This is a genomic window from Fictibacillus arsenicus, from assembly GCF_001999465.1.
Taxonomy (GTDB): domain Bacteria; phylum Bacillota; class Bacilli; order Bacillales; family Fictibacillaceae; genus Fictibacillus; species Fictibacillus arsenicus.
Map to the genome: position 1 here is coordinate 169,975 of NZ_MQMF01000004.1, position 57,671 is coordinate 227,645.

Annotated in this window: 49 protein-coding genes and 4 pseudogenes (1 of these 53 running past the window's edge); 17 read left to right on the forward strand and 36 right to left on the reverse strand. The window is 40.5% G+C overall.

Going from position 1 to position 57,671, the window contains the following annotated elements:
- The 4 genes from UN64_RS17110 to UN64_RS17125 all read right to left on the reverse strand — a co-directional run.
- A protein-coding gene (locus UN64_RS17110) for an alkaline phosphatase D family protein (RefSeq protein WP_077365010.1) crosses the window boundary here: on the reverse strand, positions 1–1,547 show its 5' portion. The gene continues 799 nt to the left of window position 1, outside the view; the window shows 1,547 of its 2,346 coding nt (coding positions 1–1,547); it begins with the start codon at positions 1,545–1,547; its stop codon lies beyond the left edge, outside the window.
- A gap of 171 nt (positions 1,548–1,718) precedes the next feature.
- Complete coding sequence (locus tag UN64_RS17115) at positions 1,719–2,822, reverse strand: threonine aldolase family protein (RefSeq protein WP_077365013.1); 1,104 nt, start codon at positions 2,820–2,822, stop codon at positions 1,719–1,721.
- 5 nt (positions 2,823–2,827) lie between these two features.
- Entirely contained in the window at positions 2,828–3,445 is a 618-nt protein-coding gene (locus tag UN64_RS17120) for a class I SAM-dependent methyltransferase (RefSeq protein ID WP_077365016.1), read from the reverse strand.
- 98 nt (positions 3,446–3,543) lie between these two features.
- Positions 3,544–3,867 (reverse strand): hypothetical protein, encoded by a 324-nt coding sequence (locus UN64_RS17125; protein WP_077365018.1) that lies wholly within the window; start codon positions 3,865–3,867, stop codon positions 3,544–3,546.
- Between the two features lie 197 nt (positions 3,868–4,064).
- Here UN64_RS17125 and UN64_RS17130 point away from each other — a divergent pair, with 197 nt between their 5' ends.
- Together UN64_RS17130 and UN64_RS17135 are read left to right on the forward strand one after the other, a co-directional pair.
- On the forward strand, positions 4,065–5,405 hold the full coding sequence (locus tag UN64_RS17130) for a GntP family permease (RefSeq protein ID WP_077365021.1): 1,341 nt from the start codon (positions 4,065–4,067) through the stop codon (positions 5,403–5,405).
- 596 nt (positions 5,406–6,001) lie between these two features.
- The gene (locus UN64_RS17135) at positions 6,002–6,454 is read left to right on the forward strand and encodes an NUDIX hydrolase (RefSeq protein WP_077365024.1); all 453 of its coding nucleotides are present in this window, start codon (positions 6,002–6,004) and stop codon (positions 6,452–6,454) included.
- 175 nt (positions 6,455–6,629) lie between these two features.
- Here the strand turns inward: UN64_RS17135 and UN64_RS17140 are convergent, their stop codons facing one another.
- Positions 6,630–6,842, reverse strand: coding sequence for a hypothetical protein (locus UN64_RS17140; protein WP_077365027.1), 213 nt, complete (start codon positions 6,840–6,842; stop codon positions 6,630–6,632).
- Positions 6,843–6,995: 153 nt separating this feature from the next.
- On the opposite strand from UN64_RS17140, the pseudogene UN64_RS17145 reads away from it, so the two are divergent.
- A pseudogene (locus UN64_RS17145) lies at positions 6,996–7,406 on the forward strand (TasA family protein); the annotation flags it as partial.
- Positions 7,407–7,460: 54 nt separating this feature from the next.
- Here the strand turns inward: UN64_RS17145 and UN64_RS17150 are convergent.
- Positions 7,461–8,048: a vWA domain-containing protein gene (locus UN64_RS17150; RefSeq protein ID WP_077365033.1), complete on the reverse strand. Its 588-nt coding sequence runs from the start codon at positions 8,046–8,048 to the stop codon at positions 7,461–7,463.
- Between the two features lie 97 nt (positions 8,049–8,145).
- Here UN64_RS17150 and UN64_RS17155 point away from each other — a divergent pair, with 97 nt between their 5' ends.
- A complete protein-coding gene (locus tag UN64_RS17155; RefSeq protein WP_077365036.1) occupies positions 8,146–8,625 on the forward strand; it encodes a hypothetical protein in 480 nt (159 codons plus the stop codon).
- A 237-nt stretch (positions 8,626–8,862) separates the two neighbouring features.
- Here the strand turns inward: UN64_RS17155 and UN64_RS17160 are convergent, their stop codons facing one another.
- Together UN64_RS17160 and UN64_RS17165 are read right to left on the reverse strand one after the other, a co-directional pair.
- Positions 8,863–9,987, reverse strand: coding sequence for an NAD(P)/FAD-dependent oxidoreductase (locus tag UN64_RS17160; RefSeq protein ID WP_077365038.1), 1,125 nt, complete (start codon positions 9,985–9,987; stop codon positions 8,863–8,865).
- Positions 9,988–10,140: 153 nt separating this feature from the next.
- Positions 10,141–11,262: an NADH-dependent flavin oxidoreductase gene (locus UN64_RS17165; RefSeq protein WP_077365041.1), complete on the reverse strand. Its 1,122-nt coding sequence runs from the start codon at positions 11,260–11,262 to the stop codon at positions 10,141–10,143.
- Between the two features lie 206 nt (positions 11,263–11,468).
- Here UN64_RS17165 and UN64_RS21315 point away from each other — a divergent pair.
- Positions 11,469–11,637 (forward strand): annotated as a pseudogene (locus UN64_RS21315) (tryptophan-rich sensory protein); the annotation flags it as partial.
- Between the two features lie 31 nt (positions 11,638–11,668).
- Here UN64_RS21315 and UN64_RS17170 read toward each other — a convergent pair.
- From UN64_RS17170 to UN64_RS17190, 5 genes and pseudogenes are all read right to left on the reverse strand, one after another.
- Complete coding sequence (locus tag UN64_RS17170) at positions 11,669–12,376, reverse strand: spore coat protein (protein WP_077365044.1); 708 nt, start codon at positions 12,374–12,376, stop codon at positions 11,669–11,671.
- A gap of 153 nt (positions 12,377–12,529) precedes the next feature.
- Positions 12,530–14,362 carry a M6 family metalloprotease domain-containing protein gene (locus UN64_RS17175; protein WP_077365047.1) on the reverse strand — a complete coding sequence of 611 codons (1,833 nt, stop codon included), beginning with the start codon at positions 14,360–14,362 and terminating at the stop codon, positions 12,530–12,532.
- Between the two features lie 372 nt (positions 14,363–14,734).
- Positions 14,735–15,088: a hypothetical protein gene (locus tag UN64_RS17180; protein WP_245802070.1), complete on the reverse strand. Its 354-nt coding sequence runs from the start codon at positions 15,086–15,088 to the stop codon at positions 14,735–14,737.
- A gap of 167 nt (positions 15,089–15,255) precedes the next feature.
- Positions 15,256–16,341: a PQQ-dependent sugar dehydrogenase gene (locus UN64_RS17185; protein ID WP_306460387.1), complete on the reverse strand. Its 1,086-nt coding sequence runs from the start codon at positions 16,339–16,341 to the stop codon at positions 15,256–15,258.
- Positions 16,342–16,533: 192 nt separating this feature from the next.
- Positions 16,534–17,502 (reverse strand): annotated as a pseudogene (locus UN64_RS17190) (NAD(P)-dependent alcohol dehydrogenase).
- A 269-nt stretch (positions 17,503–17,771) separates the two neighbouring features.
- On the opposite strand from UN64_RS17190, the gene UN64_RS17195 reads away from it, so the two are divergent.
- On the forward strand, positions 17,772–19,283 hold the full coding sequence (locus UN64_RS17195) for a multicopper oxidase family protein (RefSeq protein WP_077365054.1): 1,512 nt from the start codon (positions 17,772–17,774) through the stop codon (positions 19,281–19,283).
- Positions 19,284–19,344: 61 nt separating this feature from the next.
- On the opposite strand, the gene UN64_RS17200 is transcribed toward UN64_RS17195, so the two are convergent.
- The 9 genes from UN64_RS17200 to UN64_RS17240 all read right to left on the reverse strand — a co-directional run bounded on the left by UN64_RS17200 (position 19,345) and on the right by UN64_RS17240 (position 30,038).
- On the reverse strand, positions 19,345–19,740 hold the full coding sequence (locus tag UN64_RS17200; RefSeq protein WP_077365056.1) for a VOC family protein: 396 nt from the start codon (positions 19,738–19,740) through the stop codon (positions 19,345–19,347).
- A gap of 164 nt (positions 19,741–19,904) precedes the next feature.
- Positions 19,905–21,143, reverse strand: coding sequence for a serine/threonine transporter SstT (sstT, locus tag UN64_RS17205; RefSeq protein ID WP_077365058.1), 1,239 nt, complete (start codon positions 21,141–21,143; stop codon positions 19,905–19,907).
- Positions 21,144–21,500: 357 nt separating this feature from the next.
- Entirely contained in the window at positions 21,501–23,165 is a 1,665-nt protein-coding gene (locus tag UN64_RS17210) for a M4 family metallopeptidase (protein WP_077365060.1), read from the reverse strand.
- Between the two features lie 298 nt (positions 23,166–23,463).
- On the reverse strand, positions 23,464–24,135 hold the full coding sequence (locus UN64_RS17215; RefSeq protein WP_077365062.1) for a Type 1 glutamine amidotransferase-like domain-containing protein: 672 nt from the start codon (positions 24,133–24,135) through the stop codon (positions 23,464–23,466).
- 206 nt (positions 24,136–24,341) lie between these two features.
- Entirely contained in the window at positions 24,342–25,298 is a 957-nt protein-coding gene (locus UN64_RS17220; protein ID WP_077365218.1) for a tRNA dihydrouridine synthase, read from the reverse strand.
- 210 nt (positions 25,299–25,508) lie between these two features.
- Positions 25,509–26,885 carry a 23S rRNA (uracil(1939)-C(5))-methyltransferase RlmD gene (gene rlmD / locus UN64_RS17225; protein WP_077365065.1) on the reverse strand — a complete coding sequence of 459 codons (1,377 nt, stop codon included), beginning with the start codon at positions 26,883–26,885 and terminating at the stop codon, positions 25,509–25,511.
- Positions 26,886–27,002: 117 nt separating this feature from the next.
- Positions 27,003–28,328 (reverse strand): S8 family serine peptidase, encoded by a 1,326-nt coding sequence (locus UN64_RS17230; protein WP_077365067.1) that lies wholly within the window; start codon positions 28,326–28,328, stop codon positions 27,003–27,005.
- 105 nt (positions 28,329–28,433) lie between these two features.
- Positions 28,434–29,060: a class I SAM-dependent methyltransferase gene (locus tag UN64_RS17235; RefSeq protein WP_077365070.1), complete on the reverse strand. Its 627-nt coding sequence runs from the start codon at positions 29,058–29,060 to the stop codon at positions 28,434–28,436.
- Between the two features lie 72 nt (positions 29,061–29,132).
- Positions 29,133–30,038: a diacylglycerol kinase gene (locus UN64_RS17240; protein WP_077365221.1), complete on the reverse strand. Its 906-nt coding sequence runs from the start codon at positions 30,036–30,038 to the stop codon at positions 29,133–29,135.
- Between the two features lie 289 nt (positions 30,039–30,327).
- On the opposite strand from UN64_RS17240, the gene UN64_RS17245 reads away from it, so the two are divergent.
- From UN64_RS17245 to UN64_RS17280, 8 genes are all read left to right on the forward strand, one after another.
- A complete protein-coding gene (locus UN64_RS17245) occupies positions 30,328–30,819 on the forward strand; it encodes a GNAT family N-acetyltransferase (protein WP_077365073.1) in 492 nt (163 codons plus the stop codon).
- A 54-nt stretch (positions 30,820–30,873) separates the two neighbouring features.
- On the forward strand, positions 30,874–31,083 hold the full coding sequence (locus tag UN64_RS17250; RefSeq protein ID WP_077365076.1) for a hypothetical protein: 210 nt from the start codon (positions 30,874–30,876) through the stop codon (positions 31,081–31,083).
- 57 nt (positions 31,084–31,140) lie between these two features.
- A complete protein-coding gene (locus tag UN64_RS17255; protein ID WP_077365079.1) occupies positions 31,141–31,971 on the forward strand; it encodes a TIM barrel protein in 831 nt (276 codons plus the stop codon).
- Between the two features lie 21 nt (positions 31,972–31,992).
- Entirely contained in the window at positions 31,993–32,793 is an 801-nt protein-coding gene (locus UN64_RS17260) for a CPBP family intramembrane glutamic endopeptidase (protein WP_171978957.1), read from the forward strand.
- 158 nt (positions 32,794–32,951) lie between these two features.
- Complete coding sequence (locus tag UN64_RS17265; protein WP_077365085.1) at positions 32,952–33,773, forward strand: ABC transporter permease subunit; 822 nt, start codon at positions 32,952–32,954, stop codon at positions 33,771–33,773.
- Positions 33,770–34,705, forward strand: a complete 936-nt coding sequence (locus tag UN64_RS17270) for a hypothetical protein (RefSeq protein WP_077365087.1) — start codon at positions 33,770–33,772, stop codon at positions 34,703–34,705. The genes UN64_RS17265 and UN64_RS17270 overlap by 4 nt, the downstream gene beginning before the upstream one ends.
- 16 nt (positions 34,706–34,721) lie before the next feature.
- Positions 34,722–35,705, forward strand: coding sequence for an ABC transporter ATP-binding protein (locus tag UN64_RS17275; RefSeq protein WP_077365090.1), 984 nt, complete (start codon positions 34,722–34,724; stop codon positions 35,703–35,705).
- Entirely contained in the window at positions 35,698–36,630 is a 933-nt protein-coding gene (locus UN64_RS17280) for an ABC transporter ATP-binding protein (RefSeq protein ID WP_245802071.1), read from the forward strand. The genes UN64_RS17275 and UN64_RS17280 overlap by 8 nt, the downstream gene beginning before the upstream one ends.
- 131 nt (positions 36,631–36,761) lie before the next feature.
- On the opposite strand, the gene UN64_RS17285 is transcribed toward UN64_RS17280, so the two are convergent.
- Complete coding sequence (locus tag UN64_RS17285) at positions 36,762–37,259, reverse strand: hypothetical protein (protein WP_077365096.1); 498 nt, start codon at positions 37,257–37,259, stop codon at positions 36,762–36,764.
- Positions 37,260–37,336: 77 nt separating this feature from the next.
- Here UN64_RS17285 and UN64_RS17290 point away from each other — a divergent pair, with 77 nt between their 5' ends.
- The gene (locus UN64_RS17290) at positions 37,337–38,293 is read left to right on the forward strand and encodes a glycine-rich domain-containing protein (protein ID WP_077365099.1); all 957 of its coding nucleotides are present in this window, start codon (positions 37,337–37,339) and stop codon (positions 38,291–38,293) included.
- Positions 38,294–38,619: 326 nt separating this feature from the next.
- Here the strand turns inward: UN64_RS17290 and UN64_RS17295 are convergent.
- Positions 38,620–41,701, reverse strand: a pseudogene (locus tag UN64_RS17295) (efflux RND transporter permease subunit).
- A 94-nt stretch (positions 41,702–41,795) separates the two neighbouring features.
- Between UN64_RS17295 and UN64_RS17300 the strand changes: the two are divergent.
- The gene (locus UN64_RS17300) at positions 41,796–42,629 is read left to right on the forward strand and encodes a TetR/AcrR family transcriptional regulator (protein WP_077365102.1); all 834 of its coding nucleotides are present in this window, start codon (positions 41,796–41,798) and stop codon (positions 42,627–42,629) included.
- 173 nt (positions 42,630–42,802) lie between these two features.
- Here UN64_RS17300 and gatB read toward each other — a convergent pair whose 3' ends face one another.
- From gatB to pcrB, 10 genes are all read right to left on the reverse strand, one after another.
- Positions 42,803–44,233, reverse strand: a complete 1,431-nt coding sequence (gene gatB / locus UN64_RS17305) for an Asp-tRNA(Asn)/Glu-tRNA(Gln) amidotransferase subunit GatB (protein ID WP_077365105.1) — start codon at positions 44,231–44,233, stop codon at positions 42,803–42,805.
- Positions 44,234–44,245: 12 nt separating this feature from the next.
- Positions 44,246–45,703: an Asp-tRNA(Asn)/Glu-tRNA(Gln) amidotransferase subunit GatA gene (gatA, locus tag UN64_RS17310; protein WP_077365107.1), complete on the reverse strand. Its 1,458-nt coding sequence runs from the start codon at positions 45,701–45,703 to the stop codon at positions 44,246–44,248.
- Positions 45,704–45,718: 15 nt separating this feature from the next.
- On the reverse strand, positions 45,719–46,009 hold the full coding sequence (gene gatC / locus UN64_RS17315) for an Asp-tRNA(Asn)/Glu-tRNA(Gln) amidotransferase subunit GatC (RefSeq protein WP_077365110.1): 291 nt from the start codon (positions 46,007–46,009) through the stop codon (positions 45,719–45,721).
- A 270-nt stretch (positions 46,010–46,279) separates the two neighbouring features.
- Positions 46,280–46,534 carry a YciI family protein gene (locus UN64_RS17320; protein WP_077365113.1) on the reverse strand — a complete coding sequence of 85 codons (255 nt, stop codon included), beginning with the start codon at positions 46,532–46,534 and terminating at the stop codon, positions 46,280–46,282.
- Positions 46,535–46,619: 85 nt separating this feature from the next.
- Complete coding sequence (locus tag UN64_RS17325) at positions 46,620–46,976, reverse strand: DUF3905 domain-containing protein (protein WP_077365115.1); 357 nt, start codon at positions 46,974–46,976, stop codon at positions 46,620–46,622.
- 173 nt (positions 46,977–47,149) lie between these two features.
- Positions 47,150–48,697, reverse strand: coding sequence for an L-glutamate gamma-semialdehyde dehydrogenase (gene pruA, locus UN64_RS17330; RefSeq protein WP_077365118.1), 1,548 nt, complete (start codon positions 48,695–48,697; stop codon positions 47,150–47,152).
- Between the two features lie 524 nt (positions 48,698–49,221).
- Positions 49,222–50,433, reverse strand: a complete 1,212-nt coding sequence (locus UN64_RS17335) for a CamS family sex pheromone protein (protein ID WP_077365121.1) — start codon at positions 50,431–50,433, stop codon at positions 49,222–49,224.
- A gap of 41 nt (positions 50,434–50,474) precedes the next feature.
- Positions 50,475–52,481, reverse strand: coding sequence for an NAD-dependent DNA ligase LigA (ligA, locus tag UN64_RS17340; RefSeq protein WP_077365124.1), 2,007 nt, complete (start codon positions 52,479–52,481; stop codon positions 50,475–50,477).
- Positions 52,482–52,502: 21 nt separating this feature from the next.
- On the reverse strand, positions 52,503–54,746 hold the full coding sequence (pcrA, locus tag UN64_RS17345) for a DNA helicase PcrA (protein WP_077365224.1): 2,244 nt from the start codon (positions 54,744–54,746) through the stop codon (positions 52,503–52,505).
- A 66-nt stretch (positions 54,747–54,812) separates the two neighbouring features.
- Positions 54,813–55,505, reverse strand: coding sequence for a heptaprenylglyceryl phosphate synthase (pcrB, locus tag UN64_RS17350; protein ID WP_077365127.1), 693 nt, complete (start codon positions 55,503–55,505; stop codon positions 54,813–54,815).
- A 383-nt stretch (positions 55,506–55,888) separates the two neighbouring features.
- Between pcrB and UN64_RS17355 the strand changes: the two genes are divergently transcribed.
- Entirely contained in the window at positions 55,889–56,422 is a 534-nt protein-coding gene (locus UN64_RS17355; RefSeq protein WP_077365227.1) for a GNAT family N-acetyltransferase, read from the forward strand.
- A 67-nt stretch (positions 56,423–56,489) separates the two neighbouring features.
- On the opposite strand, the gene UN64_RS17360 is transcribed toward UN64_RS17355, so the two are convergent.
- Positions 56,490–56,678, reverse strand: a complete 189-nt coding sequence (locus tag UN64_RS17360; RefSeq protein ID WP_066285774.1) for a hypothetical protein — start codon at positions 56,676–56,678, stop codon at positions 56,490–56,492.
- 158 nt (positions 56,679–56,836) lie between these two features.
- Complete coding sequence (locus UN64_RS17365; protein WP_077365129.1) at positions 56,837–57,640, reverse strand: metal-dependent hydrolase; 804 nt, start codon at positions 57,638–57,640, stop codon at positions 56,837–56,839.
- Positions 57,641–57,671 lie beyond the last annotated feature (31 nt).

Below are 57,671 nucleotides of genomic sequence, written 5' to 3' on the forward strand. Positions count from 1 at the left end.
TTTTTCACTGTAAAAGAAGCAAGCGTTACTGCAACAGCGTCTGGATTACTTGGAGAAGACACAACTCGATAATCGGATTCCCACGAATTATGTGTGACATGGCACTTCACATACCCCCGATAATCCCCATCAAAGAATTTTACATGCTGATTAACAGAAAGTGCTTCTTCTATCTGATTTTTCCATCCACATCCTGAACTTATTGACGTTCCGACAAATTCTGTTGCCAAGGTTTTAGAGCTTGAGTCGTTAAAATCTTCCTTCAGATCGTTTACCCAGCTTGAGTGCCAGTCACCGCTCAGAACGACCGGATTAGAAGGCTCATATTTTTTAATAAAAGAAAATAGACGGTCTCGATCTGCAGAATAACCATCCCATTGGTCGTGATTAACGCTGATTCCTTCACCTGGGTCATAATCGTACTGTGCCATCATAGTCTGCTGAGCGATTACGTTCCATCTAGAACGTGAATCCCGAAGATTTTTCAAGAGCCACTCTCCTTGTTCAGATCCAACAAGCGTTCGGTTAGGATTTGACGCTTCAGGATCAAGAGGTCCACCAGGAAAGCCGCTTCCTACTTGATTATCCCTGTATTGCCTCGTATCTAAAATACTAAATTCTATTAAGCTGCCAAACGTAAACTTACGGTAAAGAAGCATGTCTGGACCGTTCGGCTTCGACCTTCGTCTTAGCGGCATGTGTTCATAATACGCTTGAAAAGCTGCTGCGCGAACAGCGAGGAATCGTTCACGCTCACCTTCCGGATAATTCGGATCAGAAATATCATCAGACCAATCATTGTCTACTTCATGGTCATCAAATGTAACAATAAACGGGAACTTGGCATGTGCAGCCTGTAAATCCTGAGATGTTTTATATTGTGCATGAAGCAGTCTATAATCGGTAAGTGTTTCTGTATCTCCTTTTTCATATATGTAATCTCCTAAATGGAATACAAAATCAAGGTCCTCTTCGACCATATTATGATACGCAGCAAAACGGCCACCCGTCCATGCCTGACACGATGCAATGCCAAACGTTAGACTCTTAATATCCGCATCACGCTGAGGTGCTGTTTTTGTTCTTCCTACTGGACTAATTTCATTACCTGCCTTGAAGCGATAATAGTACTCTTTTCCTGGTTTTAACCCATACACTTCTGCATGAACGGAATGTCCAAGCTCAGGCGCTGCAATCTCCTTTCCAGAAAGAACGGTTTTATTGAACGCTTCATCGTAAGATATTTCCCACTGAACGGAAACATACCTGTTTTCCATTCCGCCTTTTCCATCCTCTGCAAGAGGATTAGGAGCGAGTCTTGTCCAGAGCACTACGCTGTCAGGAAGAGGATCCCCAGAAGCAACACCTAGGGTAAATGGATTGCCTGTAAAAACTGGAACAGCTTCAATCTCTTCAGTTTGATTAATTGCAGGAATAGATAGTCCGATAGCAGTTGCCGCAGCAGATTTACCAGTCGCTTTAAGGAAGTTTCTGCGATTCATTTTTTCAAGATTAAACTCTTTTAACCATTTCTCAAAACCCAACATAACCCACTCCTTTAATACTTTTCTTGTATAACAATTAGATTCTATGTAATGAAAATAAATTCTCCGTTACAGAAGAATAAAGAATTGTAAAAAAAACCGTTAAAACAACAAAAAAGCCCTTGAGAGAATCAAGAACTTTTTACAGATTATGTTATTCTAATTTGGATTTAGTTATACTTGAATTCTACTTTCTCGCAATCTTTTATCTAAGCTGAAGAATACTTTCTTTAACCTTTCACTAGGTATATTAGTATATTGGTCGCCTATGTTAACTTCAAAATAACATACAGATTCACTAACTTCTCTTAGGGACCCCGTTAAACCGATTTCTATTTCTTTATATAGTTCTAAGAGGATAGACTCAACCTTATTTTTTGGTACTGTAAAATAAACATGGAACATATTTGAGACAGGTTCTAACGGAACAGTTTTAACACAATAGCACTGATTATAAAGCGCTGCGAGCTCTTTCGCTTCTTCATAATATTGCTCCATCTTATTAACTCTCTGGTCAAAGTAATAATTTGCACTGATAATGTACGGATAAAGAGAGATCAAGTCACCACCGTGGCGTCTTTTCCATACCTTTGATTCGTCCGTAAAATCTTTAGGACCCGCAAGAATAGCTCCTGCTATGCCTCCAATTCCTTTATAGAAAGAAACATAAATACTATCAAAAAGAGAACAAATTTCTGCTGCAGACTTTTGGTAGAAAGGTAGAATTTCAAATAATCTTGCCCCATCCAAATGAAGTTTAATTCCTTTATCCCGGCAATAATTTGAAATAGCCGCAAGTTCCTCATATTCCGGAAGCTGACCGCCAATTTCACGCTGAGGCAGTTCCAGCAGCAAGCAGGAGATCTCCTCTTTCATATTTACAACATCATTAAGAGTAATTACTCTTTTCTTATCTGCTAGAAGAATTGGTTCTATCCCGTGCAATTTTTTCAAACCATCTTCTTCATGAATCTCCAGATGGGATAAGGGATGATAAGCTACCTTTTTTAAACGCTTTTGATCACACCAGATTCTTAATGCGATCTGCTGCGCCATTGTACCGCTCGGAAAAAAGACAGATGATTCTTTTCCTAAGAACTTTGCTATTTTTTCCTGAAAGTCATCAATGACTTTGCCATTTCCGTAAACATCACTTTCAAGTTGGCCATCTATTGTATCCATAGCTTCTTTCAACACTGAAATATCTCGTTTACCATGACCTGAAATTTGATATTCAGTATCCTTAAAAGCTTCTAACAATGGGTTTTCTTGACTCATCCAGCTCACTCCTTTCCATATACCAAATGATAGATTAAAAACTTTTCATATGGATTTTTCTCGTACAGTTCTGGCAGTACGATTTCCTCTTTCAACTCAAATGCTGTTTGATTCTCTAAAAAATAAAGATATTCCTCTGGTGCATAATATAATATTAATTCGATTCCCCTCGGTTTTTTCTCTAAAGAACGTAAGATATTATTGATTGTTCTCATGAAGATCTGCAGAGAAAATGGATTAAAAAAATAAAACCGATTATCTTTAGAATCGATTTTGTATTCTTCTGCTAAGCAGCATTGAAAATGAATGGTTTTCATTCCTTCTCTATGTTTCTTTATATAATCCTTTTTGTTCTCAAGTGCCTCTTCATAAAAGGTTTCATCCATTTCAATTCCTATAGCGGATGCCCCAAACAAGTGATGCACGAAGAAGTTCAATCGGCCTTTTCCACATCCAAAATCAACTATGCGGTCACTGCTCTTTAACATATAGTGTTCAAACAGTGTTTCCAGAGCTTCATAAGGAGTAGGTTCATAACGGTTATAATGCATCGAAGGATGGAATCCCTTTTGATTACCGTGTGTATGAATGTTGAGTAATTGATCATAATATTGTTCTTTCATGATGGAAGACTCCTATTATTTATACGTCTAATCCTATAATAACAAAAATCCTCTCACACTTATTCAAAGCATTTATTTGAGTTTCTCCGCATATATTTTTATGGCTTTTCCTGCAAATCTTTTTGCTTGTTATTTTTAAGGTTTTTCTTAATACTGATGAAAAAACTTGCTGCAAGCATCACAAATCCATTCACAAAGGTTACAAATCCAAAGAAAAACCCGCCGTATCCGGCACCTTCTCCAATATCGGCTATTAGTTTAAGTATTAAGGCACCTGTAATAAAAGCCATTATAGGAGCTAATATCATTAAGAGGAGGCCTGAATAAAACAACTTTAATCTCCCGCTTTGATTGGCTTTTACAGCCGTATAGTTCAGCAGCAGAATAACGATGAAATATGACCAAAGAATTACACTGTCCATCTATGTTTCCTCCTATCTTTTAATCTAGTTTAGATTAGTTTATCCATAATGGAAACATATGTAACACGAATGCTGATTATTAAACTACTGCAAAAGATGAATTGACATTGTTGAACTTTGTACTACACTTGTAGAAAGTTTAAAGAATGTCTCCGGACACCAGGAACGCTAACAAAAATAGAATTGGAGGACACATCATGTTATTTCTTATTTTATTAATAGGTGTACTGTTAGTTGTAATCGCTACCACGAAATTTAAGCTGCATCCGTTTTTATCTTTGATTCTAGGTACCTTCTTTGTAGGAATCGCTTCCGGCATGCCTTTAATGAAGATTGTTGAAAACGTTAACACTGGCTTTGGTGGTCTAATGGGAGGAATCGGTCTCGTTATCGTTTTCGGAACGATCATCGGAACCATACTTGAAAAATCCGGAGCCGCTCTTCGTATGGCAGAAGTGGTTCTTCGCGTTGTCGGACCGAAACGTCCTCAGCTCGCTATGAGTATGATCGGCTATATTGTTTCTATTCCTGTTTTCTGTGATTCTGGGTTCGTCATTTTGTCTTCTTTAAGAAAAGCACTCGCAAAACGTGCAAAAGTAGCTGTTGCTTCGATGTCTGTCGCTCTTGCTACCGGTTTATATGCCACACACACGCTCGTTCCTCCAACCCCTGGTCCTATCGCAGCCGCTGGTAATATTGGTGCAAACGGATTTTTAGGAACGATTATTATCATTGGACTAATTGTTGCCATTCCCGCTACCATTGCCGGCTATTTATGGGCAGTAAAAGTGGCCGATAAAATTGAAGTCGAAGATGACGGTGAAGAATTGAATTACGATGAGATCGTCTCTTCGTTTGGTAAAATGCCTTCCACATTTTTATCCTTTTTACCGATCGTGCTTCCGATTGTATTAATTGGTATTGGTTCTGTTGTGACCTATCAAGGTGCAAAAGGAAACATTGCAAACTTCTTTCTTTTCTTGGGAAGTCCGCTTGTGGCTTTATTAGCTGGTGTGATTGCAGCCTTCTTCTTGCTGCCGAAATACAACGAAGAAACGATGACAAAATGGGTTGGAGAAGCGCTGTTAGATGCCGCTCCTATCTTACTAATCACTGGAGCCGGCGGAGCATTTGGAGGAGTTATTAAAAATACAGGCATTGCCGATATCATTCAAAGCTGGTCCTTAGGCGATATTTTCAGCGGAGCGTTATTCCTGCTCATTCCGTTCTTGATTGCAGCTGCGCTAAAAACAGCCCAAGGGTCTTCGACAGCTGCACTCGTTATTACATCTTCACTCATCGCGCCCATGCTTCCTGGTCTCGGTATTGAAGGAGCCGTTCCGCTGGCGCTGGTCGTTATGGCAATCGGAGCAGGAGCAATGACAGTAAGCCATGTGAACGACAGCTTCTACTGGGTAGTAACAGAGTTTACAGGAATGAAAGTAACAGATGCCTATAAAGCACAAACGATGGCTACTCTTCTCCAAGGCGTTGTTACGATTGTATTCACGATGATCTTGTGGGTGATTTTGGTTTAAACTGTTTAAACATTGTTGCTCTTGTAAGTGGTTAATTTCCGTTACAGGATGCTCGCTTTCTGCGGGGCGGGCGGTGAGCCTCCTTGCGCTTTGCACCTTTAGGAGTCTCACCAGTCCCACTCGTCCCGCTGGAGTCTCGCACCTTTCACTCCAATCAACTAGTCAATGTAGAGAATGAATCACAAGCAACGATCTTTTAGAGAATAGGCAAATTAAAAGACAGAGACACGGTTGCTAACGGGTTCTCTTTTGAGGGAGAAAACAAGAAAAAACAAGCCAAATCGAATAGCAATTAGCACTATAAATCGCAATGTAATTGTTTGCGGTTTTTTCATTGATATAAAAGGATTTTGGTGAAAATAAACCACATATATTACCTTAATCAGCACCCTAATTCGCATAGGTTTTAGCAAGCTGACAATAACTATTGTCACGCTGCGATTTGGTATGCTAATTTACTTGCTAAAAGACTTACCAATTTTAGCGAAAAAGGATTAAGAAACGATTAAATCGAATATATATTAAGGGTTAAAATATGGGATACCATATTCAACAAACGTAGCAGGATTGTGGAATAAACACTATTGGAGGATGTAATGGGATACATTAGGGATTTAAGAAAAGTAGTGGGTAGTCGCCCTCTAATTATGGCTGGTGCGTGTGTAATACTTGTAAATAGTAAAAATGAATTATTATTACAACTTCGTAAAGACAATAATTGTTGGGGATTAGCTGGTGGTTCTTTGGAGATTGGAGAAACATTAGAACAAGTAGCTAAAAGGGAATTATTTGAAGAGACGGGATTGAACGCAAATAATTTAATTTTATTCAATGTTTTTTCAGGACAAGATTTTTACTATAAATATCCTCACGGTGATGAAGTATATAATGTTGTATCTGCCTTTGTATGTAGGGATTATGAAGGTGTATTGAGAAGAGAAGAAAGTGAAGTTCAGGATTTAAATTTTTTTAAGTTTAATGAACTTCCCCCAAACATTAGTCCACCTGATTTACCAATAATAGATGAATATATTAGAAGTGCTTATTAAGCTAACGGGTGCTTTAATTGAATAACGGCATAAGAAAACGACCAGACAAAAATCTGGTCGTTTTTAATGTCATTTGCATATCCAATTATAGTGCTATTCAATATGCTAAAGGGCTTGTGAAATATGATTTTCTCCTCCAAAAGAGAACCCGTTACACGGTTGCGCTCTGTCTTTTTTAATCTTCTTTCGCCCCGTCTTCTGCAATCGCTCTTAAGTCTGTGTAGAAAAAGTCATCGGTGCACAAAGGGGAATGTTCTTTTTTATCTTCGTACTTATTGACGATTTCTTTTAATTCCTCTGTATCGCCCTTAGCATTAATAATTTCAACAAGCTGGTTTAATCCATCAGAAGTTTCTTGATTTACTTTTTCTTCTTCTTTTTCTTTCATCTTGCATCCCTCCTATGATTTTTTATGTTCCCCAAAAAGAAAAGAATTACACAGGATAAAAAAAGCCCCTTCTTCAACAGGGGCTTGCATTTAATTCTTTTTAACCGGTAACCCTTCTTTTCGCTAAGCTGAAAAACCAGGGTTTACCGTGAGTTCACTTTTGAAAACAAAGGATCTCTAGACATTTATCAAGTGTTACTGGATACAAATTATACAGTGGAAGATGCAAAGTCTGATAATACAGATGACTTTGCTAATCTCATTAAAGTAACCATCATGTACAACACAAGCAACGCTACGGTTCCTGTGGTTAAAACAACACTAGCTCAGCTTAAAGAACAAATTCCACATTTAACAGTGATCGACGAGTTTGTCGGAAGCACACAGCGCCCTGACGGAATCCCTCCTGGCGAAAAAGAAAAAATGTTCGTGTTATTCCAGTTTGTCGATAACACAGAAGATCAATACCAATTCCAAGGCGATAAACTTCAAGTCGATTGGACATTTAATCCGAAGCAGGCACCAGGAACTTATAATGATGATACAGATCCAGAGAATAACTAAGATTAAGAAAAAAAGACTGATCCAGAATGAAAGATCAGTCTTCTTTTATTTTGTCTACAACCCTTGTCTTTTAACCGTTACTGCCTCACACATCACATTGTACATCTTCTCAACACCAACCTCTGATGCCTCAAAGTCGTAAGCATTGTCTTTACTAATTCCCAAACTCTCCGCTTCTTCTGCAGCGTCAATGTTTGCTCCCATAAAAATAAACTCCCATCTGTATTTTTCTTGCTGATGTTTAATCAGTTCTTTTACTTTTTCATAGGTGAACTCACGACTCGCGTTCTCCATGCCATCTGTTGTGATCACAAAAATAACGTTGCCCGGTCTTTGTTCCTCTGGTGTCTTTGATAATCGGTGTCCAACATCTAAGATGGTTTTACCTGCTGCATCCAATAATGCTGTTGTCCCTCTGACAAAATACTCTTTAGATGTTAATTTCACTTTCGTAGCATCTTTTCCGTTCCACAACAATTCATATTGATCATCAAAAAGAACTGTGGTGACTAGCGTGTCTCCCTCCAACTGGCATTGCCTCTCAATAAAAGAATTAAATCCACCAATTGTATCGTTTTCTAATCCAGACATAGACCCGCTTCTATCCAACAAAAAAATAATCTCCGTTAAATTCTTATTCATCTTCATCATCCTCCAAATTTGTTTGTCATGCTATAATAATAGCTGCACTTATCCATAATTTGGTCGCCTGTGAAGCGACATTTTGGAGGCTGATCTTATGCTGGATCAAAAGATAATTAAAGAATTAGAAGCTTATATAAATGACCACTTAATTTATGAGCTACAAGAAAGTATGTACTACACCGATATGAAGGCAGAAAGTCTTCATATTGAGTTAGATGATTTTATAAGAAACAATCGAAAACCCACTCTTCAGGAAGTTCTTTTCGGTTTTATTGATCAAAAAGGCGTGAGTGACAGTGAGGTCTATAAAAGTGCTGGTATTGACCGCAAGCATTTTTCAAAGATTCGATCGAAGGCTGATTACCGGCCAAAGAAAAATACTGTGATTGCTCTTGGGCTTGGGCTTACACTTAATGAAGAGGAATTTGAACAGCTGCTCGATTCAGCCGGTTATTCACTTTCTGACAGTGAAACAAGCGACTTAGTCATTAAATTCTGTTTAAACAAGGGGATTTATGATGTTATTCAAGTCAATGAGTATTTAGATTACTTTAGTCAGAAGACATTAGTGTAGATAGGGGATTTAGAAGATTGATTGGTATACCTCGGCAATACCCATACTGGTATAATCGATTGAGAATCCCACGATAAATAGGAATAATCACACGTTAATTAAAATATTCCCACGTTAGATCACCATAATCCCACGTTAATCTGAAAATAACCACGAGATGACATTTTGCGACAAGTTTCGCTCCGGTATACCTCATCTATAACTAAAAAGACAACCCTAAAGTTGTCTTTTTACCTTCTATTTGATATCTTCAATTGCTCCAGCTACATCATAGCTGCTGGTATCAATTTCGGTTTGCTGATTGAGAGCTAGCTTAGCGAGTTCCGCGCCAAGGTAAGGACCGCTTGTTAAACCGGATGCTCCTAATCCGTTGGCAAGCAGGATGTTCTCAAAGTTAGGCAGAGGACCGATCACCGGTAAGAATCCAGGCGTAAATGGCCGGAATCCAACTCGTGTCTCGATTATAGTACTCTCTGCCAAACCAGGCGCAACAGTTAATGACTTTTTTAAAATTTCATGGACTCCACCCGCTGTTACGCGATTATCAAACCCCGCTTCATCCTCGTGTGTTGCACCGACAACGACTCTCCCACCTTCAAATGCGAGGATATATTGATTGGTAGGAGGCATTACAACTGGCCAAGAGCTTGTCTCAGTCTGAGGCAATTCCAGATGAACGATTTGAGCCTTTTGCGGTGTTACTTTGAAGTTAACACCTAACGGCTTCAGTAATTCTTGTGACCATGCGCCTGCCGTAACGATGACTTTGTCTGCCAGCAGCGTTTTCCCCTCTAGTTTTATTCCGAGGACTCTATTGTTTTCATGAAAGATTGTTGCGTCACCATTTAATAGACTAGCTCCGTTCTTAACAGATGCACTGATTAATGCATTTCGCAGTGCTCTTCCATTCACACGAGCACCACCGCTCACAAAAACAGCTCCGTATTCATCTGCAATAAGAGGAAATAAACGTTTTGTTTCAGTAGGCGAAAGGACAGTGACCTCCCCAATCTCAGGAGCGTCTTCTCTCCGCTTGATCGCTCTTTCCGCCATCTTCTCCAACTTATCCGTGTCTGAATGAAGACTTATTGCACCTACTTGTTTATAACCTGTTTCCGTTTCGCCGTCTGCTTCCAACTGCGCAATCAATTCCGGATAATAGCGAGCACCGCCTTTTACTAATTGATACCAGGCTTTGTTCCGGCGCTGCGAAAGCCATGGACACACGATGCCTGCAGCTGCATCTGTTGCCTGCCCCTGATCTCGACGATCTACTAAAGTAACATCAGCCCCTGATTTTGCAAGGTGATATGCTGTAGATGCGCCGAGTATTCCAGCTCCGATCACTATAACTTTTTGCATATAAACATTCCTTTATTACATATGTATTTTTGTTATAAGTTTAACTGTATTATTTCATAAAATAAAACGTAAAAAACCCTGATTTTCTGCAGGATGATATTAAATGCAATAACGAACAACAAAAAAGAAGCAGGTTAATCCTGCTCCTCTTCATTAATCAACTCCGGGGAACCAACCAGGGGTACTCACAATAGCCTTCCATAAGGGATCTGGAACGACTAGTTCCTCTTGTTTCGTTTTATCAATCTTAGTAACGATCTCTGATTCTTTTCCTTGTTCAATTTTTTTCACAAAATCCGGGTCAATAATAAGCTCTCGGCCGAGCGCTATTAAAGGTACTCCTGTTTTAATTGCAGCAAGTGCATCATCAGCAGTGTAGATTGAACCAACACCAATAACTGGTACGAGATCTCCCACTCTTTCATTGATAATCTCAATACGAGGACGTTTATCTTCAACTCCACGTCTTGGCTCTGACCAGAAATCCATCAGGGAAACATGAAGGTAATCCAGCTTTTTTACACTTAATGCATCTACAAGTGCTAGTGTATCAGCCATCGTGATCCCTGGTGTTGTAGGTTCTTCTGGTGAAAAACGATAACCGACGAGAAATGAATCATCTGCGTGTTCAGCAACTGCTTTTTTAACAGAGTCAACTACAGCCAGGGGAAAAGCCATACGTTTTCCTAAAGAACCACCCCATTGATCTTCACGGCGATTAGCGTGAGGCGAGAAAAACTGCTGAATTAAATATCCATTTGCACCATGAATCTCAACGCCATCGTAACCTGCCTCGATTGCCCGTCTTGTAGCTTCTCCAAAATCCCGAATAATAGATTCCACCTCATGAGCATCTAATGATCGCGGAACTGGTTTACCTTCTGCGGATGGTATGTCACTTGCACTTACGACATCTCCGTTTGGGACAAGCTCAGGGGGAACCTCCCGTCCTCCATGAAAAATCTGGAGAATAGCCTTTGAACCTTTCGCTTTTATAGCTGAAGCCAATTTCCGCAGACTAGGAATCATTTCGTCCGTATCACCCGCAAACTCACCCGGGAACCCTTTACCGTTCGCTGTAACGTTTGTACAGGCTGTAATGACCATACCAACACCTTCAGACCGTCGCTCATAATAACGGATCTCTTGGTCGGTTACCGTCCCATCGGGGTTAGATGAGAAATTCGTCATTGGAGCCATAATTAAACGGTTTTTTAACTCAATACCATTTTTAAAACTAAAAGGGTTAAACAGTAGCGCATATTTCTGGTTCATTAAGTTCTCTCCACCTTTAATTACTTTCTTTTTTTTAGTAACTATTATAATAATACCTAGTACTCACAAAATCAAAAGATACGATTCATCGTTTTAGGAATGAATTATAAAGGGAACAGTATTCTTCTAAGGACATGAAAATCCGTGGTTTTCGTATTCTCCCCTACTAATCAGGAGGTAAAACATGAAAATTATCGATTCAGCCAAAAGATTTATTCGCAGCAACTGTTGATGCATATTTGATTGCCTTGACTACTCTTCTTTTAATCATCGTTGCCGGCCGATTAAACAAAGTCTCTGCCTGCTCCTTTCCCTTCTCTTCTTTGGAGTTCATTTGCCACTTTTCTATCATGGACGATATATAGCTTAAATTAAAAAGATCTAGCCCGAAGACTAGATCTTTTTGTTAATAACCAGAAATGGCGACATTTTGATTTTGAAGGTTAAAGCGGTTTTCTTTCCAAGCCAGTGTGTTCACCACATAACCGAGTGCATCCGCATTATACCTGCCTGCTATTTTTTGATACGCCGTCAGCTCATAGACTCCATTAGAATCAAAATCTACGGGATATAACCCGCTTACTGGATTAACAAAGCCCTCAATAGGGTTTTTCAATTTTCCATTTGCATCATAAATTTCGCTCAAGTACTTTGGATCTCTTAAAGAAATATCAATTAAGTATGTGAGATTATTAATCTTACTGACTACTTTCACTTTGTAGTTGTTTTGGAACTTAACATCATACTGAAATTGCTCGTTATATGCCTTAAAATTGAATATTAGCTGCGGGTTATTATTCAAGAAAGAATAAACGTAGTCATATGTGAACGCGCCGCTTCCCCCTGAGTCAATGCGTATTAAAATATCGTCCACACCGTTACCAGTAAAATCCCCTAAAAATAACGTGGGGTTATAACCAGCATTTTCGGACAAATCCACCGATTTATATGCACCTGTTCTTCCATCTTGTACGACAAGCGTAATGTTTTGAATAAAGGGACTGTCAGGTGTTTTTGTTCCCGTTAAGTACACGTTGTCAGGGACCTTATCTCCCGTTACATCACCTCTGGCAAAAGAAACGACGCTTGGATCCACTCTGTAATAGTTATACATATAATTGCCCCTTGCCTAATGGACTTTAATTATATTCTATGGGCTGTAAGGGATACTGGTGTATGACAAACAAAATGTGTTTAACTAATAAAAGTACCCTTTCTTAAATTACTTTTAAGAAAGGGTACATTATTACTCTAGAAATTGTATTTTTTACTTCTTTTTCTTTCCTTCGTTAAAACTATAGAAGAATTTAGCTGAAATAGATCCATCTTCATTTTCGACAATGTCTGTTACATGAATTCCAGAGTCAGCTGGTGTTGAACTATAACCTTTCCAGAAGTAATAAGATCCTGTATGCACGTTTGAAGAATTTGGAGTCAGCTTAGAACCTGTTTTAAAGAAGTCACCTGCATCTCCGCGATTCGCATACTTTTCTAAATCATATTGACCGTCAGCTTGCAGAACAGATAATCCATAGTGTGTAACAACTGTTCCATCTTTAGCTGTTTCTGATTGGTTGTACTGGAAGCGTTTATTCATCCAGTTTTCAACATTATTCGGACGGAAGCCTGCAGTTTGATATAGATTAATAATATTTTCATCTACATGCCATGCCATTAACCCATGAGAATCTTCACCTTGACGGTATAATCCTTTGTTAAAACCGTCTTGCTGAATATTTTCAAACAAGAAGTATTCCGTACCATTTGAACCTGGCACTTCCATTTTTACAATACCATTATTATCATCTGCTTTATTAATAGCTGGTAATGTAATTTCTTGAACTCCGCTCTCAGGTTTTACTTCTATAGGATTAGCCCATCCTAAGAATATTTTAGAGAATGGATCGAAGTGTGTTGGCGAGTTACCAGAGTATGCTGGTTTATTCGGAAAGCGCATCCATGAACCGCCTGCCATCATAGAGTAGTTTCCAACACCTTCAGAAGTATAAAGTGTGTCATAGAAATCCGGTAATCCAAGAGCATGTCCAAATTCGTGAGCATATACTCCGGTTTGAGCAGGGAACGGACCTTGTTTTAATTCTTCCTTATAACTATTTGTCGCAGCATCAAACCCTGCAACGTTTCCGCCGATACCAGGCTGGATGTTGTAGTTATTTACGATGACGCCGTCATACGTCATATCTTCTGCATAAGTTTTCTTAATCCATTCAGCTTGAGTCATACCTTCATACACATCTGCAGGTTTACCAGTTTCATAGTATTTACCATAGTAAAGAGCGCTTAATACATTCCACTTGTGAGACCAGAACTGTGCCGGGTCACGGCTGAATTCAGCTCCTGTTCCTTCATGGACGACGAAGATATTTGGAACTTCTCCATCCTCTGCATATTGTGAAAAATCTATTTGATCATCAGCTGCTTTTAGTAAATCACGTATAAATTCACCAGTGTGAGCATCCCCATTTACATTCCCAAAAACGTATTTACCACCTTCAGCATACTTGCCTTCCTGGTCTAAATAATAGGAAGCTCCTTTAGGCATTTCCACCCATGCAAATTCAGTATTTTCTTTTCGGACTAAATTAACTTTTCCATAACTGGACTCTTTGTAGGCATTTTGCATAGTGCGGTCCTTTGGTACATTCAGTCCATCATATTGTTTAAATTGGTTTAATTCATAAGGATTATATTCATTTCCAAATATTAAATCCTCATAGTATTTCGCTGGAACTTGACCGGGCATATCACCAACCGGCTCATCACCATCTGGATACTTTGCTAAGATTACAAGTACCGGTACATCGCCAGTAGCTTCGTTATAAGCAACATGGTTATCACCGGGTTGTTGAAACTTTTCTCCATGTTTAGCAATCTTTTCAGCTGGATCAGCTTTGGAGATATCAATATTTAATTCTTTGGCCCTTTCAACTAATTCAGGTGAAGCACCAACATAATGAGCTAAGTTTAAATCGTATGTATGTTTTGCTTGTTCATGAACATTATCTGGTTGATAACTAGTGAATGTAACACTACCAACTAATGCTAAAGATAAGCCTGCCTGAGACAAAATTTTCAACAAGAATATCACTCCTCATTTTTCAAATCTCATACAAATAGAATATATCTGAATTATTAGTATATTAATAGAGAATTAAATCTACCTATTTCTACAAATTAATTCATATAGTAACGATTAAGAGGAGTTGCTACAGTATAAGCTGAATTTTATTGTCATATAATAGTATTTCCAGTCTAAGAATGTTGAAAAGTTTTAGGGTAAAACCAAAAATAAAATCTTTTACAAGACATATAAATAGAATTCATGAGTTTTTGTTAGTATCTCTCATTCATTAAGTTACCTGTTACATTGTATTTTAATAGATAAAATAAAAACCAACACGAATTGTTGTTGGTTTTTAGCTTTTGTATCGAGTTTTAAGGATTAAAAATATTATTCTTGTGATTCATACCCCATTTGCTGTAAAAGCTGCTTAGCTGACGTTAAACTTTGTACTGCTTGTTGCTGCCAGCTGATTATGTTTTCAAGAAATGGCTTAAACTCATCAGGGGCATCGTCTCTCATTACAGGCAGCCATTCCGTTACTTCTTGATCTCTTTTAAGTCCATTGTTTACACATGAAACCAATATACGAATGATTGTCTCATGCGTTTCACCGTTCTGCAGACGTGTTGCACTTCCTGCTGCTGTCACTCGATGATATGAAGCTGGGACTAGACTGTTGTGCATTTCAGCATTTCCTTTTAGGTCTGCTGTTGCCGGGATAACAAATAATTGAGTACTCATGGAACAAACCATTTCCTCGGCATATAAGCTTTGATTTAGAAGTTGCAAAACAGCGGTCCAATCCTGTCTATATCTATAAGAATTCAACACCTTCACCCACTTTTAAAAATTCATAATATCATATGAGGTATGGGTGTTTTTGTTTCAATTTAATTTAAGTTAATTCATCACTGCTCCAATAAAGGCAGTTTCAACAATTTATCATCTCCTTCTCGCGGAGAGCCTCTTCCGTCCCGGTTATTCGTAATCGTATATAATGCGTTACCTTCAATCAGCACATCACGCATTCTCCCTGCACTTTGAAAAAAAGTATCGACCGTTTTCACAGTCAGATCAAACACTAAAATTTGTTCACCGCGTAAATTCGATACATAGATTTTGTTATCTGTAATGGCCATTCCCGATGGAGCCCACGTGACATCCCCTGAATGAAAGATCGGCGAAACCATGCCAGATTCTTGTTCATCACCTTCAATAACCGGCCAACCGTAGTTTTTTCCAGGCTCGATTAAATTAATTTCGTCATGTGCAGACTGTCCATGCTCAGAGCTATAAAGATTTCCGTTCTGGTCCCAGGCTAGCCCTTGCGGATTTCGATGGCCATATGAATAAACAAGAGAATTATTAAATGGATTATCGCCCGGAATCTTCCCATCCATCTCCATGCGTAAGATCTTCCCAGCTAACGTTTGAAGGTTTTGAGCATTTTCCGGATTCCCTGCATCGCCAGCGGTAGCGTACAACTTCCCATCAGGGCCAATTTTAATTCGTCCGCCGTTATGGATTCTGCCTCCTGGGATTCCATCGAGAATGATTCCTTTTTCCGTCCATGTATTACCGGTCAATTCCAGCACAATTATTCGGTTAAAAACAACACCATCCTCTCTATAGGTATGGTACGCAATCGCTTCTCGGGAAGTATCAAAGTCAGGGGCAAGTATGAAACCTAACAAACCTCCCTCTCCACTGTGCAGAATTTTCTTTGTAACTTCCATATTTTGAACCGTTTTTGTTCCGCTATCACCATCAACTTTGACAATATAGCCAGGTCGTTGGCTTAAATAAAAGGTGTTATTCTGTTTTGTAATATTCCAGGGTATGTCCAAATCTGTTGTAATCACCTCAGCTTGTCTTGCAAGAACTTCTACTGTATCCTTCTCGCTTTCCTCGGATGTATTTTTGCCATCATTGAAGCATCCTTGAAGTAATAAAACCGAAACTAAAATGAATAAAAACCTTTTCAATGCCAACACCCCCATTTCATAATTTTCATCCCTAAAAATAGTTTAGCCAGATTATTAATGAATCTAACAAACGAACTTTATTATAAAAAATTATACCATTTTAATGAGATTGCTTCTGTTTTACAAAATGAAAAAAGGAACTCCATACTGCGAGCTCCTTCTTAAAACTGATCCGATTATAAGATAAATCCCATTCACTCTTCATATCGTGATAACTACTTTCCCTTGAGCGTGTCCTTCTTCAAAGTACCTAAAAGCCTCGGATACTTCACTTAAATTGTAACATCTATCAATAACAGGTTTTACTTTGCCGGTCTCAAGAAGTTCTTTCACATAAATTAGATCCTTTTGGTTTTGCCTTTATAAGAAGGTACTTATCTTCTTACTCCCTGTCATTGATATCCAAGGACCTAGAAACATAGCTTGGGACAATTGAGAGCTTGAACCTCCTACATGAATAAAAATCCCATTAGGTTTTAATGCTCTTTTATAAACTGAAATTGGCTGAGATCCATTAACACCAAGAATCAGATCATACCGGTCAATCTTTCCAAAAAAATCCTCTTTCGTATAATCTATTATATTGTCTGCACCATTTGAACGCGCAATGCCTAAGTTTCTGGAACTGCATACAGCTGTTACCTCTGCTCCAAATGATTTTGCAACCTGAACAGCAAATGTCCCTACACCGCCAGAGGCACCATAAATCAAAACTTTTTGACCTGTCTGGATTTTACCTTTATCTCGCAGACTTTGAAGGGCAGTAACTGCTGCCATCGGTACCGCAGCGGCTTCTTCGAAAGATAGATTGGCTGGTTTCATTGCTAATGCACTTTCGGCTGCAGATACATATTCAGCATAACCACCCCACCCACAACTTGATAGATCACCGAACACTTCATCACCCGGCTTAAACTGTTTTACATCTTTTCCAACAGCTTCCACCCGCCCGGCTATGTCACCTCCGGGTATTGGGTATTTTGGTTTTGTGAGACCGAAAGCAAAGCGGGCCAAGAACGGTTCTCCTTTTAAAAGAACCAGATTGCCATAATTTAAGGATGATGCATGAACCTTCACTAGTACTTGATTGTCCTTTGGAATAGGCTTTTCTACTTCTTCAAATCGAAGTACATCAGGTGAACCATATTTGTTACAAACGATAGCTTTCATAACATTCCCCCTTTTTAATAAAGACAACTAAAGACCCATTAATTAAAGATATTCATTTAAAAGTATGAAAGACTTATTGATAAAGAAACATTTGGTATTAGTTAATCGAATTCCCTTTTTTAGCGACTGCTTATATATCTAGGCAGTTTCAAAGCCAAATGCGCATCTTGCTTTAAAAAAGTTTTATGACTGGGCATTTAAACAAGCAATATCTATTTGATAGCCATTGTTTATAGAAGGGGAAACTTTTAAAAAGGAGATTGAATTATTTGGAGTTAGAAAAATTTGTTGATCCTCTTCCCATTCCTTCTATAATTATGCCAAAGGAACAATATAAAGGGGAACCGTTGTATGAGGTACGTATGATCGAGACACTGCACAAGTTTCATAGAGATCTGCCTGCAGCAAAAGTATGGGGCTACAATGGGCTAGTGCCTGGTCCAACATTTAATGTTGAAAGAAATCAGTCTATATATGTGAGATGGACAAACCATTTACCCCTTAAGCATTTTTTACCTGTTGATAAAACGATTCACGGAGCAGTTCATAATCCCGAAGTACGTACCGTTGTCCATTTGCATGGAAGTCCATCAGAACCAGACAGTGATGGTCATCCTGAAGCATGGTTTACGAGAAACTTTCGGCAAACAGGTCCTCACTTTAAAAAAGAAATCTATCATTATCCGAATTCAGAAAGGGCATCTTGCCTTTGGTATCATGACCATGCACTCGGTATTACCCGCTTAAACGTGTATGCAGGTCTTGCAGGTCTTTACTTTATTCGCGATAAGCATGAAAGAACACTTCCGCTTCCAAAAGGAAAATACGAAATACCGCTTGTCATTCAAGATAAATCCTTTAATCCAGATGGTTCGTTGTTCTATCCTGCCCAGCCAGAAAATCCGACACCCAATATACCATACCCTTCTATCGTCCCAGCATTTTTAGGGAATACCATTACCGTCAACGGAAAAGTTTGGCCATATTTACAAGTGGAGCCCCGAAAGTACAGATTTCGCCTCTTGAACGCTTCTAATACTAGAACATATAAATACCAATTCAGCAACCATATACCATTTTATTTAATTGGGACGGATGGCGGCCTTCTTGAACGCCCCATCAGGGTAGAAAGTTTAGATGTTTCACCAGCCGAACGCGTTGATATCGTTGTTGATTTTTCAAAGCTAAAAGGACAAAGCATTTTATTGCAAGATGGTTTTGAATTAGGAAACCCAACTGGTGCTATCATGGAATTTCAGGTGACTAAGCCTTTATCTTTTCCTGATCAATCAAGAGTCCCGCTCCTCTTAAGCCATATAGAACCTCTTTCGTTAAATTGTGTAAGAAAAGTAAGACGCTTAACATTACAGGATTCTCAAGATGAATTTGGACGCCTTATGCTATTGTTTGATGATAAAACATGGATGGATCCAGTAACAGAGACACCGTTGCTTGGTTCTACAGAAATATGGGAGCTAGTGAATCAAACTCCTGGGATTCATCCTATTCATATACATCTGGTCAATTTCCGTGTAATTGATCGTTACGATGAGAACGGAAATCTAGTAGAACCTCTCCCAGCAGATTTCGGTTTGAAAGATACCGTTCTCGTAGCAGGAGGACAAACGGTTCGAATTATTATGAAATTCCAGCCTTATTGCGGGGATTATGTATGGCACTGCCACCGTTTAGAGCACGAAGATCACGACATGATGAGACCGTTAACAATCCTGCCTTGTGATTTTTCTTCTAAATCTAATTCTGGACACCATTCAGACTGATACTTTGTATAAAACTTGAAAGGCAACACCCAAGTACAGGGAGTTGCCTTCTTTAATAATTTTATTTTGCATTTTCATCAGGCTGATGGATTCCAAAAATATTGCCCTCTGTATCTATGTAATATCCTTGCCACGCCATTCCTGGGAGAGCATATTTTGGCATAGCAACCTTACCGCCCTGCTCTAGAATCTTACTCTCTGTCTTGTCGTAATTTTCTACTCCCATTGTACCAGTAAAGCCATTTACAGGTTGATTAGGTTCTGGCGGTGCACTTTGCCGCTTCATTAGAGCGCCATTGATCCCTGGTGTATTCTCGTCACCTGTTACCGCTCCAAAATATGGCAATCCTGCGTACTCACTCCAATCCTGAAACGCCCAACCAAACACTTCTCCATAAAACTTCATTGCTCGTTCCATGTCATCCACATGAATTTCAAAATGAATTAATCTTCCCATGATTAACCTCCTTTGGTTATAAAATAATCACCACTTAAGTCATTCCATGCATTTCCTAATAATTCCTCTTATATTATGGGTATTTGTGAACGAAAAAGGCACCTCCAACACTAAGATCGTTCGTTGGGGTGCCATTCTTTTTGCAATGCAAGAAAATTTCTTGCTTATGCTGCTTTTTCAATTTTTATTTCTTTTCCTTCTTTACGCCACTCTTTATATTCAGCTGCAGCAGTAAAAAGTACGTCTGTCGATGAGTTCAGAGCGGTTTCAAATGAGTCTTGCAGCACGCCAATGATAAAACCTACTCCAACTACCTGCATAGCCACATCACCTGGAATTCCAAATAAGCTGCAAGCTAGTGGAATCAGTAATAATGAACCGCCAGCAACCCCTGAAGCACCGCAAGCACAAATAGCTGATAGTACGCTAAGGAGAACTGCCGTAGGAAAATCCACCGCAATCCCTAGTGTATGAACCGCTGCAAGTGTTAAAACGGAAATCGTAACTGCAGCACCTGCCATATTAATCGTTGCCCCTAAAGGAATGGATACAGAATAACTATCCTTATTCAAACCAAGCTTCTCACATAACTTCATGTTTACCGGAATATTGGAAGCTGAGCTGCGTGTAAAGAAAGCTGTAATCCCGCTTTCCTTTAAACATTTAAAAACAAGCGGATATGGGTTTTGTTTTATTGCTAAGAACACGATGGCTGGATTCACGACTAACGCGACGAAAACCATGCAGCCGATCAATACAGCAAGTAACTTCCCATAACTCAATAATGAATCTATACCGTTTGCTGTAATAGATTCAAATACTAAGCCCATGATTCCTAACGGCGCAAACTTAATCACCCAAGTAACGATTTTAGAAACAGCGTCTGAAACATTGGAGATCATTGTTTTAGTCGTATCCTGTGCCTTTCTTAAAGCAAGACCTAAAAGTACTGCCCACGCTAAAATACCGATATAGTTTGCGTTAACAAGGGCATTAAAAGGATTATCAACAACGTTCATCAGCAATGTTTTGAGTACCTCAACAACACCTCCAGGAGGCGTTACACCTTCCGCTCCCTTTCCAAGAGTCAAGCCTACAGGGACAAGAAAACTTGCAAGAACGGCTGTTAATCCTGCCAAAAATGTTCCTAAAAGGTATAAAAAGATAATTGATTTCATGTTTGTTTGATGGCCCGCCTTGTGTTGGGCGATAGCCGACATAACCAGGAATAATACCAGCACAGGTGCAATAGCTTTTAGAGCACCTACAAATAAAGAGCCAAAAATAACAACAGGTTTTGCTGCTTGCGGAATCGTTAAAGCAAGGATAATACCTACAATCAATCCTATAAGGATCTGTTTAACAAGACTCAACTGATTCCACTTTTTCAGTATACTTTTCATAGATGTCATCACCAATCTAAGTTAGAATTGTAAAGCTGTTTAATCTCAAAAAACCTGCAATAAACTAAAGTCTTTTATAAGGGAGCAACAATGAAGGTACGCCTAATATATTCCACCTGAAAAAGACAATTGTCTTCCTAATAAATAGTATTATAGTGGGTATTTTGATAGATTACAATTTATTTATAAAAGTTGTAATTATTTGAATATTTTAAATAATTATTGCTGGTTCTGAAGATGATATTGATTTCCGCTCCAGGTTGTTCGCTTTCCTATTAGAAATGAACTAAAGAAAACACCTCAGTGGTTATTCCTGAGGTGCCTCTTATCTAAAATACATCCGTGATAATTTTTCTTTTAGTAAATTCCCACCGCATCAAAACCTTCGTTAACAGCAGTCTCTTCCGCACTTCCTTCACCATACAGATCGCTTGCTGACTGAACGAGCGCCTGGCGAGCGTCGCTAAAATTGGAATTTGAAGTTAAATAAACAGATAAAGCACGATAATAAATCTTTCCTAATTTTTCTCTTCCAATCTCTTGGCCAATCAAGTATGCTGCATGGTTTGTAATGGAAGAGTTAACATGAACACCACCATTATCTACATTAAGCGGCATGTTATAAAATTCATCCATATGAGCGGGATACACTCCACTGCCGTAAGCTGCTCTTTGCGGATTACTTACGACGACGCTGTTTGGATCACTTAAGCTGCGCAGCCTTGTTACACCATCCGCTTTTGCAGCTGGCGCCATAATGTCCTCGCCCATTTCCCAATCACTATCATCAACGAGTGCACCAAAAACGTCAGCGAATGATTCGTTCAGTGCTCCAGATTGATTTCGGTATGCCAAGTTCGCAGTATGGGAGATCACACCATGAGTCATTTCATGGGCTGCAACGTCAAGGCCGGCTGATAAAGGAATGAAAAACTCCCCATCGCCATCCCCATAAGCCATATAACGCCCATTCCAGAACGCATTATTGTAATCGACACCCATGTGTACATAAGAATTAATTGCCATTCCTTCTCCATCCAGAGAATTGCGACCATGTTCGTTTAGATAATACTCATAAACTTTCTCAGAATTATAATGAGCATCTACGGCCGCTCGATCATAGTCGCTTATGAAGGACGCAGAATTCCCTGTATATAGGGCGTCATTGCTGGAGTCCCAATCAGCTGTAGCATCATACGTGAAAATTCCTTCGAGATTCTCATGAGAGTAGTCCGCTAAAGCAAATTTCGTGCCTGAATTATCTTCCTTCACACGGGTAATATGCAGGTTCCTGTGCTCACCATGCACACCTTTTCCAGTGCCATTTTGCGTTTTATTTTCCTCAGCATGCATCAAGCCATTAAACTTATCAATCACTTCTCCTGACTTTGCATCAACAAACACAAACCAGTTTCCAGGCTCATCACCCATGAAGTTAACATTCACTTTATAAGCTGTATGATTTTTATTTTTAAAAGGATAAACGACAAGCTCAGCAGTTGGGTCATATGTCAGTTCTTCTGGAGCATTAACAGACGATAATGCAGCTTGAAGTGCTGCTTCACTGCTGAGAGAAGCAGTTGTATCCACTTCCTCAACAGTAAGAGTCTGATTTGTTCTGCCGTTCACAGATACTACTTCATTATTTTTATTAAAATGTGCAATAATTTCAGATCCTTCTACAGGAATTCCATTGATTGCTTGAGTAAAGCGGACATGCGTCATGCCCAGTTCATCTCTTTGTACACTTTTCACTTTTAGATTTTTATCAGGATTGTTGATCCCGATCCTATCTTGATTTTTCTTCAAGTAATTCAAGGCATTAGAAGGACTGCTAGAAGAGAACTTCTCCGCCGAACGCTCCTTCACAAAAAAAGGAACACTCGCTTTTTCATTCCACTCTTTAGAAGCTTGTACACTACCTTCACTAGAGTTAATAGGTTGTGCAAGGACGTTTACGGGAATTGAGCCTACCAACAGCGCTGACGACAAAAGTACAGGTGCTAAAAGCTTTTTCTTCACTATGTAATACCTCCTATTAATTGGATAGTAATCATTATAGAGGAGAAGAAAAAGTTTCGAATGAACAATAAGAATTATCTTAATTTTACAAAAAATATAAAATATAGCTAATTATTTTAGGGTTGTGTAGGTAGAATATACCAAATAGGATAAGGGAAAATCACTGCTAAGTAATTTATAAAAGCATAAAAAAGAAGGAGTTAGCAGGTTTTTATCCTGCTTTTCTCCTTCTTCTAACCAATCTTTATTCTGAATTTTGTTTTAGTAAGTGTGAATTATAAGCTTCATTACTTTAGAACTAACTTTGCGTAAACAGTTTCCAATGCCCTTCGGATACAACTTCGACCTCTCCATCGATCACTTTGATGGCGGTTTGATCATCAATCGCGTATGCAGGCCCCTGCATACCAGCTGCCCATTTCTCTGCAGCAGCCATCGTGTTATACGGCAGCATCTCGTGATCCACATGGGGGAACATTGCAAAATCGACCAGACTCAGCGTCTTATCACCACCGTTGGGTGGAGTCCAGCCAACGAAGAATTCCCCAATGTTAGGTGCCATCACCATGCTCCCAGCACTCATTCCCACATAGACTGAACGCAGCGACGGCAAAAGGTCTGCCAGCCCGGATTGCCGCATCCAGTGGCACAGGTAGAGAGCGTCGCCTCCCGACACCAGCAGGACGTCCGTCTCCCTGACCAGCGGCACCCAGCGATCTTCATCGATGCTTGGCAGCGCTGTGAGCTCCAGAACGCCCACTGACTTCCACCCTAAATTAACCATGGGATTCTCTCCTTTCCCGCTGATGAATTCCCAAGTTTTCACGCCTGGTCCGACCCAAGGATGTCCGTACATCGCAGTGGGAATGCACAGTGCAGTGCAATCGGCGATTGGCTTGTCCAGCATATCAACTAGCGCGTCGTGTATGCTTTTGTTATTAACGCCTGCAGATGTAAGCAGTAATTTCATAACGTAACTCCTCCTTGTCGTTACAATATTCTGATTGTATATTTTATTCTGCAAGGGCTTTCGTCTTCCTCTATCCCATAACTTTTTAGTCATTTTTAAAGGACTTGCACTCTAGTATTGAAGTGAAAAATAAATAAACAAAAACAGTATGTAACCCATGAGTTTCCATACTGTTTTTAACTTTATATTCTATTTGTTTTTATAAGTCAGCAGTCTAAGTTATCAAGCAATTCACGCACTTCATCTGTCGATTTTGTGTTCATTAATTGATTTCTTAATTCAGCAGCTCCAGGGAATCCTTTGACATAGATCTTGAAAAAGCGATGAAGACCTGTGATTGAACGCGGTACTTCTTTCGCATATTTATCCTGTAGGTCGAGCTGCAGTCTTAAAAGATCAAGATATTCTTGGCTGCTGTGCTCTCTTGGCTCTTTTTCAAAAGCAAAAGGATTTTTAAATATTCCCCGGCCGATCATTACACCATCAATACCGTATTTCTCAGCGAGCTGCAGCCCGACTTGACGGTCAGGAATGTCACCATTAATTGTTAGCAGTGTATCTGGTGCAATATGGTCACGCAGTTTTTTAATTTCCGGAATAAGCTCCCAATGTGCATCTACTAAGCTCATTTCCTCTCTTGTACGTAAATGAATAGAAAGGTTTGCAATATCCTGTTTTAAAATATGCGTAAGCCACTCCTTCCACTCATTAACTTCCTTGAAGCCAAGTCGTGTTTTCACGCTGACAGGCAATCCGCCCGCTTTTGCTGCTTGAATAAGTTCTGCCGCAACATCCGGACGCAGAATAAGACCGCTCCCTTTACCTCTTTGTGCGACATTTGGTACAGGGCAGCCCATATTTATATCAATGCCTTTAAATCCCATCTCTTTCATGCCAATGCTCATTTGGCGAAAATATTCGGGATTATCGCCCCAAATATGTGCCACTATCGGCTGTTCATCTTCCGTAAACGTTAAACGGCCGCGGACACTTTTCATGCCCTCCGGATGACAATAGCTATCCGAGTTAGTAAACTCTGTGAAAAATACATCCGGCCGGCCGGCTTCACTTACGACATGACGAAAAACTACATCTGTCACATCTTCCATTGGTGCAAGCACAAAAAATGGACGCGGTAAATCACGCCAAAAATTATCTATCATTTCAAGCTCAAATCCTCTCACTATGGATACAACTTTCAAATCCCTGTAAAAAATATTCTTTCATACTTATATCATGACTACTAAATGTTTATCAAATACTGTCCATTTATAATTTATGGAAATACTTAAGAGCGAAATACTTACTTGGTTCTGAATGAAGTCATCACAAACAAAAAAGCCTCATCCACCAAGGAATAAGGCTCCTTAAAGTTATGAGAGTACAAGCTTCGCAACCGCTTCAACATGCGTAGTCTGCGGGAACATATCAACGGGCTGTACTTCTACCGTTTTAAATCCACCATCTTCTAAAACACGGAGATCACGAGCCAGAGTAGCTGGATTGCAGCTTACATACACCACTCGTTCAGGTCTCATTTCAATAATCGTTTTTAATAGTTCTTCGTCACAGCCTTTACGCGGCGGGTCGACTACGATCACGTCTGGCGTGATGCCTTGTTTCTTCCACTCAGGAATCACGTCTTCTGACTTACCGACAGCGAACTCTGCATTGGTGATGTTATTTAATTCTGCGTTTCGTCTCGCATCTTCAATGGCTTCTGGTACAATTTCTACTCCGTACACTTTTTTTGCTTTTTGTGCGAGGAAAAGTGAGATTGTGCCTATCCCGCAATACGCATCAATTACCGTTTCGTCACCGCTCAGCTCAGCGTATTTTAACGCTTGATCGTAAAGTACTTTCGTTTGATCAGGATTGATCTGATAAAACGATCGAGCTGATATAGCGAACTTGATGTCACCGATAAAATCATGGATATATTCAGCACCCCATAATACTCGTGTTTCGTCACCAAAAATAACATTCGTGCGTTTAGAGTTCACGTTTTGCACGATAGATTTAATCTCTGGAAGTGCTTTGATAATGTCTTCAATAATCTTTTTACGCTGCGGCAGATCTTTGCCGTTGGTGACCAAAACAATCATCAAGTCACCAGTAGTTTTACCATATCGTGCGATGATATGGCGGAGTACGCCTTTGTGTTTTTGTTCATCATAGGCTGTAATATTGTACTTGTTTACGATTTCTTTTACCGCTTGTACAGCATCATCGTTCGTATCGCCTGTTATGATGCAGCTGTCCATTTCTACGATTTCATGGCTGCGTTTTTGGTAAAAGCCTGTGATAATGCGGCCGTCTCGCTCACCTACTGGAACTTGTGCTTTATTTCGGTAGCGCCAAGGCTCGTCTCCCATCCCGAGTGTTGGCAATACGGGCACACCCTCAAGTTTTCCGATTCGTGTGAGCACATCTTCTACCTGCTTGCGTTTATATTCAAGCTGTCCTTCATATGACAGATGTTGCAGCTGGCAGCCTCCACACCATTTGTAGATCGGACATGGCGGTTCAACTCGTTCAGGGCTCGCTTCTATAAGTTCTTCCATTCTACCGAAACCGAAACCCTTTTTAACACCAACAACCTTTATCTTTGCACGCTCTCCTGGCAAAGTATTCGGTACAAACAAAGTAAACCCATTAACGCGCGCAACTCCAGCGCCTTCATGGGTTAAATCCACTATATCAACTTCATAACTCTCATTTTTATGAACAGGCAAATCAGCCTTTGTCATTTTCATCGTCCCTTTTTGTCCACTATGCTTTTCTGATTGTAGCACAACTGCTTATGGACACCAAATGACAAAATATAAAAAGAACAGACCCAAATGTTCAGGTCTGTTCACTGTTCATTAATTACCAGCTGCTTTTACAGCTTCATATGCATTCACGTATCCAGCTCCTACTTCATGTAGCTTATAGCCAGCCATCGGATCAGCTGTTGATTCTAATAATTGTAGGATTTGATCCGGTGTTAAGTTTGGATTTGCTTCGAGCATTAATGCTGCAACACCCGAAATGTGAGGCGTAGCCATGCTTGTACCGCTCGCGGTTGTGTAGTTTGCAAGGTGTTCTGGCGCAATATATTCTGCATCTGTCACTGAACCAAGTGCGTTCATGACAACACCAGTTTTTGATTTTGTAGAAACGATATCAACACCTGGTGCTGTGATGTCCGGGTGAAGCAGGTTATCTCCTTCAACTCCTCGAGATGAGAAGTCTGCCAGCTGCTTGTCCTTTGTACCGGCAGCAACCGAAATAACCCAAGGTGCTGCAGAATATGGATTTAACGTGTTGTCGTCTGGCCCTTCATTCCCTGCTGCGAACGTTACGACCATTCCAGCATCGTGCGCTTCTTTACTTGCCACGTTGATTGGATCGTTTGCTGAGTAATCACCTGTTGTTCCCCAGCTGTTTGAAATGACATCAATGCCATACTCTTCCTGATTTTCAATCGCATAGTTAAATGCTTCAAGTGCCCAAAAGATGTTGATTCCTTCGCCTGTGCCAAGACCTACCAGCTTTGCATCTGGTGCTACACCTGTATACAACCCTTCACTTGCTGTTCCAAGTCCTGCGATTGTTCCAGCAACGTGAGTTCCATGACCAGAAGAAGTATCAGTGTTTTGAACATTTTCAAGGTAAAGCGGTTCGTTCGAGAACAAATCACCCGCTAAGAATTTTACGTTTTGAATAACTTTTTCTTCCCCAAACGGCAGATCTGGATGTGTTGCATCGATTCCACTATCGATTACAGCTACGGTAGTGCCTTTCCCTGTATAGCCTAACTCGTTCCATACACGCTCAGCCCCAATTAATTTACGGCTGTCTTTCATTAAAAAGTTCAGGTCTTTGTTATGGTAGACCGATACTGCATCTAAACTGCTAGAAAGCAGTGATGTAATCTCAAGCTTTGTTCCTTTAACAGCAACCATCGGCAGTTTGCTGAACGTTTTTGTTTCTAAGCCAAGATTTTGCAGTGCTGTTACATCCGATGAACTCGGTAATGACTCATATGTAACCACCGCTTCTACCAGTGTGTTTGATGTGAGATCACCAAGAACTTTCGTCAACTCAGTGTCTACCTCTATTCCAGCCACCGCCTTCGCATTTTGCTCTGGCAGAAAAAAAGCTGCAGCCATCATAACTGTTAAGCACAGCGCAAAAAACTTTTTCATAATCAAACCCCTCCACTTCCTTTTTTATGAATTGTTTTAATTTTCTAACATAATAAAGGAAGAGACAATCATGCAAAGGGGATAAATCGCATTACTGTAAATGGACTATACAGATATATCGTTTGATAGGCTTTCCCGTGCGACGATAATGGTATAAAGGTCATTAATCGTCTTGTATTCCTTCGTAATTTCAATCGGAAAGTCACTCTTAATTTTGTAAAAATCACGAGTAATATCCGTCCCGATCGCTGAAGTGATTTTGTTTAGGAATCTTCTAACCACATTCGGTTTCTGATTGGAATCTATAAATTTATCAAATATCAATAACGTGCCGCCAGGGCTTAGACAGTTCAAACTTTTCTCTAGTACTTTCTCAGGATGCTCTACAACACTTAGGATTAAATTTAATACGATAACATCGAACTTTTGATTTCCGAAATCCATGTCTTCAGCATTCATTTGGAGCAGTGTAATATCCCAGCTGTTCTTTTTACTCTCAGCAATTCTTAACATATCTTCAGAAAGATCAACACCTGTAATTGATGCGCCTGCAGGCAGGAACGGAAAATCCTCGCCTGTACCAACTCCAACTAACAATAAAGAGTCCCCTTTTCGAACTTCAATTTCAGAAAAAGCTTGCTGACGAGCCTTTCGAAAAAGACGGTTGCCCATAAACTTATCGTAGAAAGGTGCAAGTCTTTTATATTTCTGGATATTTGAGTAGTTTTTCATATTTAATTTTCCCCCATTAAAAAAGAACACCTAATAGCTCTTTGCTTAGGTGTTCAGTCTCGTTAGATTATATTATGGTTTGATTCTTTCTTTTGGTACTAATAACTCGAAGTGGTGATGCAGGTTTTCGAATTCACCTGGCAGAATTCCGCCCAGTTCCCCGTCGAGGTTGATCTGCATCTTTTCGCGAGGTGTAACTTTAACACGCTTCGCTTTTTTGTAGATAACATGATCATCGTGAATGTGTTCGCCGCGAATCGCAAGGGATGCGATACGGACAAACTCAGCAAGGTTTGTTTTCTTTAAGATGATCACATCGAAAAGACCGTCATGGAATTCAGAAGATGGAGCAAGTTTTTCAAACCCTCCAACTGAGTTTGTATTTGCTACTAAAAACAGCATGATCTCGCCTTCGTACTTTTCCTTGTCATCGAATTCAATCTCAACATACGTGGGACGAATTGATGGAAGCATTTCGATTCCTTTAAGGAAATATGCAAGCTGGCCGATCATCGTTTTGAGCTTGCTCGGCACTTCATAAGTAAGTTCAGTTATTCGCCCGCCGCCAGCAATATTAATAAAGAACTTATCATTTACTTTACCGATATCAACCGGCATGTGAGTACCGCCGCACAGAACATCACAAGCACCTTCGATCGTTCGCGGTACACCTACTGCACGCGCAAAGTCGTTTGTCGTCCCCGCAGGAATGATGCCAAGCATAGGACGATTCTCTAGCCCTGCAAGTCCGTTTACTACTTCATAGATCGTTCCGTCTCCGCCTGCTGCTATGACAAGGTCAAAACCTCGTTCCCCAGCAAGGAGTGCCGCACGTGTAGCGCAGCCATCTTCAGGTGTAGTGGCATGACACGATGTTTCATATCCTGCGTTTTCAAGTCTATCTAAAATATAAGGAAGCTGTTTCTTTACCGTTTCTCTTCCTGAACTTGGATTATATATTAGTCTTGCACGTTTCATATCTTTCACCTTCGCTGTTTGACTTCTATTAAAAGTTTTAACGTAAATCTTTCGCTGTATAACCGCAAAAAACAGTCCGTGCATGGACTGCTTCTAAGGATTCCTCTTATATTATAGTGATACATGTCCTAAAAAGCAAAGCTGTTTGTATGCTGCATGTGTTGAAATTGTGTCTGAATTGTAGGGGGTCTGTCCCGGGACAGACCCCCTACAATTTTCAAATAATTCTTGTGAAAATAAAGGAGTTTCATGTCTCTTTATGGAATTTTCTAGGCGAGGAGTGTGTAACATGGAGAAACCTGCATTAGAAATTTCCTTATCAACACCTGCGGATTACCCCGGGCTTGTTGAAATTGATCATCTCGTTTGGAACACAGAAACAACACCAGCACCTGATATTCGATGGGATTCACCTGAAGATTATGGCAAGCAGTTTCCTGCCGGCAGTCAAATTGTCGCCCGATGCAACGGAAAGGTCTGCGGATACATTTTTTATAAAGATGTGTTTCCAGTCCCTTCTAACCTGCATGTAGCAGATCTGGCGATGGCTGTTCACCCTGATTATCATGGACAGAACATCGGGTTTGAGCTCATGAGGGCAGTAGAGAAGCTGGCGCGGGACAACGGCAAAACTAAGCTTTCTTTACGCGTATTATCAACAAATGAGAAAGCTATCCGCTTTTACAAAAAATGCGGCTACCAGGAGCAAGGAAGATTAGTCGGAGAATTTTGCTTAAACGGTCGCTTTGTCGATGATCTGCTTTTTTATAAGCATATCTAAAGACTGCATTCATAGATTAACTAATGCACCACTAAATCTAGGAGGTGTTTTCAAATGTTTTGGGTTTTTATTTTATCACCGCTCGCTGCAGTTCTCTTGCTTTTTGCAATTGTGCATTGGAGAACGAAACAGAGGTATAAGAGATACAATGCAAAATATGAACTTGAGGAAAACGTAAGTGATCAAAACAAAATTAACAATGCAGCTGCCTGGAACTCTTCCCAGCAAAATCACCATTCTGGCGGTGGCGGAGGAGGATTTTAAAAAGACGGGATGCCGATCCTGTCTTTTTTCACGCTTAAATACTGAAAGGAGCTGCACATGGCACACAAAATAGCGATATCTGGAAGCACAATCATGTCTGATACTTCCCTGTTACATGACCTTTTTATAGATAAAACGAGTCATATCGAAATAGGAGAATTCGAGAATGAAGATGCTTATCAACATTTTTTAAGCATGGTTAAAAAGTCGAACAAAAGCTTCGGACTTCATTCACCCCTTTTTCGCAATGACAGCAAATACGACCTTATTGAATACGTGCAATATGAACCCGACAAGTCATGGATTCAGTTTGAGATCGAAGTAAAGCGGATGGCTGAAGCTGGGGCAGCATACATACTTGTTCATTTCCCTTATTTTCAAGATGAATCAAAAGATCCTAACTCTTTAATAGAGGAAGGACTACAAAGGCTTTCTCTCCTTCAAAAAAAGTATAATCTGCCAATTGTCTGCGAACCAAAACTAGGAATGGGGAGATCCGCAAAAGGCATCGAGTATCTTCATAAGTTTCCTCTGTCCGTTTGGGAAAAGTACGGACTGAAGCTTTGCATTGATATCGGTGATTATTTGCTGGCTGCTGCAAAGTTATCTATGAACCCGCTAGACTTAATTCAAAAATGGCAGGATTACATTAAAGTTGTTCATCTTCATAATATTGAATTCATTGAAGAGAAATACATTTGGATCCCCATTCATCCATCACATGAGAGTGATGATGTTTATTTTCCGATAAAAGAGATATTGAGTTTCATTGCCAAACAGAACAATATTTATTGGGTTTTAGAACATACGCCGCATTCATGCCCGAAGCAAGAATTCGTCGTGGAAGGCATAGAGTGGTTAGTGAAAGATATTCTAAAAATTGAATAGTGAAGATGGAGGATGCAACAATTGAAACATTTAAAGATTGCCTTATTTCTTGGTTTATTAGGTTTACTTGCAGGAGCTTTTGTAGTGCCTTTTCAGCTAGAATCGTTGAAAAACACATTAACAGCAGCTGAGTATGCCAAAATGATGGATGCCTTTCCATTTCCACTGCCAGTCATGATAATTATCGCTTCTCTTCAAATTGGAGTTTTGACTACTATAGTAAGCTGGATTGGTTTAAAGCTTACCGAACGCACAGGCCTGACACTTCCCTTGCTTAGGGCGTGGATTGCTGAGAAAAAGAAACCTGTCATCGACCTGGCTGCTTTAAAACTCGCTCTTATAGGCGGCGCAATCGGATCTTTTTTTATGATTCTAACCGATTTGTTTTTATTTCAGCCTCACATGCCCAAGCTCGGAAATAGCGAAGGTGCCGTATGGTGGAAAGCCACACTTGCGGGAGTATTGTACGGAGGTATTGTTGAAGAAGTTCTGATGCGCCTTTTCCTGATGACATTAATTGTCTGGCTATTATCTTTCATATTCAAAAAATCTAACGAAACCATCCCTTCCTCTTTTTACTGGATTGGAATTATACTGGCTGCCCTTCTTTTTTCCGCGGGACACCTGCCAGCTACAGAGGCTTTATATGGAGAGCTCAATAACATAATCATAGCCCGTGCTTTTGTTTTAAATGGAGTTCTCGCTGTTTTCTTTGGCTATCTTTTTTGGAAGAAAGGTCTGGAATACGCGATGATTGCGCATATGATGCTGCATGTGGTTACACAGCTAGTCTTGCTGCCGTTAATAAAGCTAATTTCATAAGTTTTGCAAATACTGGATAAGATCCAGTATTTTTTTTGAAGAATTTAAACAGACTTATACGTCAAATTAAATAAACATGTTTTTTAGGGGGAATTGTTTCAAATAAATGTCGATTATTTTACAATTATTTCAAACTATTTTAAGGATTGAGGTGTAATATGAATTTTTCATTAAAGAGTTATCTGAAAAGACTTAGGTCTATTATTCTGGGAATCTTAATAATCGGCATATTGCCTGCTCTTTTATTCGGTACCAATACTCAGGTTGAACAAAACGTTTGGGAATACTCAATTAGAAACCTGAAATATCCGCTTTTTCCTGACGTGTTTGAAAAGTATCAATATTCCATGACTATTTTCTTTGCTGCTTTGCTTTCGGGTTTGGTGGCTGCTCTAATTCTTACTTTCTTTACAACACTTCTGCCAAGATTTCTTCAGCGCATTGTATACGGATTATTAACATTCTTGGAATCACTGCCCGATTTATTTATTGTGGTTGTCCTGCAGTTTACCGTTATTTACATCTATCAATCTACTGGAATTCTAGTAGCTAATATTTCAAACGTCTATAACAATCCGATCTACCTTCTGCCGATCCTTACTCTCGCAATATTGCCTACCATTCAGTTATTTAAGATTGCTTTGCTGCTAATGAAGGATGAACAGCATAAACCTTACGTAACAGTTGCAAGAGCGATGGGTCTCAGCCGTTTTTACATTACGATCGTACACGTTTTCAGAAACATTCTTACGAGTCTTGTCCAGTATTACAAAACGATTTTTGTATTCATGCTTTCCAATCTGTTCATAGTAGAATATGTGTTTAATTTGAATGGCATAATGAATGTTCTACTATACACGAAGGGTGTAGCCTTTATGGTAACCGCACTTATGATCGCAATCCCTTTTTCTTTTTTGTTTGAGATTGCGGAAAGTAATACCATTAAGGTAAATAAACAAGAAGAGGAGGAAGCCGCATGATTTTAAAACTATTTAAACAGCCGCAGGCTATAATAGGATTTCTTTTTATAACAAGTTTATTGATTTTTAGTTTTTATTGGCCCAGCATGCTGGATGTTGATAAAACAGAAGCTTTAAAGCTGCAGGATTTTTTATATGACGATGATGGGAGAATAATAGATGCTCCTCCCTATTCACCATCACAAGTTCCTCCGTTAGGCTCGGATATGTTTGGTAAACACATTTTTTATCAGGTAATCGATGGAGCAAAATATACTATTCTAATCGCACTGGGTATCGCTTTGTTTAGAATTCTGTTTTCAGTTGGCATCACCTTAATTAATCCGAAATCTAACTTTTCTTTTGTAAATGATATTGTTCAAGCAACTCTTTATCTTCCAACTGCTATTTTAGCCTATATCTTCATAAATTCTTTAATAATGAAGCAGTCAATGGAGCCTATGAGTACTATAAAACTAATCCTGCTCCAGTGCCTTATTTTAATTGGCGTTGGTGTGCCGCCATTAATTTCAACCTTCTCAAATGAAATTAAAGCTATTTTAAAAAAAGATTACATTACTAATACATTTGCATTAGGGTCAAAGAAAGTTTATGTGTATTACAAACACGTACTTCCTGAGCTTTCCACAAAATTAGTTCTTTTATTTGCTCAGCAAGTTGTTCAGACGTTAATACTCATGGCGCACCTTGGTGTTCTTGCCATTTTCATTGGTGGTTCAGCTATAGTCGTTTTGGGAGACATTTTCGCCCCAATGCCAGTAGCGATTCCTTTAGCAGGTGAATGGGCTGGTATTATCGGAATGAATTTCGCAAAAATAAAAGCCGCTCCCTGGGCTATTTTAACTCCACTGACTTTCTTTGCAATGTTGATTTTCGCATTAAATCTAATTATTCAAGGAATCCAAAACTGTCTAGAAACAAATAAATCGTAAAGTGTGGTGAAAGATTATGGATCAGCATATTCTACAGATTAAAAACTTAAGAGTTTCTTTTAATAAAAATAAACAAAAGACTACAGCAGTTAATGATGTAAGTCTTCAAATCGAAAGGGGACAGACAGTTGCTCTGATCGGAGAATCTGGTTCAGGCAAAAGTATTACCTCTCTTTCTGTTCTGCAGCTTCTCCCTTCAAATGGCCAGGTGGAGAAAGGTTCTATCACCTTTGATGGTAATGAACTTCTTAAGAAGCCTGAAAAAGAAATGCGTGAAATTCGAGGCAATGAGATTTCTATGATTTTTCAGGACGCCATTGCCTCACTTAATCCCGGCATGAAAGTCGGCTTGCAGATTACAGAAGGACTTAAATATCATAAGTTAGTTTCAAAAGAAGAACTTAAATCAGAAGCACTTCAATTGCTTGAACAAGTCGGCTTTAAAAACCCCGCACAAATCTATAACCAATACCCTGATCAGCTTTCTGGCGGGATGAAACAGCGCATCTTGATTGCGATGGCAATTTCATGCAAACCAAAGCTCCTCATCGCTGACGAACCGACTACAGCACTGGATGTTACGATCCAAAGGCAGGTACTCGATCTAATCGAACATTATAAAACTGATCTAGATGCCTCTGTTCTGCTAATCACACACGATTTTGGCGTGGTTGCGGAATATGCTGACTGGGTTTACGTCATGTTAGGCGGTCATATTGTAGAGTCGGCAGATGTATATACGATATTTAAAAATCCTGTACACCCTTATACGAAAGCTTTGATCGGCAGCATCCCTAATCCCGAAAACGGACAAGAGCGCTTAAAGAGTATTCAGGATTATACCTTTGAAGATACCGGCTATGACGGCAGAAAATTTGCCCCTGCAACGTATACCTATGAAAGCAGCTCTTTTGATGCTCCTTCTTCATTAATTGAAGTAGAACCAATGCATTATGTCCGGTTTTATGATGATGAAAGGAAGGTAGTTGCGATTGGATAATCTACTTGTAAGAGCTCAGAATCTATCTAAATATTTTACAGACAGCTCTGGTGTTCATAAAGCAGTTGATGGTGTTTCACTAAACATCCATCGCGGAGAAACGCTGGGTGTTGTTGGGGAATCAGGATCAGGAAAAACAACGCTCGGACGCACCATTATGCGTTTATATAAGCCAGAACATGGACAGATCTGGTTTGACGGAAAAGAAATAACGAAGCTAAATGACGGAAAGCTCAGACCCTACAGAAGAGAAATTCAAATGATCTTTCAAAATCCATATGAATCGTTAAGTCCCCGTTTAACCGTTGGGGAAATTCTTGAAGAGCCCTTATATATTCAAAAAATAGGGACAAAAAAAGAACGGATGGATAAGGCGATAAGTATGCTAGAGAAGGTAGGTCTGCCACGGAACTCTTATAGCAGAAAGATACATGAATTTTCCGGTGGCCAGCGTCAAAGAATAGGAATCGCACGTGCGTTGATTCTTGAACCAAAGTTCGTTATAGCAGATGAGCCCGTTTCCGCACTCGATGTTTCTGTTCAAGCTCAAGTGTTGAATCTCTTAAAAGATCTGCAGGCTGAGATGAATCTAACATGTCTGTTCATATCGCATGACTTAAGCGTCGTTCATTACATGAGTGACCGTGTAGCGGTTATGTACCTGGGGCATTTAATAGAATTAGCTCCAAAAGAAGAGCTGTATCGCAACCCGATACATCCGTATACTAAGTCACTGTTGTCTTCCATCCCTGTGCCAGACCCAGAGCGGCGCAATCCATATCGCGAGCCGATCATCCTTCCAGAAAAGCCGCTATACCCGCCACAGCTGGTACATGTCGGAAACGAGCACTATGTATCGGCCAATATGATCAATATAAAAGATTTTGAGATTGAAAATACAAAAAAACAAGTAAGCTATATTTAAAATAGGAAGACTGGCTGATTGCCAGTCTTTTCTTTTTTATTGCTTTTAGTTCGCAATGTCGGAAAGTCTATAAATGCAACTTTACGGCTTAGAATAATAAATTACGGCTTATAAGCTCCCTACACGCTTTATCATCTATTCCTCAAAATTACAAACATACTCACTGCCATAGCTCCTACTCCTAAAACCAATGAAAATATCAATCCAATCCATGCCATAAATAGATCATCCCCTGGATAAGCTGGCTTGAGTGTTATGTAATGCCAGATAGCCCATATCATTAAGATAAGGAAAAACGAATTCCCCACGCATGCCATCTTAATCTTGTCTTTATCATTTCCATCCCAAATCTCAGAAATGAAAAGCCATGTGAAAATGCTAAGCGGTATGCACAATAAAAGACCCAGTATGGTTCCCATCGGCAAAAAGAACACGATAACAAAAGCTATACCAAACAACGCAGTATTGGCAACAAATAACGCTGTTCCTGCTAGCCAAAAGTTATGACTTAACAGACTGCCCTTTAATTTGTAGCTGATGTTTGTTAAAAATCCAGCTGATGACCCAGCTTTTTGTTTGCTTAAAAGAATAACCGTTAAGATCATCGCAGCAATTAATAAAATCGACATCTATTCACCACCCACATTTTTACAATTTACTAATCTTATAATATCATTAAAGAAGAAGATAAGATTACTTAAAGGAGGTGGCAGGCATTATAAAATTTTTTATTCTATTTTTTGTTATCGCTATAGCAGTTGCCATTCTGATTAAAAAGGCATCAAAACCCAGATACTTAAAGATCGCTGAAATGACGAATTTGCCTCCAGAATTAGGCGTCAATAAAAATCTGCATCTTGAAAAAAGGGTCCAGAAGCTAGAGGCTTCTCTTCCCAGCGAGTTTAAAGAAAGACTTAAACGCCGATATCTATCCGAGCACCCTAAAGCTACAGAAGCTTATTTTGAGGCTTGTTTTTATGAGCTTAAACGCTTTTTCATCATGTGCTCTTTATTGAATAATGTTCTGATGTTCAGCAAAAAAGTTGATGCCATCTGGCACGAGATGCTGATGTATACGAAGGAATATGAGAAGTTTTCGTCAGACCTTTGCGGTGAGCACATTCATCACGCACCGAACGATACAGTAACACCTGATCCGCACGGCAGGGCATGGTTTGATCTTTTATATGCTAAGCTTTTTGCATTTACGGAATTCACGCCTGTCGCATGGGGTACTTTCTTTCAAAATCCGCTACACCCAGGACTTTTAGAAGAGCTGCGTACGCTTTCCGTTGAGGACTTAAGCAGAAGATATTTTAGAGAAAATGTTGATCAGGATACTGTTCATGCATTGCTTACAGAAATTAAAAATGAAATCGAACGGTTTAAGAAAGAAAATGATCCCTATAAAGGCTTAAAGCTTTCACCAACCGCGATTGATAGTGCTCCCATCCTTGCCGGAGCCATGCTTTATTATTCCTATCACCATTTTGACGAGTATGAGGGTCATATGGGAAAATTGAACCCGGCAAATAACTACTCTGGGAATTCAACCGCGTGTGGCAGCAGCTGCAGAAACGATAACCATGACAGCAGCTGCAGCGGTGATGGTGGAGGAAGCAGCTGTGGCAGCAGTTGCGGCGGGGGTTGTGGAAGCAGTTAATTTGTAAGACCCTTATCTACAAGATTGTTGTTCTCGATTATTTTTCATCTTCATTGACAAGTTGACTGGAGTGCAAGGTGCGAGACTCCTCGAAAATGAAAAATCACATTTTCTTCGTGCGATGTAACGCTGCCGAAGCTTTCCTTGTCCTGCGGGACGAGTGTGACAGGTGAGACTCCTAAAAGCGCAAACCGCTAGGAGGCTCACCGCATGCCCCCCGGAAAGCGAGCATCCTGGAACGGAAGTCAATCACTTCCAAAAAGCCTTCTTTCCTATAAAAAAGCCCTGCAGGATGACACATAGATCATCTCGCAGGGCTAAACCATTTAGTTTTCTACTACTTCTTTACGATTTTTCTTAAAGATCTTCGACAATACTTCATATACGATTGGTACGATAATCAAAGTCAATAACGTGGAACTTGTTAATCCACCGATTACAGTGATACCAAGACCTTTCGAGATAAGACCGCCTCCGCCTGATCCAACCGCTAATGGAATTAATGCTCCGATTGTTGCGATAGCTGTCATAAGGATGGGACGAAGACGTGTTGCTCCCGCCTCGAGAATCGCTTCACGCATACTCATTCCAGCACGCTCCATATGAATGATGCGGTCTACTAAAACGATAGCGTTCGTAACAACAATACCGATCAGCATCAATAGTCCCATCATGACAGATACAGAGATTGTTTCGCCTGCGATTAATAATCCGACAAATGAACCAATAACTGCAAATGGCAGTGAGAACAGGATCGCAAATGGTGCGACACCTTCACGGAATGTTACGACAAGAATGAAGTATACGATCGCAATTGCCGCAAGCATTGCTGCTCCAAGCTGTGTAAATGTTTCTGTCATATCTGCCTGTACTCCTGCTACCCCAACGGTAACGCCTTTAGGCATATCCAGCATATCGATATCTTTTTGAACTTCAGATGTTGCTTTAGAAATATCATCGCCTATTACTTTACCTGAAACCGTTGCGTAGTACTCCCCTTTGCTTCGGGCAAGTGTATTAAGCGTTGTTCCTTCTTCAACTTTTACAAGCTCAGATAACGGCATAGTCGTACCAAGCGCTGTTGGTACTTGTCGTGCCAAGATATCATCAACAGATTTAGGCTGTTTCGTTTGTTCCTGCTGAACGATAACGTCTAGCGTGTCACCTTCTTTTTCAATCGTTGTTAATACATCATCCCCTTTTGCAGGATTCAGCATCATCACAATCTGACCTGTTGTTAGTCCATATTTCAGCAGTTCATTTTGATCAACATTAAATGTGTGTTCAACAAACGCATCCTTTGCGCTTGAAGAAACGTCTTCTAAGTGGTCATTCTTCTTCATAACGTCTTCTGCCATTTTTACAGCTTTATTGAGCTTATTTAGATCTTCACTGTAAAACGTATAACTGACTTCATTTTCTGCTCCTGACATCGAAGAGAAGTTCTGACTCTTCCATTCTCCTGATTGGCCGATGTCTGCTACATAGTCTTCTATATCTTCACGTACTTCCGGGAAGTTCTCCATCTCCGGGTCAAAGATCAAGTACATTAATGCACCGCCTGCTCCGCCAGCCATAGCCATCATCGGATCGGCGTTTTCCGTTACAGAGATTTGAACGATGTCGATATAGTCACGCTTCAGCATTTCTTCTTCTAATTCTTCAACGTTTGCCAGTGTTTCTTCCTTAAGTTCACCAGCTTCTGGTGTATATGTTAAATACATTACTTTGTCTTCTTCGCTGCCCATGAAGCTGAAACCGATTATTGGCGTTAACGCTAAGCTTCCTGCTAATAAAATGACAGCTAATAGTGAAGTGATAATTTTATGATTAAGAGATTTGTTAAGGATCCCTTTGTACCAATTTGATAACTTACCAGCTTCTTTATGGCTTCCTTCTGTCTTTTCACTGTATAGCTTCTTTTTGAACAAAAAGTGGGATAATGCAGGTACGATTGTAATAGCTACAATCAGTGAAGCTCCGAGCGCAAATGTCATCGTTAAGGCGAAAGGCGCAAACAGCTCTCCAACCATTCCCCCTACAAAGATAAGCGGCGCAAATACTGCAACGGTTACCAGTGTTGATGATAGGATCGGCTTGAACATTTCAATTGTTGCTTCGCGAATTAACGCACGCCCATTTAGCTTTTCTTCTTTTAAATGCAAGCGCCGGTAAATATTTTCAACTACCACGATGGAGTCATCGATTACACGGCCGATTGCTACCGTGATAGCTCCAAGCGTCATAATGTTCAGTGTGATATCCATCCAGTTAAGCAGCAATAAAGCCATGAAAATCGAAACTGGAATCGAAATGATTGAAATAACCGTTGATTTAAAATCACGCAAGAATAATAGGATTATTAATACCGCGATTAATCCGCCAAATACTGCTTTTTCAATCATGGTTGTTACGGATTCTTCTATCGGTTTGCCTTGGTCCAGAGAAACATCAATAACTAGACCATCTATTTTTGATTTTTCTTCTTTAATTAACTTTTTGACACTGTCCACAACATCAACAGTGTTTGCTTGCTGTTCTTTAACAATCTGGATCGCGATAGCGTTATCTCCATTTGTACGGGAAACTGATTCTACTTTTCCGACCGTTTTGATATCTGTGATTTCACTTAGCTTTACAAATGGGGTTGGATTTTGTTCAGATGGTGTGACTGGGATCATCATGTTCTTCAGTTCTTCTGTAGTCACGAACTTACCGTCAACTGCTACTGCTTCTTCACCCTCTTCAAACTCATAAAGTCCTAAAGAGACTGCCATGTTGCTTGCCTGAATCATTTCTTTTACTTTATCTTCTGTTAAGCCAAACTCAGACATTTTGGCTTTGTTATAAGTAAGGTCTACTTCTTCAATATGCTGACCTGTAATTTTAGCTGATGCAACTCCATCAATCTTCTCGATCTTTGGAAGAATAATCTCTTCTACCGTTGAAGTTAATTCCACGATATCTTCTTTCGTACTGCTGACACTAAGTGCAGCAACTGGCATCATGTTCATGCTGATTGCTGTAACTGTTGGCTCTTGTGCTGCTTCTGGCAGGTTAACTGTATCTAAGGCAGACTGTAATTCACGTTTTGCCTCACCCATATCTATGCCATATTCATATTCCACTTGAATGTTTGACATATTCGAATAAGAATTTGAATAAACAGCTTTTACATCTTCAAGGCCTTCAACTGCTTTTTCTATCGGCATGGACACATCTTCCATAACCTTCTCTGGAGTCGCTCCAGGATAAACGTCCATAACCATTAAATAAGGAATCGAAACGTCCGGAATCGTCTCCATATTCATTCGTGTCCCTGAAAAAAATACCTGAAACTGTTATAATAATGGTAAGCAGCCATACGGCTAATTTATTCATCAGGACAAAATTAACTAAACCTTTCATTAGTCCACCAACCCCTAATTGACTTATCAAACTCAATTACTTATACTAATGACTGATTGGTCATTTGTCAACAAATTATCTTAGGAGCGATGAAATGAGTAAAAAACAATTAATTATGGAAAGTGCTTTAGAACTTTTTGCAAAACAAGGTTTTGAAGCCACTTCTGTACAGCAGATAACCGAACATGCCGGTATTTCCAAAGGTGCTTTTTACTTATCTTTCAAGTCAAAAGACGAATTGATCATTGGGCTGATCGATCATTTTATGCAGGAATTCATCTCGGATATTGACCATGTAGTCAAAAATCACAATGAAGATAAAAATCTATTAAACGAATTTTATAAATCAGCGTTTCATTCCTTTCAAAAGCATTCTGATTTCGCCAAAATTTTTATTAAAGAGCAATCGCAAACCGTTAACGAAGATCTCATTTCTAAAATGCATCATTACGATAAACAAATCGATAAGATTATTTTAGAGATGCTGGAGCGTTTATACGGCGAAGAAGTCAGATATACAAAATACGATCTGATTTATTGTACGAAAGGCTTCATCCATACCTATTCACATCTATTTTTATTCTTTAACGTACCACTGGATCTGAATTTATTAAGTCAGTCACTTGCAGAAAAGACCTACTTGCTTGCCAGACATTCTGAGACAACTTTTATATCAGAAGAGCTTTACCAATCGTTTAATGAGATGCCGGAAGAAAAAGTTACAAAAGAGCAGATCATCGAAATCATTGAACAAAAAATAGAAGAAGTTGATGAGTCAACTGAGTGTGAGTCCTTAGTTCTGCTAAAACAGCACATTCAAGAACCAAACCTCAGTCCTGTAATCGTAAAAGGGCTGCTGTCAAACCTCAAAGACCACCCTAAATGTAAGCAGATTTCTTATTTACTTCGGAATTATCTGGAGTTATAGACGAAAAAAATCCTCCTGTAATAGGAGGATTTTTATTTTAAGATCTTAGGTTGTTCTCTAAATTCTTCATTATTGGAGTGCAAGGTGCGAGACTCCTGCAGGCTCACCGCACACCCTGCGGAAAGGGAGAACCTGGAACGGAAATCAACTCTTTCTACGAAAACTTCCTTGCTTTATCTCTTTTTAAGTTCTTCCACAATCAGCTTATTTACAAGCGGAGGATTTGCTTTTCCTTTTGTTTCTTTCATCACTTGCCCGACTAGGAATCCAACAGCTTTTTCTTTTCCGTCTTTATAGTCAGCTACAGATTGCTCGTTGGCATCCAAAATCTTTACGACGATTTCCCGGATAGCACCTTCATCTGAGATCTGCACGAGACCTTTTTCTTTCACGATCTGTTCAGCATCGCCGCCGTTTTCAACCAACTCTTTGAAAACCGTCTTGGCGATTTTATTAGAAATCGTTCCGTTCTCAATCAGTTTAATCATACCGGCAAGACCTTTTGCCGTTAAGGCGGTTTGATGCAGTTCTCTGCCTTCGTTGTTCAAGTATGCGCTCACTTCTCCCATGATCCAGTTAGATGCTTGTTTCGCATCAGCACCTGCTGTAATCGTTCCTTCAAAGAAATCAGCCATCTCTTTTGTCATCGTGAGAACTTTAGCATCGTATTCAGGAAGTCCGAATTCGCCAACATAACGTTTCTGGCGCGCATCCGGAAGTTCTGGAATCTCTGACTTCACCCGGTCCATCCACTCGTCATCAATAAAGATGGAAACAAGATCTGGTTCCGGGAAGTAGCGGTAGTCATCAGACCCTTCCTTCACTCGCATAAGAAGTGTAGTCTTTGAAGCTTCATCATAGCGGCGGGTTTCCTGAAGGATTTCTCCTCCGCCTGAAACGACTTCACGCTGGCGCTTTTCTTCGTGTTCGAGTCCTTTTTGAACGAAAGCAAATGAGTTTAAGTTCTTAAGCTCTGCTTTTGTTCCAAACTCCTCTTGGCCGACTGGACGGATAGAAATGTTAGCGTCGCAGCGCAATGACCCTTCTTCCATCTTACAGTCTGAGACTCCTGTATATTGAATGATCGCTTTTAATTTTTCTAGATAGGCATATGCTTCTTCCGGCGTACGGATATCGGGTTCAGACACGATCTCAACGAGCGGCGTTCCTTGGCGGTTAAGGTCTACAAGTGAGCCGTCTGCCGTGTGCGTAAGCTTTCCTGCATCCTCTTCCATATGAATACGTGTAATGCCGATTTTCTTTTTGTTTCCGTCAACTTCAATTTCGATCCAGCCATGTTCACCGATCGGCTTATCAAACTGTGAAACTTGATAGGCTTTTGGGTTATCCGGATAAAAATAGTTTTTGCGGTCAAATTTCGTTTCACGGTTGATTTCACAATTCAGTGCAAGTGCAGCACGCATCGCAAAATCAACAGCTTGATGGTTCACAACTGGCAATACGCCTGGGTGTCCTAAACAGATCGGACATACATTCGTGTTCGGCGGCGCACCAAAGTTTGTAGAACAGCCGCAGAAAATCTTTGAGTTTGTTTTTAATTCTACGTGTACTTCTAGTCCAATTATCGTTTCAAATTCGCTCATTCTCTGCACCCCCTACAGCTTCGGCTTCGCTTTGTGATGTTCTGTTGCCTGTTCAAATGCGTGAGCAACCTTATAAATTGTCGCTTCGTCAAAATGCTTCCCGATGATTTGAACTCCAATCGGCAGCCCGTCTGAGAATCCGCATGGCACTGAAATGGCAGGCACACCAGCCAAGTTCACCGGAATTGTTAGAATATCGTTCATGTACATCGTTAACGGATCTTTCGTCATCGCTCCGCACTTGAATGAAGCAGATGGTGTTGTTGGTCCGATGATCACATCGTATTTTTCAAAGATTTTTGTAAAATCTTCTTTAATCAGCGTACGGACTTTTTGCGCTTTTTTGTAATACGCATCATAATAGCCTGAGCTCAACGCAAATGTACCAAGCATGATGCGGCGTTTGACTTCCTCACCAAAACCTTCGCTGCGGGACTGCTTGTACATATCAATCAGGTTGTTGCTGTTGTCTGAACGAAGTCCATAGCGAACACCGTCAAAACGGGAAAGGTTCGCTGACGCTTCAGAAGAAGACAGCAGATAGTATGTTGCAAGCGCATATCGTGAATGCGGAAGAGATACTTCTTCCCACGTTGCGCCTAATCCTTCAAGTACCTTCAGAGCTTCCATAACGCGCTCTTTTACGCCAGGTTCTACACCTGCACCGAGGTATTCTTTTGGAACTCCAATTTTCAATCCTTTTACTTCCCCTGTTAAAGAAGCCAGGTAATCAGGGATATCTACTTTTGCAGACGTGGAATCCATTGGGTCGTTTCCTGCAATCGCCTGCAGCAAGTATGCATTATCTTCAACGCTTGTTGTAATCGGTCCAATTTGGTCAAGAGAGGACGCAAAGGCTACAAGACCGTAACGGGATACAAGGCCATATGTAGGCTTCAGTCCCACTACGCCACAGAAAGCAGCCGGCTGACGGATGGATCCGCCTGTATCTGAGCCCAGCGAGAAAAGAACTTCTCCTGCTGAAACAGCCGCAGCTGACGCACCTGATGATCCGCCTGGTACACAGGAAAGATCCCACGGGTTATGCGTCGGGTGGAATCCTGAGTTTTCATTTGATGACCCCATCGCAAACTCGTCCATGTTTAATTTACCGACTGTGACCGTGTCTGCTGCAGTTAAACGTTCAACAACTGTCGCATCATAGATCGGTTCGAAATTTTCTAGAATTCTTGATGCACATGTCGTGCGGATCCCTTTTGTAACGATGTTATCCTTAATCCCGATCGGCATGCCAAATAGCAGTCCTCTATCAGCACCGGAAACTAGCCTCTCATCTAATTGTTTTGCCTTAATGCGGCTATATTCTTCATTTAATGTTAAAAAAGCTCTTACTTTATCGTCAACTTGATGAATCCGGTCAAACGTAGCATTCACAATATCAGTTACACTTAATTCTTTTGTATGTAATAACTGATGCAGTTCTGAAATCTTTTTATCTAAAATCGACATACGTGGTCTTTCCTCCTACTCCAAAATGTTCGGAACTTTAAACTGGCCGTCCTTTTGTGCGGGTGCATTTTTCATGGCTTCATCAACTGAAACAGAATTTCGCACCTCATCTTCACGAAGTATATTCTTCAGCTCCAGTACGTGTGTAGTCGGCTCCACGTTATCTGTGTCGAGTTCATTTAACTCTTCTGCAAACCCGATAATTTTATCTAACTGCTCAGTCAGCATTTCGGCTTCTTCATCCGTAACCGCTAATCTGGCTAAATGCGCTACGTGTTTCACTTGATCTTTCGAAATTCGAGACAAACCTGACACCTCCAAGACTTCTTATACCAAAGTATTATTCTGATGATAACAAAAAGCTTGGTGTATAGGCAACTTGAGAAGAGAAGATTCGTGTGATTAAGTGTAAATAGAGAGAAATTAGGTCTTTTTTGGGTAGAATAAGGTCTAATTTATAAAAATTAAGTCTAAATCGATGTGAATTAAGTCTTCTTTATAAAATATAGGTCTTTTGACAAAGCTCGACAAATGAAAAACCGATTCAAAACGAAATGTCTTGAATCGGCCTTATCTTTAAATACCCCACTCATGAAGTTCTAAACGGCGCACGCCTTCCTTCACGTAAGGATCTTCTTGTGCTAATTTTTGTGCTTCCTCTAGTGAATCAGCTTTATAGACGACCATACCTCCTAAGCCATCGACGAAAGGCCCTTTAAGATGCACCTTATCCTGTTCAACCAGCTCTTGCAGGTAATCCAAGTGAGCCTGACGGTACTCCTGATTCATTTCTGGTTTTTCCATATGTAAAATTGCTGCGAAGAATGCCATGTGAATAACCTCCTTATTGATACGTTTATCTTACTATAATCCTTGTTAATTCTAAAAGAAAAACATCCGGTGTTATCCGGATGCATCAATCTTTTCCATAGCTTGAATCTTTAGTTGGATGGCGAAGCATGCCTTCTTTAGGCAGAGCCTTTTTTTCGATAAGATCACGGTTCATGTTCGTGTTCCAGCCAATATCGTTCGTCGGATGCACCCATTCATCTCCTGCCATTACTTCAGGGTCTGTGTCAGTACTCCAATTATTAAGAGGTGAATTTTCTGAATCGTAAAAGCTGTCTCCAATCACTACACCATGCTCATTTACGAATGGCGCCTGCATCTTCATACCCGTCTCTTTAAAATCTGGGGAGCTGATCTGATGCGGCATCGTTTCATCCAGATCGACTTCAGGCAGATTCTTCTTTTGCTCTTTATCCTTTGACATCCACTGCACCTGCTTCCATTTCGTTATACGATTAACTTCTCCTGAACCGAGGAGGATAATCCATTTTTATTCACGATTGGGTGAAGACAAATCATTTTTTAAAAAGGCTTATATATGAAATTTCCCCAAATAAAAAGCCTTTTCTCAAATGAGAAAAAGCTTTTTATTTTTTATTAAAGTGTTTCTGAAGTTGTTTTTGCTTGCATGTGAAGGGTCAGGTAGTCTGGTCCGCCTGCTTTTGAGTCAGTTCCAGACATGTTGAATCCGCCAAATGGCTGGTATCCAACGATCGCACCTGTACATCCGCGGTTGATGTAGAAGTTTCCTACGTGGAACTCTTCACGCGCGCGTTCGATGTGCTCACGGTTGTTTGAAAGAAGTGCACCAGTCAGACCGTATTCTGTGTTGTTTGCGATTTCCATCATGTGATCGAAGTCACGTGCTTTACATACCGCTACAACTGGTCCGAAGATTTCTTCTTGCATCAAGCGAGCTTTTTCATCCACATCAGCAAAGATTGTTGGCTGGATGAAGTAACCTTTAGAGTCGTCGCCTTCTCCACCAGTCATTAGACGGCCTTCTTCTTTACCGATTTCGATGTACTTCATGATTTTGTTATAAGAAGCCTGGTCAATTACCGGCCCCATGTATGTTCCAACTTCTTCAGGGTTGCCCATAGTTAAAGTCTTAGTAAGAGCTACAGCTTTTTCTAAAACTTCATCATAAACGTCTTGGTGGATGACTGCACGAGATCCAGCAGAACACTTTTGTCCAGAGAATCCGAATGCAGAGTAAACGATTGAGCTTGCTGCTAATTCAAGATCAGCATCACGGTCAACAACAACTGTGTCTTTTCCGCCCATTTCAGCGATTACACGCTTTAACCAGATTTGGCCAGGGTGTACTTTCGCTGCACGCTCATAGATACGACAGCCTACTTCACGAGAACCTGTAAATGATACGAAACGAGTTTTCGGGTGGTCTACGAGGTAGTCACCGATTTCTGCACCGCTTCCAGGAACGTAGTTAAGTACGCCTGCAGGAAGTCCTGCTTCTTCCATTACTTGAACGAACATTGCTGCGATAATTGGAGTTGAGTTCGCTGGCTTCAACAATACTGTGTTACCAGAAACGAACGCAGCTGCTGCAGTACCCGCCATGATCGCAAACGGGAAGTTAAATGGAGAGATAACAATACCTACTCCAAGTGGAATGTAGTTAAATTTATTGATTTCGCCATCACGGCTTACAACTGGCTGACCAGCTTTAAGCTTGATCGCTTGGCGAGCATAGTATTCTAAAAAGTCGATAGCTTCAGCTGTATCAGCGTCTGCTTCTTTCCATGGCTTACCTGCTTCTTTAGTAAGCATAGCGGAGAATTCATATTTACGGCGGCGGATGATCGCTGCTGCACGGAACAAGATGTTCGCGCGGTGTTCAGGATCCCACTTTTTCCAAGATTCGAAAGCCGTTAATGCAGCTTGCATTGCTTGCTCAGCATGATCTTGAGTCGCTTTTGAAACAGATCCAATCACTTCTTCTTTGTTAGCTGGATTTATAGAAACAATCTTTTCATCTGTTGTGATTTTCTCACTGCCGATAACAAGCGGAAACTCTTGTCCAAGCTTTGAATTGATAACCTTCAAGCCTGCTTCATAAGCTTCCTTGTTTGCAGGAACTGAAAAATCCATAAATGGTTCATGACGGTATTCACGTGTCATAATAAATTCCCCTCCTAATAAAGCGTTTTCAAAATTGGTTTTCCCACCGTTCATTCTACATGAACATAGCGATTTGTTCAAACAAACAGAAATAGTCAGAATTCTTTATTTTTCAAGGATTTACCGCTGTAATGCATGTTCTTTCTTTAGGATGAATGAATAGTACCTATAAGGCTATTTTAGTTATAAAATTCTGGTAAAAAGACGAATAAATATACTTTTTATGATCCTACTAAACGAGAAGATGCTGAGGAAAACTGTTTTTACGGTACGTGTTCTTTTATTTATTACACGTTCGCTCAGATTGTTTGAGTTTCGCTCAAAAATTCATACTTTCGCTCAAGATAGGTCGAGTTTCGCTCAGAATGCTCATGCTACGCTCAAACCACCTCTATTTTCGCTCAAGCGAACCTACTCTATGTTTAAATTGTACTAATAACGCATTCAGATCTAAAAAAAACAAAAAGCTGACGTTAAAGAGCACATATCATGCCCTTTAATGTCAGCTTTTCCTAAAAATCACTTTATTTCCGATAAATATGAACAAATGGTTCTTCTTGTGTTGTATCGTCTTTTACGATTAGTGCCTCTGGCTGGTCAACTGCGGAACCGATGTACACTTCGATCGGCACATTCGGCAGTTCGCCGAGTGCTGATGTGGCGACGAACTGAGTGAAAGAGATGATCTCCGCTTTTCCTCTGAACTGTACAGGAATTTCGATCGTCATTCGCTCTAAGTTGCCGTCTTTATAGAACCCTTTTCCGATTACACCAATAAAATTTGGGAAGTATTCCTGAACTTTGGCTTTGAAAGTTGTAAACTTCTCATAATCACTTCGCTTCTTTTTTGAAGCTGTATCTGATGGGAACAACAGATAATCTTCATCGATGTTTTCCCACGAACTGATCGAGTTGCTTCCTTTCTTCACGACTCCAGCAGAAAAGAAGTTCCCTGGCGTTACCGAATCACGTTCTTCTTCTTGATAAAGTGCAATGACGATAGGTACATCTTGAAGTTTAGGATTCTGACGCAAACGGCTTGCCACTTGCCCAGCAATCTTTTGTGCTTCTTTTTGAACTTTCCCACGATCCAGCTTCACTTCGCCTGGATAGATCAAGCTATCTTTTTTAACGTCAAAATAATAAGTTGAGTTAAAAGACAAACCAACTACCACGCCGCCAAGCTTCACCTTTCCATCTCCGCTTTGAACAAGATAGTTGTGCTCTAGAACATAGGAAAGGTATTTCGGGTTATTCTTATTGGCCTCTTGCAGTTTTTTTACATAATCCGGATCACTTTCATCGACTTTGGCACCCAGTTTCGGGTTTAAACCAGTCTGATCTAGATCACTTTTGCTCTTCCCTGGCTTTTCATCTTCTCTTCTCAGCCAGTTAGTCACAGTAGGCTCGTTTAAGAACTGGCCTTCCTGGAAAAAGTATTTATCAGTATTAAACGTATCTTGAGCTACTCGCATCAAACCCATTTCGAACTCGTTAATATCTAGGCGGTTGTCTACGCCATAACGGATAACACCGCGTGCTCCGCCAGGCTCAAACGGAAAAATACTTCTGTAATACTTTTCCCCAGTATTGATTTCCCCAGTGATGATCGCTTTTTCTTCTTTCTTCCCCTTTTCCTGCACAACCTTTTCTTCTTTTTCCAGCTCATCGTCACCTAGACAGCCAGTCAAAACGAGTAAAAGGCTTAAGAAAAGGAGTCCAACCCGTTTAATCATTACGGACACTCCTCTAATAGTTGGTTAGCTCTCGCCAATCTTTATTTGTTTAGCTCATCAACCAATTGCTGTTCATCCCAGACATCGATGCCAAGCTTTTTCGCCTTATCAAGCTTAGATCCAGCATCTTCTCCGGCTATCAGCATATCTGTATTTTTACTCACGCTTCCGGTTACTTTTGCCCCTAAGCGCTCCAATTTTTCTTTTGCTTCATTACGGGTTAAAATGGACAGCTTTCCAGTCAGGACAACGGTCTTCCCTGCAAACGGCGTGTCCAGATCCTCAACTTTAATAAGCTTTGGTCCTTTGTATGTCATGTTCACACCAAGGCTCTGCAGTTCTTCCATCAGCTCTTTAACTTCAGGCTTCGAGAAGTACAGTTGGATAGAATCAGCCATCTTTTCACCAATTTCTTCTACTTCTAAAAGTTCATCTTTCGTAGCTGCCATCAAGGTTTCTATCTTTTCGAAGCGCTGTGCGATCGTTTTAGCCGCTTTTGCTCCTACATGACGGATCCCGAGTCCGAAAAGGAGACGCTCTAATGAGTTTTCTTTTGATTTCTCGATCGCTGCAAGCAGGTTGTCTGCAGATTTTTCACCCATACGTTCTAATTCTAACAGTTTATCACGCTCAAGCTTATATAAATCTGCAACATTATCAATCAGTTTTTCTTTAAAAAGCTGAGCGACTACCTTTTCACCAAGTCCATCGATGTTCATCGCATTTCTGGATACAAAATGAATGAAGCCTTCACGGATCTGTGCCGGACATTGCGGATTTAAGCAGCGTAGTGCCACTTCACCGTCCAAACGCTCGAGCTTGCTTTCACACTCCGGGCATTCTGTTGGCATGTTAAAATCCGTCTCGTCTCCCGTTCTGCGCTCAGTTATGACGTTAACGACCTCAGGGATAATGTCTCCCGCTTTTTTCACAACAACATAGTCACCAATTTTAATATCTTTTTCGCGAATCAGATCTTCATTATGTAATGAAGCGCGTTTGACTGTCGTTCCTGCTACTAAAACAGGCTGAAGTAATGCGGTTGGCGTAACAACACCAGTACGGCCGACGTTAAGCTCGATTCCTTCAAGCTTTGTCACTACTTCCTCAGCTGGAAACTTGTATGCGATCGCCCAGCGTGGATTTTTCGCGGTGAAACCTAATTCTTCTTGCTGATATAACGAGTTAACTTTAATAACGATGCCATCAATTTCATACGGAAGATCTGGACGTTTCTCCTGCCAGCCGTTCACATACTCAATCACTTCATCGATGTTACCGCATTTTTTCCACTCCGGATTCGTTTTGAAACCTAGGTGGCTCAAATACGTTAAGCTCTCATCATGAGAATCTACCGATTGGCCTTCCAGCTTGCCAACTCCGTATAGGAAGATGTCCAGGTTTCGGCTAGCTGCGATTTTCGGATCAAGCTGACGCAATGACCCTGCTGCTGCGTTCCTTGGATTAGCAAAAAGCTCCTGCCCTTCCTCTTCACGGTGAGCATTAAGCTTCTGAAATGACTTCTTCGGCATGAACGCTTCTCCGCGCACTTCGAGCATGACAGGATCTTTCAGCTTAAATGGAATGGAACGAATTGTTTTTAAATTGTTCGTAATATCCTCGCCGATTGTGCCGTCGCCGCGGGTAGCACCGCGAATAAATCTCCCATCCTCATAAAGGAGAGAAACCGCAAGTCCATCTATCTTAAGCTCGGCAACATAAGTAACGTTATCGCCGACACCATCGCGCACACGGCGGTCAAAATCCCGAAGGTCTTGATCGTTGAATGCATTTCCAAGGCTAAGCATTGGAACAGTGTGCTCAACTTTTTCAAAAAAGTCCAAAATAGCACCGCCTACACGGGATGTAGGCGAATGCTCGTCATGGAGTTCAGGATGATTATTCTCAAGTTCGATCAGCTCTTTCATAAGCTGGTCATATTCAGCATCAGGTACAGACGGTTTGTCCAGTACATGATATTCGTAATTGTATTTTTCTAAAAGCTCCCGGAGCTCCAGGATTCGGTTCTTTGCGTGTTCTTCGTTCAACCCGTTCCACTCCTTCTTTTCTTACTCTTTTTCGATCGGGGCAAATTTAGCAAGCAGTCTTTTCACACCAACAGGCTGCGGGAATGCGATATCCAGTTCCAGTGAATCGCCTTCACCGCGCATACTTACTACTGTTCCCGTTTCCCATTTACGGTGTTTGACTTTGTCGCCTACTCTCCAATCCAGTTTTTCCCCGCCAGAAGATTGATAGACAGGTGTAACGGTTTTCTTTTTCGGACTCATGAATGAAGGAGTCGATCCACCACCGGAACGAGCCGAAGCACTCCAAGGAACAGACGGCTTTTCTTTTACTTCTGTTTCAATTAAATCAGCAGGAATCTCAGCGATAAACCGTGATTCCGGGTTCGTAGTTGTACGTCCATAAAGTGTACGCATTCTCGCGTTTGTTAAGAAAAGCTCCTCTTCAGCACGTGTAATTCCTACGTATGCAAGACGGCGTTCTTCTTCCATTTCGTTCTCTTCAAAAAGAGCACGGCTATGCGGGAATACTCCTTCTTCAAGTCCCATCAGGAATACAATAGGGAACTCCAGACCTTTTGCAGAGTGAAGCGTCATAAGAACAACATATTCTTTCGGTCTATCTTCTTTTTCAGCCTCTTCATCCAGCTTATCTATATCCGCAACAAGAGCAAGGTCAGTAAGGAAAGCGATCAGTGACTTGTCATCCTGCTTTTTTTCAAAGTCCTGTGTAACGGAAATAAATTCATCAATGTTCTCTAAACGGCTTTGTGCTTCGATCGTTTTCTCAGCTTTTAAAGCTTCCCGGTAACCCGTTTTGCTCAATACTTCTTCTGTGAGCTCAGTAACAGAAAGGAATTCCTGCTGGCGTGTCCAGTTTGTAATAAAGTCTGTGAACTCTTTTAAACTGTTTATTGCGCGAGCGCTAAGTCCGATCTGTTCTACTTCTAAAAGTGCCTGATACATCGACAAATCATTTGCAGCCGCATATTGAGCGACTTTATCTAATGAAGACGCACCAATCCCTCGTTTCGGAACATTCACGATTCGAGTCAGGGATATATCATCATCAGGGTTAGAGATCAGACGAAGGTATGCAAGGATGTCCTTAATCTCTTTTCTGTCATAGAACTTCGTGCCGCCGACAATGTTGTAAGGAATGTTAGATTTTATTAAAACTTCCTCTATTACACGCGACTGTGCATTTGTTCTGTAAAGAATCGCAATATCGTTGTAAGACCGTTTGCCGGATGCTACAGCTTCACGAATCTTTCCTGTTACGTAATAGCTTTCACCTTGCTCGTCGTCACCTTGATAGTAGGTGATGCTGGCTCCATCGGTATTATCTGTCCAAAGGTTCTTCGGCTTGCGGTTCATGTTGTTTTCAATGACTTTGTTTGCAGCTTGAAGAATTTTTTTCGTAGAACGATAGTTTTGTTCGAGCAAAATAACTTCTGCATCGTTGTAATCTTTTTCAAAAGAAAGGATGTTTGCAATATCCGCTCCGCGCCAGCCATAGATCGACTGATCGGAATCTCCGACAACACAAAGGTTGCGGAAACGGTCAGCAAGCATTTTGACAAGCATGTATTGTGCACGGTTCGTATCCTGATACTCATCGACGTGGATGTATTGGAACTTACGCTGATAAAACTCAAGTACCTCAGGAACTTTCGCAAACAGTTGGATCGTCGTCATGATAAGATCATCAAAATCAAGCGCCTGGTTCTTTCTTAAGCGCTTTTCATAGTTTTCATAAACCTCTTGAACGACACCTTCAAAATGGCCGTTTGCAACCTTCGCAAAGTCAGATGCTGTTTTCAGTTCATTTTTTAAAGATGAAATCGAACTTAAGATGCCGCGCGGTTCGTATTTCTTCGGATCGTAGTTTAAATCTTTAAGGATTGCTTTTACAACCGACAATTGATCTGTCGCATCTAAAATCGTAAAGTTACGGTTGATTCCGATACGGTCGATGTCACGGCGTAAAATACGTACGCACATGGAGTGGAACGTTGATATCCAGATCTGTTCCGCTACAGGGCCCGTAATCTTCGCTACCCTTTCCTTCATCTCTCTTGCTGCTTTATTCGTAAAGGTGATCGCCAGGATGTTCCATGGCGCCACTTCTTTTTCCATCATTAAATATGCGATGCGGTGTGTCAGCACACGCGTCTTACCGCTTCCCGCTCCCGCCATTAACAGCAATGGCCCGTCTGTATGTTTTACCGCTGCTTTTTGCTCAGGGTTAAGCCCCGTTAACAGCTTTTCAATCATTTGATGCATACTCATTATTCATTCACCGCCCGAACATATATTCTCATTTAATTTTCGCTTATTTTGCTGTTTTTTTCAAGTTCTATCCTTAACCGCTTTTACTGTTTCGATGGCAGCTTTCAGATCGTCATACACGATGTTTCCGACTACAACCGTATCAGCAAATTCCGCCATTTCACTTGCCTGTGCTGCAGATGTGATTCCGCCTCCATAATAAAAGACTGTATTCTCAAGTACGCCTTTTACCTGTTTAACGATATTCACATCGCCATAAGCCCCGCTGTATTCCAAATAAAAGATAGGGAGCTTAAACATTTTTTCCGCCATACGGGCATATGCTACAACATCATCTGCCGTTAGATCTGCATTAGCATTCGAACGCTCAGCCGCCGTACAATCGGGATTTAAGATGCAATACCCTTCCGTAATAATCTCTTCCCAATTCATAATGTCGCCGTACTCTTTTAAGGCTTCGTGATGCAATCCTGTTATGAAGTTTGCATCCTTCGCATTTAAAACGGTCGGAATATAGTAAAAATCAAATCCGGGTGTAAGGGATTCAATGTTTGAAACTTCAAGTACACAAGGAACTGCAAACCTGCGGATTCGTGACATAAGATCGAGTGTGTTATCAAGCGTTACCCCTTCAGATCCGCCGACGAAGACAGCATCTGTACCACTTTCGCAAATCATCTCAAGGTCGCTGTCGCTGATCTCTTTATCTGGGTCAAGCTTAAACACATGCTTCCATTCTCTATAATCAAACATGGTGTTCTTCCTTTCATGAATAAAGGCTGTATTCTGAAAAAATGCTACCTGAACATTTGGTTCTTCATTGACAGTTGATTGGAGTGCAAGGTGCGAGACTCCTACGGGACGAGTGTGACAGGTGAGACTCCTAACGGCGCAAAGCGGCAGGAGGCTCACCGCACGCCCCGTGGAAAGCGAGCAACCTGGAACGGAAATCAACCACTTCCAAAAGCAGCAAAGTTTACGAAAACAGCTTTAATAAAACAACCCGTGCCTGCTTTTATAACAGGCCGTTTTCTGTACTTCTGCATTATATCAAAAATCAAGTTCTCACTCTATGATTCATCATGTGGAAAGATTGTGAAGTTCATACTTCAGTTTGGGGAGGATTGCCTGTGCTCATGTGGCAAATTGACGACGAAATCATGCTGAAACAAGCAGACTTGAAAGAATCCGAATCTATTTTTATGCTGCTCGAGCATTCGCGCGAGCATCTTGGACCATGGATCGGATGGGTGGATTACACACAATCAAACGGAGAAATGAAACAATTTATCAAAACGGTTAATAAAAAGATGAAAGAACAAACAGATGTTGTTCTGTTTATTTGGTATCGTGGCCAAGCTGCAGGATCCGTCGCTTTATATGATATCAAGTGGCATAATCAGTCGGGAATGCTAGGGTACTGGGTTGGCGCTGGATTTGAAGGACATGGCATTGCACAGCGGGCTGTACGGGGGATGCTTATGTACGCGTTCTATACGCTGATGCTGAACCGTGTGGAATTAAGGGCAGCTGTTCAAAATGAAAAAAGCATCAAACTCGCACGCCGGCTTGGCTTTCAGGCAGAAGGCATCGTCCGGCAAGCAGAATGGATACGCGGAGAATGCCGCGACCAGGTTCAGATGAGCTTGATGAAGGGTGAGTTTAAATAAGCAGGAAGAATTTATAAAAATAAAAAAAGCATTGACCACATTCCTTTGGTTAATGCTTTTTTAATAATTACTTATCCTTTTTTTCTTCTTGCATTTCGCTCTTATCATCATCTTGATCTAGTTCATCGTTCTGTTCAGAAGGTTCTTCGCTTGGATCTGGTTCTTGCTCATCTTGGCTTGGATCTGAACATCCGAATAGAAGACTAAGTGAAAGTACTGCCGAAAGTGAACCGAGTACGATTTTCTTTAGTTTCATGTTGTGTCCTCCTTTCGTCTTATCAATATTTGTATTTTGTATATTATTTGATTTTTTATTCAGCGTACGGTGCTCTGGGTTAACCAAAAAAAGGCTCATCTGAAGGGTTTAAATCCCTTTTGATGTTAGCCTTTTTTTATACCTTTTACATAATCCGCTTAAATTTTTATCTTAGAATCTTGAATATTAAATTCCTTCTCTTCTCCATATCCAATCACAATTACTTCAGTTTTTGGATAGTTCTTTAGTTCAGCAGCGAGATCCTGGTCTTTGTCCATCATCGTATCTATTATAGGAAAAGCTTTTAACAGTGCTTCTAAAACCTCTGGGGAAGAAGCTTTTTCCTTTGTCGGGAAGGTATGACTAGGAATGACATATTCAACATTCAGCAAGTTCTTAACCGCATATGCTGCTTCTTTCGGACCCATCGTAAAATGACCAGAAGACGAAAGTATGGCAATCGTCGGTTCAAAAACATCTTGGATAAGTTTCATGTCCGACATAATCGCCGTGTCACCTGAATGGTAGAGCGTATGGTCGTTATCGAAGTTAAAGATGTAGCCTGCTGCTTCACCAGCATAAATCGGCGTTCCCTCTGTTTCGCCGTAACTCGATGTATGTTTTGCTTGTACCATAGTGGCTTTAACATCCTCTAAATGAATGCTTCCGCCTAAGTTAATCGGATAGACATTTTTTACGCCCTTCTGTAAAAGGATCATCGCTATTTCATATTGTGCCACTACTAAACAATCAGGATGTGAATTAAGAAGCTTTTGCAAACCGCTTGTATGATCAAAATGACCATGTGTCAGAAACACCGCGTCTATCGATTTCATAAACTCTTCTGTCTGATATTGTGCGGGACAGCCTGGATTCATGTCAAAAAACGGATCAATCAAGTAATTTTTACCCACTTTACTCGTTAAAACATACATGGCGTGACCTAAGCGCAATACTTTCATCTTTTACCTCCTGAAAATAAGTATCGAAACA

What these genes read in the sequence shown, in the direction of transcription:
- UN64_RS17115 (WP_077365013.1), bottom strand. Translation starts at nt 2,822, where the DNA reads ATGAGTCAAGAAAACCCATTGTTAGAAGCTTTTAAGGATACTGAATAT.
- UN64_RS17120 (WP_077365016.1), bottom strand. Translation starts at nt 3,445, where the DNA reads ATGAAAGAACAATATTATGATCAATTACTCAACATTCATACACACGGT.
- UN64_RS17125 (WP_077365018.1), bottom strand. Translation starts at nt 3,867, where the DNA reads ATGGACAGTGTAATTCTTTGGTCATATTTCATCGTTATTCTGCTGCTG.
- UN64_RS17130 (WP_077365021.1), top strand. Translation starts at nt 4,065, where the DNA reads ATGTTATTTCTTATTTTATTAATAGGTGTACTGTTAGTTGTAATCGCT.
- UN64_RS17135 (WP_077365024.1), top strand. Translation starts at nt 6,002, where the DNA reads ATGGGATACATTAGGGATTTAAGAAAAGTAGTGGGTAGTCGCCCTCTA.
- UN64_RS17140 (WP_077365027.1), bottom strand. Translation starts at nt 6,842, where the DNA reads ATGAAAGAAAAAGAAGAAGAAAAAGTAAATCAAGAAACTTCTGATGGA.
- UN64_RS17150 (WP_077365033.1), bottom strand. Translation starts at nt 8,048, where the DNA reads ATGAATAAGAATTTAACGGAGATTATTTTTTTGTTGGATAGAAGCGGG.
- UN64_RS17155 (WP_077365036.1), top strand. Translation starts at nt 8,146, where the DNA reads ATGCTGGATCAAAAGATAATTAAAGAATTAGAAGCTTATATAAATGAC.
- UN64_RS17160 (WP_077365038.1), bottom strand. Translation starts at nt 9,987, where the DNA reads ATGCAAAAAGTTATAGTGATCGGAGCTGGAATACTCGGCGCATCTACA.
- UN64_RS17165 (WP_077365041.1), bottom strand. Translation starts at nt 11,262, where the DNA reads ATGAACCAGAAATATGCGCTACTGTTTAACCCTTTTAGTTTTAAAAAT.
- UN64_RS17170 (WP_077365044.1), bottom strand. Translation starts at nt 12,376, where the DNA reads ATGTATAACTATTACAGAGTGGATCCAAGCGTCGTTTCTTTTGCCAGA.
- UN64_RS17180 (WP_245802070.1), bottom strand. Translation starts at nt 15,088, where the DNA reads ATGAGTACTCAATTATTTGTTATCCCGGCAACAGCAGACCTAAAAGGA.
- UN64_RS17200 (WP_077365056.1), bottom strand. Translation starts at nt 19,740, where the DNA reads ATGGGAAGATTAATTCATTTTGAAATTCATGTGGATGACATGGAACGA.
- sstT (WP_077365058.1), bottom strand. Translation starts at nt 21,143, where the DNA reads ATGAAAAGTATACTGAAAAAGTGGAATCAGTTGAGTCTTGTTAAACAG.
- UN64_RS17215 (WP_077365062.1), bottom strand. Translation starts at nt 24,135, where the DNA reads ATGAAATTACTGCTTACATCTGCAGGCGTTAATAACAAAAGCATACAC.
- UN64_RS17220 (WP_077365218.1), bottom strand. Translation starts at nt 25,298, where the DNA reads ATGATAGATAATTTTTGGCGTGATTTACCGCGTCCATTTTTTGTGCTT.
- rlmD (WP_077365065.1), bottom strand. Translation starts at nt 26,885, where the DNA reads ATGACAAAGGCTGATTTGCCTGTTCATAAAAATGAGAGTTATGAAGTT.
- UN64_RS17230 (WP_077365067.1), bottom strand. Translation starts at nt 28,328, where the DNA reads ATGAAAAAGTTTTTTGCGCTGTGCTTAACAGTTATGATGGCTGCAGCT.
- UN64_RS17235 (WP_077365070.1), bottom strand. Translation starts at nt 29,060, where the DNA reads ATGAAAAACTACTCAAATATCCAGAAATATAAAAGACTTGCACCTTTC.
- UN64_RS17240 (WP_077365221.1), bottom strand. Translation starts at nt 30,038, where the DNA reads ATGAAACGTGCAAGACTAATATATAATCCAAGTTCAGGAAGAGAAACG.
- UN64_RS17245 (WP_077365073.1), top strand. Translation starts at nt 30,328, where the DNA reads ATGGAGAAACCTGCATTAGAAATTTCCTTATCAACACCTGCGGATTAC.
- UN64_RS17250 (WP_077365076.1), top strand. Translation starts at nt 30,874, where the DNA reads ATGTTTTGGGTTTTTATTTTATCACCGCTCGCTGCAGTTCTCTTGCTT.
- UN64_RS17255 (WP_077365079.1), top strand. Translation starts at nt 31,141, where the DNA reads ATGGCACACAAAATAGCGATATCTGGAAGCACAATCATGTCTGATACT.
- UN64_RS17265 (WP_077365085.1), top strand. Translation starts at nt 32,952, where the DNA reads ATGAATTTTTCATTAAAGAGTTATCTGAAAAGACTTAGGTCTATTATT.
- UN64_RS17270 (WP_077365087.1), top strand. Translation starts at nt 33,770, where the DNA reads ATGATTTTAAAACTATTTAAACAGCCGCAGGCTATAATAGGATTTCTT.
- UN64_RS17275 (WP_077365090.1), top strand. Translation starts at nt 34,722, where the DNA reads ATGGATCAGCATATTCTACAGATTAAAAACTTAAGAGTTTCTTTTAAT.
- UN64_RS17285 (WP_077365096.1), bottom strand. Translation starts at nt 37,259, where the DNA reads ATGTCGATTTTATTAATTGCTGCGATGATCTTAACGGTTATTCTTTTA.
- UN64_RS17300 (WP_077365102.1), top strand. Translation starts at nt 41,796, where the DNA reads ATGAGTAAAAAACAATTAATTATGGAAAGTGCTTTAGAACTTTTTGCA.
- gatB (WP_077365105.1), bottom strand. Translation starts at nt 44,233, where the DNA reads ATGAGCGAATTTGAAACGATAATTGGACTAGAAGTACACGTAGAATTA.
- gatA (WP_077365107.1), bottom strand. Translation starts at nt 45,703, where the DNA reads ATGTCGATTTTAGATAAAAAGATTTCAGAACTGCATCAGTTATTACAT.
- UN64_RS17320 (WP_077365113.1), bottom strand. Translation starts at nt 46,534, where the DNA reads ATGGCATTCTTCGCAGCAATTTTACATATGGAAAAACCAGAAATGAAT.
- UN64_RS17325 (WP_077365115.1), bottom strand. Translation starts at nt 46,976, where the DNA reads ATGTCAAAGGATAAAGAGCAAAAGAAGAATCTGCCTGAAGTCGATCTG.
- pruA (WP_077365118.1), bottom strand. Translation starts at nt 48,697, where the DNA reads ATGACACGTGAATACCGTCATGAACCATTTATGGATTTTTCAGTTCCT.
- UN64_RS17335 (WP_077365121.1), bottom strand. Translation starts at nt 50,433, where the DNA reads ATGATTAAACGGGTTGGACTCCTTTTCTTAAGCCTTTTACTCGTTTTG.
- pcrA (WP_077365224.1), bottom strand. Translation starts at nt 54,746, where the DNA reads ATGCATCAAATGATTGAAAAGCTGTTAACGGGGCTTAACCCTGAGCAA.
- pcrB (WP_077365127.1), bottom strand. Translation starts at nt 55,505, where the DNA reads ATGTTTGATTATAGAGAATGGAAGCATGTGTTTAAGCTTGACCCAGAT.
- UN64_RS17355 (WP_077365227.1), top strand. Translation starts at nt 55,889, where the DNA reads ATGTGGCAAATTGACGACGAAATCATGCTGAAACAAGCAGACTTGAAA.
- UN64_RS17360 (WP_066285774.1), bottom strand. Translation starts at nt 56,678, where the DNA reads ATGAAACTAAAGAAAATCGTACTCGGTTCACTTTCGGCAGTACTTTCA.
- UN64_RS17365 (WP_077365129.1), bottom strand. Translation starts at nt 57,640, where the DNA reads ATGAAAGTATTGCGCTTAGGTCACGCCATGTATGTTTTAACGAGTAAA.